52 protein-coding genes and 2 riboswitches are annotated in these 57,671 nt (G+C 36.5%); of the genes, 31 read left to right on the forward strand and 21 right to left on the reverse strand.

Annotated elements, in window-relative coordinates:
• Nucleotides 1-346: 346 nt before the first annotated feature.
• The gene (gene purD, locus AC3WTA_RS26245; protein WP_048560181.1) at nt 347-1,618 is read left to right on the forward strand and encodes a phosphoribosylamine--glycine ligase; all 1,272 of its coding nucleotides are present in this window, start codon (nt 347-349) and stop codon (nt 1,616-1,618) included.
• Nucleotides 1,619-1,654: 36 nt separating this feature from the next.
• Here purD and AC3WTA_RS26250 read toward each other — a convergent pair whose 3' ends face one another.
• The 3 genes from AC3WTA_RS26250 to AC3WTA_RS26260 all read right to left on the reverse strand — a co-directional run bounded on the left by AC3WTA_RS26250 (nt 1,655) and on the right by AC3WTA_RS26260 (nt 3,278).
• Complete coding sequence (locus tag AC3WTA_RS26250; protein ID WP_001085171.1) at nt 1,655-1,819, reverse strand: type II toxin-antitoxin system antitoxin; 165 nt, start codon at nt 1,817-1,819, stop codon at nt 1,655-1,657.
• Nucleotides 1,820-1,835: 16 nt separating this feature from the next.
• Nucleotides 1,836-2,681: an SPFH domain-containing protein gene (locus AC3WTA_RS26255; RefSeq protein WP_000660689.1), complete on the reverse strand. Its 846-nt coding sequence runs from the start codon at nt 2,679-2,681 to the stop codon at nt 1,836-1,838.
• Between the two features lie 219 nt (nt 2,682-2,900).
• A complete protein-coding gene (locus AC3WTA_RS26260; protein ID WP_000812332.1) occupies nt 2,901-3,278 on the reverse strand; it encodes a YgaP family membrane protein in 378 nt (125 codons plus the stop codon).
• A gap of 337 nt (nt 3,279-3,615) precedes the next feature.
• Between AC3WTA_RS26260 and pcrB the strand changes: the two genes are divergently transcribed.
• The 7 genes from pcrB to AC3WTA_RS26295 all read left to right on the forward strand — a co-directional run bounded on the left by pcrB (nt 3,616) and on the right by AC3WTA_RS26295 (nt 12,698).
• Nucleotides 3,616-4,305, forward strand: a complete 690-nt coding sequence (gene pcrB, locus AC3WTA_RS26265; RefSeq protein WP_000272076.1) for a heptaprenylglyceryl phosphate synthase — start codon at nt 3,616-3,618, stop codon at nt 4,303-4,305.
• 12 nt (nt 4,306-4,317) lie between these two features.
• Complete coding sequence (pcrA, locus tag AC3WTA_RS26270) at nt 4,318-6,567, forward strand: DNA helicase PcrA (protein ID WP_002096905.1); 2,250 nt, start codon at nt 4,318-4,320, stop codon at nt 6,565-6,567.
• Nucleotides 6,568-6,582: 15 nt separating this feature from the next.
• The gene (gene ligA, locus AC3WTA_RS26275; protein WP_000031463.1) at nt 6,583-8,592 is read left to right on the forward strand and encodes an NAD-dependent DNA ligase LigA; all 2,010 of its coding nucleotides are present in this window, start codon (nt 6,583-6,585) and stop codon (nt 8,590-8,592) included.
• 16 nt (nt 8,593-8,608) lie between these two features.
• The gene (locus AC3WTA_RS26280) at nt 8,609-9,802 is read left to right on the forward strand and encodes a CamS family sex pheromone protein (RefSeq protein WP_000717023.1); all 1,194 of its coding nucleotides are present in this window, start codon (nt 8,609-8,611) and stop codon (nt 9,800-9,802) included.
• A 97-nt stretch (nt 9,803-9,899) separates the two neighbouring features.
• The gene (locus tag AC3WTA_RS26285; protein WP_000343967.1) at nt 9,900-10,670 is read left to right on the forward strand and encodes a TSUP family transporter; all 771 of its coding nucleotides are present in this window, start codon (nt 9,900-9,902) and stop codon (nt 10,668-10,670) included.
• A gap of 152 nt (nt 10,671-10,822) precedes the next feature.
• A complete protein-coding gene (pruA, locus tag AC3WTA_RS26290) occupies nt 10,823-12,370 on the forward strand; it encodes an L-glutamate gamma-semialdehyde dehydrogenase (protein WP_000259557.1) in 1,548 nt (515 codons plus the stop codon).
• A gap of 190 nt (nt 12,371-12,560) precedes the next feature.
• A complete protein-coding gene (locus AC3WTA_RS26295; protein ID WP_000521651.1) occupies nt 12,561-12,698 on the forward strand; it encodes a hypothetical protein in 138 nt (45 codons plus the stop codon).
• Nucleotides 12,699-12,942: 244 nt separating this feature from the next.
• Here the strand turns inward: AC3WTA_RS26295 and AC3WTA_RS26300 are convergent, their stop codons facing one another.
• Nucleotides 12,943-13,506 carry a cysteine hydrolase family protein gene (locus AC3WTA_RS26300; RefSeq protein ID WP_002096904.1) on the reverse strand — a complete coding sequence of 188 codons (564 nt, stop codon included), beginning with the start codon at nt 13,504-13,506 and terminating at the stop codon, nt 12,943-12,945.
• Nucleotides 13,507-13,746: 240 nt separating this feature from the next.
• Nucleotides 13,747-13,852, forward strand: a riboswitch (SAM riboswitch).
• Between the two features lie 123 nt (nt 13,853-13,975).
• Between AC3WTA_RS26300 and AC3WTA_RS26305 the strand changes: the two genes are divergently transcribed.
• The 3 genes from AC3WTA_RS26305 to AC3WTA_RS26315 are packed head-to-tail and all read left to right on the forward strand — an operon-like array spanning nt 13,976 to nt 16,526.
• Nucleotides 13,976-14,995: a methionine ABC transporter ATP-binding protein gene (locus tag AC3WTA_RS26305; protein ID WP_000622977.1), complete on the forward strand. Its 1,020-nt coding sequence runs from the start codon at nt 13,976-13,978 to the stop codon at nt 14,993-14,995.
• Nucleotides 14,985-15,650 carry a methionine ABC transporter permease gene (locus AC3WTA_RS26310; RefSeq protein WP_001261882.1) on the forward strand — a complete coding sequence of 222 codons (666 nt, stop codon included), beginning with the start codon at nt 14,985-14,987 and terminating at the stop codon, nt 15,648-15,650. Before AC3WTA_RS26305 ends, AC3WTA_RS26310 begins: the two co-directional genes overlap by 11 nt.
• 21 nt (nt 15,651-15,671) lie before the next feature.
• Nucleotides 15,672-16,526: a MetQ/NlpA family ABC transporter substrate-binding protein gene (locus tag AC3WTA_RS26315; RefSeq protein ID WP_000721587.1), complete on the forward strand. Its 855-nt coding sequence runs from the start codon at nt 15,672-15,674 to the stop codon at nt 16,524-16,526.
• A gap of 170 nt (nt 16,527-16,696) precedes the next feature.
• Here the strand turns inward: AC3WTA_RS26315 and AC3WTA_RS26320 are convergent, their stop codons facing one another.
• From AC3WTA_RS26320 to AC3WTA_RS26335, 4 genes are all read right to left on the reverse strand, one after another.
• The gene (locus tag AC3WTA_RS26320) at nt 16,697-17,179 is read right to left on the reverse strand and encodes an HXXEE domain-containing protein (protein WP_002096901.1); all 483 of its coding nucleotides are present in this window, start codon (nt 17,177-17,179) and stop codon (nt 16,697-16,699) included.
• A 63-nt stretch (nt 17,180-17,242) separates the two neighbouring features.
• Entirely contained in the window at nt 17,243-17,434 is a 192-nt protein-coding gene (locus AC3WTA_RS26325) for a DUF3926 domain-containing protein (RefSeq protein ID WP_001206441.1), read from the reverse strand.
• The gene (locus tag AC3WTA_RS26330) at nt 17,427-18,608 is read right to left on the reverse strand and encodes an ArsA family ATPase (protein WP_078183498.1); all 1,182 of its coding nucleotides are present in this window, start codon (nt 18,606-18,608) and stop codon (nt 17,427-17,429) included. The genes AC3WTA_RS26325 and AC3WTA_RS26330 overlap by 8 nt, the downstream gene beginning before the upstream one ends.
• Before the next feature lie 75 nt (nt 18,609-18,683).
• Nucleotides 18,684-19,166: a MarR family winged helix-turn-helix transcriptional regulator gene (locus AC3WTA_RS26335; RefSeq protein WP_000942477.1), complete on the reverse strand. Its 483-nt coding sequence runs from the start codon at nt 19,164-19,166 to the stop codon at nt 18,684-18,686.
• Between the two features lie 231 nt (nt 19,167-19,397).
• Here AC3WTA_RS26335 and AC3WTA_RS26340 point away from each other — a divergent pair, with 231 nt between their 5' ends.
• From AC3WTA_RS26340 to AC3WTA_RS26385, 10 genes are all read left to right on the forward strand, one after another.
• Entirely contained in the window at nt 19,398-19,634 is a 237-nt protein-coding gene (locus AC3WTA_RS26340) for a YiaA/YiaB family inner membrane protein (protein ID WP_001254393.1), read from the forward strand.
• Nucleotides 19,635-19,775: 141 nt separating this feature from the next.
• Nucleotides 19,776-20,066, forward strand: a complete 291-nt coding sequence (gene gatC, locus AC3WTA_RS26345; RefSeq protein WP_000086999.1) for an Asp-tRNA(Asn)/Glu-tRNA(Gln) amidotransferase subunit GatC — start codon at nt 19,776-19,778, stop codon at nt 20,064-20,066.
• A 15-nt stretch (nt 20,067-20,081) separates the two neighbouring features.
• Nucleotides 20,082-21,539 (forward strand): Asp-tRNA(Asn)/Glu-tRNA(Gln) amidotransferase subunit GatA, encoded by a 1,458-nt coding sequence (gene gatA, locus AC3WTA_RS26350; protein WP_000051449.1) that lies wholly within the window; start codon nt 20,082-20,084, stop codon nt 21,537-21,539.
• Between the two features lie 14 nt (nt 21,540-21,553).
• Nucleotides 21,554-22,981: an Asp-tRNA(Asn)/Glu-tRNA(Gln) amidotransferase subunit GatB gene (gene gatB, locus AC3WTA_RS26355; protein ID WP_001047688.1), complete on the forward strand. Its 1,428-nt coding sequence runs from the start codon at nt 21,554-21,556 to the stop codon at nt 22,979-22,981.
• Between the two features lie 469 nt (nt 22,982-23,450).
• Nucleotides 23,451-24,356, forward strand: a complete 906-nt coding sequence (locus AC3WTA_RS26360) for a diacylglycerol kinase (RefSeq protein ID WP_000977669.1) — start codon at nt 23,451-23,453, stop codon at nt 24,354-24,356.
• Between the two features lie 137 nt (nt 24,357-24,493).
• The gene (locus AC3WTA_RS26365; protein WP_000416640.1) at nt 24,494-25,240 is read left to right on the forward strand and encodes an HAD family hydrolase; all 747 of its coding nucleotides are present in this window, start codon (nt 24,494-24,496) and stop codon (nt 25,238-25,240) included.
• Nucleotides 25,241-25,394: 154 nt separating this feature from the next.
• Nucleotides 25,395-26,759 carry a 4-aminobutyrate--2-oxoglutarate transaminase gene (gene gabT, locus AC3WTA_RS26370; protein WP_001093024.1) on the forward strand — a complete coding sequence of 455 codons (1,365 nt, stop codon included), beginning with the start codon at nt 25,395-25,397 and terminating at the stop codon, nt 26,757-26,759.
• A 115-nt stretch (nt 26,760-26,874) separates the two neighbouring features.
• Nucleotides 26,875-28,242 (forward strand): sigma-54 interaction domain-containing protein, encoded by a 1,368-nt coding sequence (locus tag AC3WTA_RS26375; RefSeq protein ID WP_000232670.1) that lies wholly within the window; start codon nt 26,875-26,877, stop codon nt 28,240-28,242.
• Nucleotides 28,235-29,686, forward strand: coding sequence for an NADP-dependent succinate-semialdehyde dehydrogenase (gabD, locus tag AC3WTA_RS26380; protein ID WP_000358117.1), 1,452 nt, complete (start codon nt 28,235-28,237; stop codon nt 29,684-29,686). Before AC3WTA_RS26375 ends, gabD begins: the two co-directional genes overlap by 8 nt.
• 47 nt (nt 29,687-29,733) lie before the next feature.
• The gene (locus AC3WTA_RS26385) at nt 29,734-30,057 is read left to right on the forward strand and encodes a DMT family transporter (protein ID WP_000263259.1); all 324 of its coding nucleotides are present in this window, start codon (nt 29,734-29,736) and stop codon (nt 30,055-30,057) included.
• A 40-nt stretch (nt 30,058-30,097) separates the two neighbouring features.
• On the opposite strand, the gene AC3WTA_RS26390 is transcribed toward AC3WTA_RS26385, so the two are convergent.
• The 4 genes from AC3WTA_RS26390 to AC3WTA_RS26405 form a co-directional block, all read right to left on the reverse strand.
• On the reverse strand, nt 30,098-31,327 hold the full coding sequence (locus tag AC3WTA_RS26390) for an aminopeptidase (protein ID WP_000007363.1): 1,230 nt from the start codon (nt 31,325-31,327) through the stop codon (nt 30,098-30,100).
• Nucleotides 31,328-31,443: 116 nt separating this feature from the next.
• Complete coding sequence (locus tag AC3WTA_RS26395) at nt 31,444-32,526, reverse strand: polysaccharide deacetylase family protein (protein WP_001233719.1); 1,083 nt, start codon at nt 32,524-32,526, stop codon at nt 31,444-31,446.
• A 308-nt stretch (nt 32,527-32,834) separates the two neighbouring features.
• Complete coding sequence (locus AC3WTA_RS26400) at nt 32,835-33,938, reverse strand: polysaccharide deacetylase family protein (RefSeq protein WP_000761003.1); 1,104 nt, start codon at nt 33,936-33,938, stop codon at nt 32,835-32,837.
• Nucleotides 33,939-34,217: 279 nt separating this feature from the next.
• Nucleotides 34,218-35,414, reverse strand: coding sequence for a NupC/NupG family nucleoside CNT transporter (locus AC3WTA_RS26405; protein ID WP_001200511.1), 1,197 nt, complete (start codon nt 35,412-35,414; stop codon nt 34,218-34,220).
• A 202-nt stretch (nt 35,415-35,616) separates the two neighbouring features.
• A riboswitch (purine riboswitch) is annotated at nt 35,617-35,718 on the reverse strand.
• A gap of 121 nt (nt 35,719-35,839) precedes the next feature.
• Between AC3WTA_RS26405 and rlmD the strand changes: the two genes are divergently transcribed.
• The 4 genes from rlmD (at nt 35,840) to AC3WTA_RS26425 (ending at nt 40,133) form a co-directional block, all read left to right on the forward strand.
• Nucleotides 35,840-37,216 (forward strand): 23S rRNA (uracil(1939)-C(5))-methyltransferase RlmD, encoded by a 1,377-nt coding sequence (gene rlmD, locus AC3WTA_RS26410; RefSeq protein ID WP_000105006.1) that lies wholly within the window; start codon nt 35,840-35,842, stop codon nt 37,214-37,216.
• Nucleotides 37,217-37,312: 96 nt separating this feature from the next.
• Entirely contained in the window at nt 37,313-38,302 is a 990-nt protein-coding gene (locus AC3WTA_RS26415; protein WP_000566699.1) for a tRNA dihydrouridine synthase, read from the forward strand.
• A 510-nt stretch (nt 38,303-38,812) separates the two neighbouring features.
• Nucleotides 38,813-39,331 carry a YehS family protein gene (locus AC3WTA_RS26420; protein ID WP_001251738.1) on the forward strand — a complete coding sequence of 173 codons (519 nt, stop codon included), beginning with the start codon at nt 38,813-38,815 and terminating at the stop codon, nt 39,329-39,331.
• Nucleotides 39,332-39,425: 94 nt separating this feature from the next.
• Nucleotides 39,426-40,133 carry a M48 family metallopeptidase gene (locus AC3WTA_RS26425; RefSeq protein ID WP_000233749.1) on the forward strand — a complete coding sequence of 236 codons (708 nt, stop codon included), beginning with the start codon at nt 39,426-39,428 and terminating at the stop codon, nt 40,131-40,133.
• 202 nt (nt 40,134-40,335) lie between these two features.
• On the opposite strand, the gene AC3WTA_RS26430 is transcribed toward AC3WTA_RS26425, so the two are convergent.
• Both AC3WTA_RS26430 and AC3WTA_RS26435 read right to left on the reverse strand, forming a co-directional pair.
• Nucleotides 40,336-41,031 (reverse strand): GNAT family N-acetyltransferase, encoded by a 696-nt coding sequence (locus tag AC3WTA_RS26430; protein ID WP_492333078.1) that lies wholly within the window; start codon nt 41,029-41,031, stop codon nt 40,336-40,338.
• A 14-nt stretch (nt 41,032-41,045) separates the two neighbouring features.
• Nucleotides 41,046-42,155 carry a mandelate racemase/muconate lactonizing enzyme family protein gene (locus AC3WTA_RS26435; RefSeq protein WP_000704460.1) on the reverse strand — a complete coding sequence of 370 codons (1,110 nt, stop codon included), beginning with the start codon at nt 42,153-42,155 and terminating at the stop codon, nt 41,046-41,048.
• A gap of 92 nt (nt 42,156-42,247) precedes the next feature.
• On the opposite strand from AC3WTA_RS26435, the gene AC3WTA_RS26440 reads away from it, so the two are divergent.
• The gene (locus tag AC3WTA_RS26440; RefSeq protein WP_000972848.1) at nt 42,248-43,519 is read left to right on the forward strand and encodes a hypothetical protein; all 1,272 of its coding nucleotides are present in this window, start codon (nt 42,248-42,250) and stop codon (nt 43,517-43,519) included.
• On the opposite strand, the gene nhaC is transcribed toward AC3WTA_RS26440, so the two are convergent.
• Nucleotides 43,508-44,929, reverse strand: a complete 1,422-nt coding sequence (nhaC, locus tag AC3WTA_RS26445) for a Na+/H+ antiporter NhaC (RefSeq protein ID WP_000711538.1) — start codon at nt 44,927-44,929, stop codon at nt 43,508-43,510. The two genes, AC3WTA_RS26440 and nhaC, sit on opposite strands and share 12 nt — an antisense overlap.
• Before the next feature lie 266 nt (nt 44,930-45,195).
• Between nhaC and AC3WTA_RS26450 the strand changes: the two genes are divergently transcribed.
• Both AC3WTA_RS26450 and AC3WTA_RS26455 read left to right on the forward strand, forming a co-directional pair.
• The gene (locus AC3WTA_RS26450; protein ID WP_000853521.1) at nt 45,196-46,311 is read left to right on the forward strand and encodes a M20 peptidase aminoacylase family protein; all 1,116 of its coding nucleotides are present in this window, start codon (nt 45,196-45,198) and stop codon (nt 46,309-46,311) included.
• A 176-nt stretch (nt 46,312-46,487) separates the two neighbouring features.
• The gene (locus tag AC3WTA_RS26455) at nt 46,488-47,096 is read left to right on the forward strand and encodes an SAM-dependent methyltransferase (RefSeq protein WP_001005616.1); all 609 of its coding nucleotides are present in this window, start codon (nt 46,488-46,490) and stop codon (nt 47,094-47,096) included.
• A gap of 64 nt (nt 47,097-47,160) precedes the next feature.
• Here the strand turns inward: AC3WTA_RS26455 and AC3WTA_RS26460 are convergent, their stop codons facing one another.
• The 3 genes from AC3WTA_RS26460 to ahpC all read right to left on the reverse strand — a co-directional run bounded on the left by AC3WTA_RS26460 (nt 47,161) and on the right by ahpC (nt 50,982).
• The gene (locus tag AC3WTA_RS26460) at nt 47,161-48,552 is read right to left on the reverse strand and encodes a hypothetical protein (protein WP_000402621.1); all 1,392 of its coding nucleotides are present in this window, start codon (nt 48,550-48,552) and stop codon (nt 47,161-47,163) included.
• Nucleotides 48,553-48,877: 325 nt separating this feature from the next.
• On the reverse strand, nt 48,878-50,404 hold the full coding sequence (gene ahpF, locus AC3WTA_RS26465) for an alkyl hydroperoxide reductase subunit F (RefSeq protein ID WP_000599491.1): 1,527 nt from the start codon (nt 50,402-50,404) through the stop codon (nt 48,878-48,880).
• Nucleotides 50,405-50,418: 14 nt separating this feature from the next.
• Complete coding sequence (ahpC, locus tag AC3WTA_RS26470; protein ID WP_000924417.1) at nt 50,419-50,982, reverse strand: alkyl hydroperoxide reductase subunit C; 564 nt, start codon at nt 50,980-50,982, stop codon at nt 50,419-50,421.
• 585 nt (nt 50,983-51,567) lie between these two features.
• On the opposite strand from ahpC, the gene mtnK reads away from it, so the two are divergent.
• From mtnK to AC3WTA_RS26485, 3 genes are read left to right on the forward strand one after another with little or no spacing between them, the layout of a single operon-like run.
• The gene (gene mtnK, locus AC3WTA_RS26475) at nt 51,568-52,797 is read left to right on the forward strand and encodes an S-methyl-5-thioribose kinase (RefSeq protein ID WP_000033244.1); all 1,230 of its coding nucleotides are present in this window, start codon (nt 51,568-51,570) and stop codon (nt 52,795-52,797) included.
• Nucleotides 52,798-52,809: 12 nt separating this feature from the next.
• Nucleotides 52,810-53,853: an S-methyl-5-thioribose-1-phosphate isomerase gene (gene mtnA / locus AC3WTA_RS26480; RefSeq protein WP_492333079.1), complete on the forward strand. Its 1,044-nt coding sequence runs from the start codon at nt 52,810-52,812 to the stop codon at nt 53,851-53,853.
• A gap of 54 nt (nt 53,854-53,907) precedes the next feature.
• Complete coding sequence (locus tag AC3WTA_RS26485; protein ID WP_000926542.1) at nt 53,908-54,549, forward strand: L-fuculose-phosphate aldolase; 642 nt, start codon at nt 53,908-53,910, stop codon at nt 54,547-54,549.
• 45 nt (nt 54,550-54,594) lie between these two features.
• On the opposite strand, the gene AC3WTA_RS26490 is transcribed toward AC3WTA_RS26485, so the two are convergent.
• The 3 genes from AC3WTA_RS26490 to AC3WTA_RS26500 are packed head-to-tail and all read right to left on the reverse strand — an operon-like array spanning nt 54,595 to nt 57,605.
• Nucleotides 54,595-55,602: a FecCD family ABC transporter permease gene (locus AC3WTA_RS26490; RefSeq protein ID WP_000983741.1), complete on the reverse strand. Its 1,008-nt coding sequence runs from the start codon at nt 55,600-55,602 to the stop codon at nt 54,595-54,597.
• Nucleotides 55,599-56,639, reverse strand: a complete 1,041-nt coding sequence (locus AC3WTA_RS26495) for a FecCD family ABC transporter permease (protein WP_002096896.1) — start codon at nt 56,637-56,639, stop codon at nt 55,599-55,601. Before AC3WTA_RS26495 ends, AC3WTA_RS26490 begins: the two co-directional genes overlap by 4 nt.
• A gap of 48 nt (nt 56,640-56,687) precedes the next feature.
• Nucleotides 56,688-57,605 (reverse strand): iron-hydroxamate ABC transporter substrate-binding protein, encoded by a 918-nt coding sequence (locus AC3WTA_RS26500; RefSeq protein WP_000732567.1) that lies wholly within the window; start codon nt 57,603-57,605, stop codon nt 56,688-56,690.
• Nucleotides 57,606-57,671 lie beyond the last annotated feature (66 nt).

Raw genomic sequence — 57,671 nt, forward strand, 5'->3', positions numbered from 1 at the left:
ACTGTCGCATGTCGTCGTTGCATTGCCAGTGCGGTACTCATGTAGGAAAGCTACATTCCGTGTCCTCCTGTCAAATGTGCCTCGACCTGCTCGGTTCTCTCGATCCTCCCTTTTAAACTTCTATTGATATGGATGTTTAAAAGGTCCGGTCAAGATAACTGTCGCATGTCGTCGTTGCATTGCCAGTGCGGTACTCATGTAGGAAAGCTACATTCCGTGTCCTCCTGTCAAATGCGCCTCGACCTGCTCGGTTCTCTGATCCTCCTTTTTAAACCTTTATTGATATGAAAACAAACTAGGAGCAGAGCTTCTAGTTTGTACTTATTTAAGTATTGGGGGATGAAATATGAATGTTTTAGTAATTGGCCGCGGTGGGCGTGAGCATGCTTTAGCTTGGAAGTTTGCGCAATCTGAAAAGGTGGAAAAGGTATATGTAGCACCGGGTAATGAAGGTATGCGCGATGTTGCAACACCAGTTGATATTGATGAAAATGATTTTGACGCATTAGTTTTATTTGCTAAAGAGAATAAGGTTGAATTAACTTTCGTTGGACCAGAAATTCCGCTTATGAATGGAATTGTTGATCGTTTTAAAGAAGAGGGACTTCGTGTGTTTGGCCCAAATAAAGCGGCTGCTGTTATTGAAGGTAGTAAGGCTTTCACGAAAGAATTGATGAAAAAATATGATATTCCAACTGCAGCATATGAAACTTTTACAGACTATGAAGAAGCAGTACAGTATATTCAAAAAGTTGGTGCGCCAATCGTTATTAAAGCTGACGGCCTAGCTGCTGGTAAAGGTGTAACGGTAGCAATGACGCTTGAAGAGGCATTACAAGCTGTGAAAGAGATGCTACAAGATGTGAAGTTTGGCGAAGCGAGCAAGAAGGTCGTTATTGAAGAGTTTTTAGATGGACAAGAATTTTCATTAATGGCATTTGTAAATGGAACAACTGTGCATCCGATGGTAATTGCGCAAGATCATAAACGAGCTTTTGATGGTGATAAAGGTCCAAATACAGGCGGAATGGGTGCGTATTCTCCAGTACCACAAATTCCAGAATCAGCAGTTCAAGAGGCAATAAAAATGGTATTACATCCAACTGCCAAGGCAATGATTGCAGAAAACCGTTCGTTTACAGGAATTTTATATGCGGGACTTATTTTAACAAACGATGGCCCGAAGGTAATTGAATTTAATGCACGCTTTGGTGATCCTGAAACGGAAGTAGTATTGCCTCGCTTAGAAAATGATTTAGTTGATGTATGTAACGCTGTATTAGATGAAAGTGAATTAACGTTACAGTGGTCAGAGGAAGCGGTAATTGGTGTTGTACTTGCTTCAAAAGGATATCCGGAAGCATATAAAAAAGGTGACATTATTAAAGGATTAGATGCACTGAAAGATGTAATTGTTTTCCATTCAGGTACAGCGATGAAGCATGGTGACTTTGTAACAAATGGCGGCCGTGTACTATTTGTCGCTTGTAAGGCGGACAGTTTACAAACAGCGAAAGATAAGGTGTATAAAGAAATCGGCAAAATTGAGAGTGATGGTCTATTTTACCGAAGTGATATAGGATATCGTGCAATTGGTCATGAGATGACGAGAAGCTAATATGTAAAAATCCCGCTGATTTCTCAGCGGGATTTTTTATGCATCTTTATCTTTTTTCAATTTTCCTTTTTGCTTTGCCATTTCTCGAAGTAAATACTCGATGTGTGCATTGACGCTACGAAACTCATCATTCGCCCATTTTTCGATGACTGCGTGTAATTCAGGATCAATACGTAATGGAAAGCTTTTCTTTTTAGCCATAATGATTTACAACCCTTTAGTATAGGCTTCCTGTATTAATAACTGGTTGCGCACCTTTATCTGAAACGATGGCAACTAATAAGTTGTTCACCATATTTGCTTTACGCTCGTCATCTAATTCAAGTACGCCTTCCTCATCTAACATATGGATTGAATCTTTCGCCATCTTCACAGCACCTTCAACAATCTCTTTTCTAGCAGCTAATACTGCTTTTGCTTGTTGACGTTGTAGCATTGCATGGGCAATTTCTGTTGCGTAAGCTAAATGTGTTAAACGAGTTTCTAATACTTCTACGCCAGCGATTTCAAGGCGCGCTTCTAACTCACGTTTTAATTCTTCAGAGATTTCTTCAGTATTTCCGCGTAACGTGATGCAAGTTTCATCTTGGAAATTGTCATAAGGATATTTTGTTGCGACGTGGCGGATTGCTGTTTCACTTTGAATTTCTACAAATCGATCGTAATGTTCAACACCGAACATTGCTTTTGCAGAATCAACTACTTTATATACGATAACGGCTGCAATTTCAATTGGATTTCCCTCAATATCGTTTACTTTTAACTTCTTACTATTAAAGTTTTCAACACGTAACGATACAGTTTGACGGAATGCGAATGGAATTGTTAAAAATAAACCGTTTTGACGAATTGTTCCTAAATAATTACCGAAAAACGTAATAACTTTTGCTTGGTTTGGTTGAACAATACCAATACCTGTAGCAAGAACGACCGCTAAAATAATAGTTAATGCCGCTCCTATGAAAATTTCTTGTACAAGGAAAAATACACCGATAGCGGCTAAAATTAAAATCCCGATAATACCGAGAAAACCATTTACATAAAAAACTTGTTTTTCTTTCATATGATCGCCTCCTGATATAAAAATGATATCACTTTTATATCATTTTATGCAAGGGCTTTACACTTAATTTTCTGAAATTATTGATTAGGTATCTCTTATGTATATTTTGAGGTTTGAAACGAGAATGTACGTTCTGTTTTATGGTAAAATAAAGAAGACTTAACCGCCCACTGCAGCAGCTAAGTCCCTTTGAGAGCATCTTGCATCGTGACAAATGATTCAAAGCGGTTTTGCCAGGATTATATCTTCAATCGCTGACTCAATCTCTTTGTCAGAAGCGTCAAAACTTCCATTTGACTGTGGTTTGTCGTGATTGGAAGTTTGATTCACTTCTTCTTTAGCATGTCCCTTTTCAGTAAAATTCATGCTAGGCATTTTAAATGCCCCCATATTCATGTATTTTCCGAATTTCCACATTTCAACAACGGGGCAGAAACGAACAATTCCCTCTGCGATTTTCATTGCACCAATCCATAGCAAGACGTTAGACCAAGTGCACCACGGCTTGCGTACAAGTTTAGCGCTACTACAGCCGAAGAGGATAAGTCCGAGTGTAATTCGAATTAGGGCATTTATTGTACCGATGTTTTGCTTCATTAGAAAAACACTCCTTTTTATGAAAGTTGAAATAGATAATACTATTTCTCTTATTAGTATCCCGTGTGACTTTTGGGATATGTAATCCAACATTTGACGTTGAAAAAGATGTTGGAATGTGCGTGTGTGTAAGTAGCTTTTTTTGTTATAATGAAAGAATGCATAAAAGGAAGTTCAAAGTTAAATCCTCTCGTTTGAAAAACTATGGAAGAGGGAATTCCAAATTTAATTCTCCGTTTTAAACAAATATGTAAGATGAAGTTAAAAAATCCTAATGAAAATAAACTGTTATTTTGAACAGGAATATATATAAATAGAGAAAAGAAAGGGTGTTTTCATGTACGATATTTCCGGGTGGAAACATGTATTTAAGCTTGATCCAAATAAGGAGTTAAGTGACGAACATTTAGAAATGATTTGTGAGTCTGGAACAGATGCTGTTATTGTAGGCGGAAGTGATGGCATAACAATTGATAATGTACTACACATGCTAGTTAGCATTCGTAGATATGCAGTTCCTTGTGTGTTAGAGGTTTCTGATGTGGAAGCAATTACACCAGGATTTGATTTTTATTATATCCCAAGCGTTTTAAATAGCCGAAAGGTAGAATGGGTAACTGGTGTTCATCATGAGGCTTTGAAAGAATTTGGGGATATTATGGATTGGGACGAAATTTTCATGGAAGGGTATTGTGTTTTAAATCCTGAAGCGAAAGTAGCCCAGCTTACAGATGCGAAATGTGATGTAACAGAAGATGATGTGATTGCATATGCGCGTTTAGCAGACAAGCTATTACGTTTACCGATATTTTATTTAGAATATAGCGGTACGTATGGAGACAGTGAACTTGTTAAAAATGTAAAAGCAGAATTAAAACAAGCGAAGTTGTATTATGGTGGCGGTATTTCTAATGCAGAACAAGCGAAAGAAATGGCGCAGTATGCTGATACAATAGTTGTTGGAAATATTATTTATGATGATATAAAAGCAGCGTTAAAAACAGTTAAAGCAGTAAAAGGAGAGTAGGTGCAGGCGTATATGAGTAAGACAGATAGGTTATTAAATGGTTTAAATCCGCAGCAACAAAAAGCAGTGCAAACAACGAACGGACCACTACTATTAATGGCAGGTGCAGGTAGTGGTAAAACACGTGTGTTAACACATCGTATTGCGTATTTACTTGGTGAAAAAGGTGTAGCGCCATGGAATGTACTAGCTATTACCTTTACAAATAAAGCTGCTCGTGAAATGCGCGAGCGTATTGATACACTTGTTGGACCAGAGGCAGAAGATATTTGGATTTCTACGTTCCACTCTATGTGTGTACGTATTTTACGACGTGATATCGATCGTATTGGTATTAATCGCAACTTTACAATCTTAGATTCAGGCGATCAATTAACTGTAGTCAAAAAAATTATGAAAGAGCGCAATATTGATCCGAAGAAATTTGAGCCTCGTTCTATTTTAGCTGGTATTAGTAATGCAAAAAATGAATTGTTATCTGCAGATAAATATGCGAAAAAAATTACAATTGCTGATCCATATGAAAAATTAACGAGCGATGTATATACAGAATATCAAAAACGTCTTCTGAAAAATAATTCATTAGACTTTGATGATTTAATTATGACAACGATTCAGCTATTTGAACGTGTTCCAGAAGTACTAGAGTTTTATCAGCGTAAGTTCCAATACATTCACGTGGATGAGTATCAAGATACGAACAAAGCGCAGTACCTTCTTGTAAAACATTTAGCAGCACGTTTTAAAAATTTATGTGTTGTAGGTGACTCAGATCAGTCTATTTACCGCTGGCGCGGGGCTGACATTTCTAACATTTTGTCATTCGAAAAAGACTATGAGAATGCGCAAGTTATTCTGTTAGAACAAAACTATCGTTCGTCACAAAATATTTTAAATGCAGCGAATGCTGTTATTGAAAAAAATTCAAACCGTAAACCGAAAAAATTATGGACAGACAATCAAGTTGGAAGCAAAATCTCATATTACCGTGCTGCGACGGAAAAAGACGAAGCATATTTTGTTGCGAAAAAAATTCGTGACGATATTCAAATGGGAAAACGAAAATATACTGATTTTGCAGTGTTATATCGTACAAATGCGCAGTCTCGTATGGTCGAGGAGATTTTCCTAAAATCTAATATTCCTTACAAAATTGTCGGCGGTACGAAGTTCTACGATCGTAAAGAGATTAAAGACATTTTGGCGTATTTACGTTTAATTGGGAATCCAGATGATGAGATTAGTTTCGCACGTATTATTAACATGCCAAAGCGCGGAATTGGTGCGACTTCTATCGATAAAATTATTAATTACGGTGTACAAAATGGAATTTCATTAACTGCTGTATTCGATGAGATTGAGCATGTTGGTGTAAGTGCAAAAATAACAAAGGCAGTAAAAGAATTCGCAGGTTTATTACACAACTGGGTAAATATGCAAGAGTATTTATCTGTTACAGAGTTGGTAGAAGAAGTTATTGAAAAAACAGGCTATCGCGATATGTTGAAAAACGAGCGTACTTTAGAAGCGGAAGGTCGTCTAGAGAACTTAGATGAGTTTTTATCTGTTACGCAAACATTTGAATCTCAAAGCGAAGATAAGAGCCTCGTTGCATTCTTAACAGACTTAGCGCTTGTTGCTGATATTGATCGTGTCGATGAAGATCCAACTGCTGGTGAGGAAGTTATTTTAATGACGATGCATTCAGCGAAAGGGCTAGAGTTCCCAGTTGTCTTTATTGTTGGGCTAGAGGAAGGAATATTCCCGCATACTCGTTCTCTAATGGAAGAAGATGAAATGCAAGAAGAGCGTCGCCTTGCTTATGTAGGTATTACTCGTGCAGAAGAAGAGTTATATTTATCCAATGCACAAATGCGTACTTTATTTGGTAGAACAAGTATGAATGCCGCATCGCGATTTATTACAGAAATCCCGGCAGAGCTAGTGGAGTCGTTAAATGAAACAGCGCCGAAGCGCGAAACATCGTTTGGTGCAAAAGGAAGAACGGCGAGTAGCAGTAGAACAACAACGACAACTACAACACGTTCTCGTTCAGCTTTCGCGCGTCCTGCAGCTAAGACGACAGGTGGCGAGCAAATCGGCTGGGCAGTAGGCGATAAAGCTTCCCACCAAAAATGGGGAGTCGGTACAGTTGTCAGTGTAAAAGGTGAAGGTGATGCAAAAGAATTAGATATTGCGTTTCCAAGCCCAATTGGTGTTAAACGTTTGTTAGCAAAATTTGCACCTGTGACGAAACAATAGGAAAGGAATGAGGATATGTCAAAAGAGATAGCAAAACAACGTATAGAAGAACTGCGTGATTTGTTAAATACATTTAACTATCAGTATCACGTATTAGACAATCCTTCTGTTTCTGATGCGGAGTATGACCGTAATATGCAGGAGCTTATAAAATTAGAAGCAGAGAATCCAGAGTTTATGAGTGAAGACTCTCCCTCCATTCGCGTTGGGGGAACTGTTCTTGATATATTTGAAAAAGTAACACATAAGTCACCGATGTTAAGTTTAGGAAATGCATTTAACGAAGGAGATTTACGTGATTTCGACCGACGAGTACGCCAAGGAATTGATGATGCGAATGTAAGATATATATGCGAATTAAAAATTGACGGACTTGCTGTTTCACTTCATTATGAAAAAGGACGCTTCATTCAAGGGGCAACACGTGGTGATGGTGTAACAGGTGAAGATATTACCCAAAATTTAAAAACGATTAAAGCGATCCCGCTCCGTCTAAATGAAGAAGTAACATTAGAAGCACGAGGCGAAGCTTATATGCCGAAGCGTTCATTCGTTAAGTTAAATGAAGAAAAAGAACAAAATGGTGAAGATGTATTTGCGAATCCGCGTAATGCGGCAGCAGGTTCAATACGCCAACTTGATCCAAAAATCGCAGCGAAGCGTAACTTATCTATGTTTGTGTACGGTCTTGCGAATGTAGAAGAAAAAACAATTCCATCACATAGTAAATCGCTTGATTTCTTAGGTGAACTTGGATTCAAAACAAATCCAAATCGACGTACATGTGAGACAATTGAAGAAGTTATAGCTTATGTAGAAGAATGGCAAGAAAAACGTCCGCATCTTGATTATGAGATTGATGGAATCGTTATAAAAGTAGATGATGTTGCTCTTCAAGAAAGTTTAGGAACTACAGCAAAGAGTCCAAGATGGGCGATTGCTTATAAATTCCCGGCTGAAGAAGTTGTAACAAGATTAACAGGCATTGAATTAAGTGTTGGTCGCACAGGGGTTGTAACACCGACAGCAGAGCTAGAGCCAGTGCGAGTGGCTGGTACTATCGTTCGTCGTGCTTCTTTACATAACGAAGATTTAATTCGTGAAAAGGACATTCGAATTGGTGACTATGTTGTAGTGAAGAAGGCTGGAGATATTATTCCTGAAGTTGTGAACGTTATTTTCGATAAGCGTACTGGTGAGGAAGAAGAATATCATATGCCAACGCATTGCCCAGCATGTGAGAGTGAACTAGTTCGTTTAGAAGAAGAAGTAGCACTTCGTTGTATAAATCCAACTTGTCCAGCTCAAATTCGAGAAGGATTAATTCATTTCGTTTCAAGAAACGCAATGAATATTGATGGACTTGGAGAACGTGTCATTACACAACTCTTTGATGCGGATTATATTCGTACATTTGCTGATTTATATTCGTTGACGAAAGAGCAATTATTGCAGCTAGAACGATTCGGTGAAAAATCAGCAACGAATTTAGTGCAAGCAATTGAGAATTCTAAAGAAAACTCATTAGAGCGATTATTATTTGGTCTTGGTATTCGCCATGTCGGAGCAAAAGCAGCACGTACATTTGCAGAGCATTTCGAAACGATGGATGCGCTTGTGAAAGCAACGGAAGAAGAACTAAAAGCAATTAATGAGATTGGTGAAAAAATGGCTCAATCCGTCGTGACGTATTTTGATAATGAAGACGTATTAGAGTTATTACAACAATTTAAAGAGTATGGCGTGAATATGGCATACAAAGGTATAAAAATTGCTGATTTACAAAACGTTGAGTCGTACTTCACAGGAAAAACTGTCGTTTTAACAGGTAAATTAGAAGTTATGGGACGTAGTGAAGCGAAGAAGAAGATTGAGGCATTAGGTGGAAAAGTAACAGGAAGTGTTAGTAAAAGTACGGATTTAGTTGTTGCAGGAGAAGCGGCAGGTTCGAAATTAGCACAAGCGGAGAAGCATAATGTTGAGGTTTGGAATGAAGAGAGGTTCTTACAAGAGCTAAATAAGTAAGAGGTGCAAACTTACCATGAAAAAAATAGCATTAGCGGTATTAAGCCTTGGTCTACTTGTAAGTGGGTGTAGTGCAGGTGCCGACAAAGATGACAAAGTGGTTGAGAAATCGGGGAAAGCAAAAGGACAAGCAATCGTTCCGAAGTACTCTATTTCGGATGAATATTATAAGACGACTATTCCATTTGAAGCAGGAGCAGCACGTGGTTTAGTTGTACAAGGAGTAAGTAATCGTCTTGATATAGATGAATTTGAAACAGGATTAATGCGTATTGCAAAAGAATCCTTTAGTACGAAAGATCATTTCTTTAAAGGTGGAAGTGCTCTAGATACTCAAAATTTACAGATGCTTGTTAAAAGAAAGCGTACAGATGCTGAACAAAAGGAACTAGAGGACAAATTAAAAAAAGATGCAGTTAAATTTCCAAACATTGGTTTAAACCCAGCGTTAAGTGGAGGATCTGAATCATTAGAGGCAAAAAATAAAAAAAATCCAATATATATTTCAAATATTTTAGAGCATGATTATTATGTGAAAAAAGGCGGAACAGATGAACTCCAAGGCATTGTAGTTGGTTTAGCAATGAATTCGGTTCATTATTACGAGGAAGAGCATGGTTATCCGCGTGAAGCTAAAATCGAGCAAGAAAAAATGTTAGCTGAAGGGAAAAAAATGGCGCAAGAAGTCTTGAAATTTATGCATGAAAAAAAACCTGACACAAAAAATGTTCCGATAACATTTGCAATTTATCGTCAGGCTCCAAAGGCTTCACTCGTGCCAGGTAACTTTGTTTCTTATGTGAATGTTGAAAAAGGCAGTGAAACGGTTGAGGATTGGAAACAAATTAATGAGAAATATTATTTGTTCCCATCTGAACAAGCGAAAACAGATAATAAACGTGAAGACCTTGCGAGAGTATCGAACTTTAAAGCAAAACTAAGCGATTATTTCCAAGGCGACTATACAGCTGTTATCGGTACTGGTATGTATAGAGACGATGAATTAAGAGAAATAAAGCTTGATATTCCTGTCCAGTTTAATGGGAAAGCAGAAATAATTGGTTTTACACAATATGTAGCCGGGCTTGTTATGGAATACTTCCCGAATTATATGAAAGTACAAGTAACGATTAAATCTGTAGAACGCCCAGAAGCGATTATTATACGTGAAGCGAAGCAAGATGAACCATTTGTGAAAATTTTAGATTAAATAGAAAGGCTGTTCCTTTTATGGAACGGCTTTTTTTCTTGGGGAATTTTGTTATAATTTAAAATGTTATAAATAATGGGGCTAAGGGGTAAGGCACATGGACGAATTAAGTTTTCAAGTCATTATTTTATTAATTGCATTCGGCTTTTTAGCAGCTTTTATTGATTCAGTTGTTGGTGGTGGTGGATTAATTTCGCTTCCGGCACTTATGTTTGTTGGTTTACCACCAGCTTCGGCAATTGCAACAAATAAATTAGCGGCAACGATGGGGACGTTTACGAGTGCAATTTATTTTATTCGATCAGGAAAGGTCGATTTTAAAATTGTAGGAAAGTTAATCCCGTTAACTGTTATAGGAGCGGTCGCAGGTGCTTTAGTAGTAAAGTTTATTCCGCCGGATATTTTACGTCCGTTAGTGCTTGTGATGTTGGTGTTTATTGCCATTTATATTATTGCGAAAAAGGATTGGGGAAGTGTATCCACCTATAAGAAGATGACGAAAAGAAAAACATTAATATTTTTCTTTGTTATTTTAATGATAGGGTTTTACGATGGATTTTTTGGCCCAGGGACAGGATCTTTTTTAATTTTTGCATTTTTATTAATTGGTTTGGATTTTATTCAAGCGGCAGCATCTGGAAAACTTTTGAACTTTGTTAGTAATATCGTATCTTTAATTACTTTTTTATTTTTAGACGTAATTCATTTTGAATACGGTATTATTATGGGATTATCAATGATCTTAGGTGCTTATTTTGGATCAAAGTTTGCAGTTCAAAAAGGTGTTGGATATGTTAGGACTTTATTTTTATTAGTAACTATTTTATTAATCGGAAAAAATGTTTTGGAATATACTCATATTTTGTAGAGTTATACTTTTGTATAACTCTATTTTTTTATTATATTTTAAAAATTTATTAATTTTTAAAATATAAGTCTAGGAATATTTGAATAAATCTAAATTATCGTGTAGAATAATGTTGTAAAATGTAAACGTTTTTCTAAGGGGAGGCTAAAAAAATGGTAGTAGCATACAAACATGAGCCATTTACAGATTTTTCAGTGGAGGCTAACAAATTAGCGTTTGAAGAAGGTTTAAAGAAAGTAGAATCTTATCTTGGACAAGACTATCCATTAATTATTGGGGGAGAAAAAATCACTACAGAAGACAAAATTGTTTCTGTAAACCCTGCAAATAAAGAGGAACTTGTTGGTCGCGTTTCAAAAGCAAGCCGTGAGTTAGCTGAAAAAGCAATGCAAGTAGCGGATGAAACATTCCAAACTTGGAGAAAATCAAAGCCAGAAATGCGTGCAGACATTTTATTCCGTGCTGCAGCAATCGTTCGTCGCAGAAAACATGAATTCTCTGCTATTCTTGTAAAAGAAGCAGGTAAACCATGGAATGAGGCAGATGCTGATACAGCAGAAGCAATCGACTTTATGGAATATTATGGTCGTCAAATGTTAAAATTAAAAGACGGTATTCCAGTAGAAAGCCGTCCAATTGAATATAATCGTTTCTCTTACATTCCATTAGGAGTAGGTGTTATCATTTCTCCTTGGAACTTCCCATTCGCAATTATGGCAGGTATGACAACAGCTGCTTTAGTTTCTGGTAACACAGTATTACTAAAACCAGCTAGTACAACTCCTGTAGTAGCAGCGAAATTCATGGAAGTATTAGAAGAAGCTGGCTTACCGGCTGGCGTAGTAAACTTCGTTCCAGGTAATGGTTCTGAAGTTGGTGACTACTTAGTAGATCACCCTCGTACACGTTTCGTGAGCTTCACTGGATCTCGTGATGTAGGTATCCGTATTTATGAGCGCGCAGCGAAAGTAAACCCAGGCCAAATTTGGTTAAAACGCGTTATCGCTGAAATGGGTGGTAAAGATACAATCGTTGTTGATAAAGAAGCAGATCTTGAATTAGCAGCTAAATCTATCGTTGCATCAGCATTCGGATTCTCAGGACAAAAATGTTCTGCATGTTCTCGTGCAGTAATCCATGAAGATGTATACGATCACGTATTAAATCGTGCTGTTGAATTAACGAAAGAATTAACAGTTGCTAACCCAGCTGTATTAGGTACAAACATGGGTCCTGTTAATGACCAAGCTGCATTCGATAAAGTAATGAGCTATGTTGCAATTGGTAAAGAAGAAGGTAGAATCTTAACAGGTGGCGAAGGAGACGATTCTAAAGGCTGGTTCATCCAACCAACAATCGTTGCTGACGTTGCAGAAGATGCTCGCTTAATGAAAGAAGAAATCTTCGGACCAGTAGTAGCATTCTGTAAAGCAAAAGACTTTGATCATGCACTTGCAATTGCAAACAATACAGAATACGGTTTAACAGGTGCTGTTGTTACTAACAACCGTGACCATATTGAAAAAGCACGTGAAGAATTCCACGTGGGTAACTTATACTTCAACCGTGGATGTACTGGTGCAATCGTAGGTTACCAACCATTCGGTGGCTTTAACATGTCTGGTACAGACTCTAAAGCTGGTGGCCCTGACTACTTAGCACTTCACATGCAAGCAAAAACTACTTCTGAAACTTTATAAGAAATAGTAGAAGAGATCTTCGCAGTCTGCGAAGATCTCTTTTTTTTTTTTTTGAAAAAGTTTCTATATTTGGATCAAGATAGATATGAGTAGAAAAACTAATAAAGTAATAAGGTTTACTTCAGTAAATAAGGTATACTATATTTGTTGAATAGATTCTCTTTAAAGACAAGAAAAGTAGGTGAACAAAGTGGGAAAATATCAATTGGATTACAAAAGTCAGGTAGCCGTGGCAAAGTTTCATGAAAAACAGACGCCTGCCAAATTTGATAAAAAGCAGCAAATTGAAAAATTGCGTGCGGAGTATTTGAAAAAGAAGCAAAAATAAACAGATAAATAATATGTTACGTTTTTGATAGGAGAAACCAGTTCTAAGTACCATATATTACTATTCGGTACTTAGAACTAGCTAAACCCTATTAATATCGGGATAAACATGTAAATAGAAACAAAACAACGAGAAAAGTTGACTTATTAGTCATATTTTTTAGTATTCATTTTAAGAATTTCCTGTATAATACAATTTGAAAGAAAATCTATGGTTTGACAAGAAACACTCTTTTCGGTTTTGCTCACTGAAGGGAGTGTTTTTTTGTAGCCAAAAACTCCTCTGTACTCATTACAGTTGCATATACTCCATTTAAACTAGCCAAAATTGTGTTATGAATATAAACGGCCGGTATAGTAGCATTCTTAAAAGAAAGATCTTTTGTAGCACAAGCATCATGTATAACGGTACATGGAAAGCCGAAATCAAAAGCAGCCCTTACGGTAGCATCAATACACATATGAGTCATCATCCCGCATATGATGACGTGCTCAATGTCTAAACGTTGTAATTGTTCTAGAAGATCAGTTTCGCGAAAACTATTTGGATAATGTTTGAGTATAACGGTTTCTTCTCTAAGTGGACGTACGCTTTCATGAATATGTACACCTTCTGTATTGGGTAGGAAAAAAGTAGCGTCATCTTTTATTGCTACATGTTGGATATGAAAAATAGGTTCGTTTTTCGTTCTAAAGAGTTGTAGCAGCTGACTAGCATATTGGCTTGCTTCTACTGGATTACGCAATTCCATCTTTCCATGTGGAAAATAATCATTTTGAATATCAACGAGTAAAAGAGCTGTTTTCATATATTTATCTTCCTCCGATTTCATATTCAAATAATGGTATTCAATTTATAGAAAGGATTCTCCTTTTAAAAAATATGAAGGAGGAGAATTTAACATAACTTTAAAAATCATTATTGTATGTGATTTTTTATTTGAAAATTTTAATAGAGGGATAATTAATATTTTTCTAAAAAATGTATTGACTCTTATTATTCTGAGTTCTATAATGAGAATTAATTAAACGACAATTAAATCGATACATTCTTATCCAGAGAGGTGGAGGGACTGGCCCTACGATACCTCAGCAACGGGTTTTTTAATACCGTGCTAACTCCAGCAAGCCTATGAAAGGCTTGGAAGATGAGAAGATGTGAACGAGTACATATAAGTGCTCTCCTTCTTATCTTTACGGTTGATAAGAAGGAGAGCACTTTTTATTTTACCTCGAAAGCTCTACTTCAAGTTTTTACAGCATATAGGAGGGAAGAAAATGATTTCTTTTAACAATGTAAGTAAAGTATATGAATCAGGTGGGCAATCTGTTCATGCGGTGGAGGATGTAACGTTATCAGTTGAGAAGGGCGAAATTTTCGGTATCATCGGTTTTAGTGGCGCTGGAAAGAGTACGTTATTACGCCTAGTAAATATGTTAGAGAAACCAACGGCAGGAACGATTTCAATAGATGATAAAGATATTACATCACTATCGACGAAAGAATTACGAAAGCTAAGACAAAGAATCGGGATGATTTTTCAAAGTTTTAATTTATTTAATTCAAGAACAGTGTTTGGGAATATTGCATACCCATTAAAGTTAGCGAAAGTACCAAAGAATGAGATAAAAGAAAGAGTAAATGAACTGCTGAAGTTTGTAGGATTAGAAGATAAAGCAAACTATTATCCAGAGCAACTATCAGGTGGTCAAAAGCAACGTGTTGGCATTGCTAGAGCACTTGCAACATCGCCAGACATTCTTATATGTGATGAGGCAACATCAGCTTTAGATCCAGAAACAACGACAGAGATTCTGAACTTATTAAAGAAAGTAAATCGAGAATACAATGTAACGATTCTACTCATTACACATGAAATGCATGTTGTGAAAGAAATTTGTCACCGTGTAGCTGTAATGGAGAAGGGAAAGGTTATTGAAGAAGGAAAACTGTTTGACGTTTTCACACAACCAAAAACAAAGACAACTCAAAACTTTGTACGCTCCATTATTAATGATCATTTACCGGAAAGTGTTCTAGGGAAAATTCAAAATGGTGGACAAATTTATCGCTTAACATTTACTGGTGAAGAGACAGGGCAGCCGGTACTATCATATATCGCGAAAAACTATAACGTCGATGTAAACGTACTGTACGGAAATATTATTGAACTTCAAAATGTGCTATTTGGAAATCTACTTGTAGAACTGCAAGGTGAGCAGAAAGAAATTCAAAAAGCATTACAACATCTACGACTACAAGTGCAGCTGAAGGAGGTAGAAGCTCATGCGAGTTGATTGGAGTATATTTTGGCCCCGCATAGTAGATGCGACGGGGGATACCCTCTTAATGGTAATTGTAACCCTTATATTTGCTACAATTCTTGGTATACCTCTAGGTTTACTATTATATGTAACGAGAAAAGGGAACTTTTTAGAAAATAAATGGGTCTTTTCTATTCTTAATATCATTATTAACACAATTCGTCCGGTTCCATTCATTATCTTCTTAGTAGCTTTAAGCCCACTAACAAGAAGTGTTATCGGAACGACGATTGGAACAGCAGCAGCAATCTTTCCGATGACGTTAGTTGCATCAATCGGTATTGCTAGAATGGTTGAAACAAACCTTGTTTCAGTTCCAAAGGGAGTCATTGAAGCAGCTCAAGCGATGGGGGCTTCACCAATTAGAATTGTTTTTGAAATCCTTGTGCCAGAAGCGTTAGCGCCATTGATTTTAGGTGTTACGTTTATGACAGTTGGTTTAATTGAATTTTCTGCAGTTGCTGGGCTTGTCGGTGGTGGCGGTCTTGGTGACTTAGCGATGACATATGGTTATCAACGTTTTGATACATCAGTTATGTTCGTAACGGTCGTTTTACTTATTATTCTTGTACAGGTAGCTCAAAATTTAGGAAACTACTTTGCGAAAGTCTTTTTACGCAGAACATAAAAAGGAAGAGGGGAAAAGAAAATGAAGAAAATTTTAGCATTTGCATTATCAGCGATTGTAGGAATTTCAGCGTTAAGCGGCTGCTCAAGTGGAGACACGGGGGCAGGAGCAAAAGAGAAAGTAGTTCGCGTTGGCGTAACCGGAACAGATGGAGACGCTTGGGAAATTTTAAAGAAAAAAGCTGAAAAAGAGGGAATTAAAATTAAACTGGTTGAGTTCTCTGATTACACAACGCCAAATAAAGCGTTAGCTGATGGAGATATTGAACTAAACTCATTCCAGCACGTTGCTTTCTTAGAGCAATTTAAAAAAGAGCATAAGTTAGATATTACAGCTGTTGGTACAACGCAAATTGCACCAATGGGCTTATACTCTGAAAAATATAAGAAGGCAAATGAAATTCCAGATGGTTCAGAAATTGCGATTCCAAATGATCCAACGAACCAAGCTCGTGCATTAAAACTTCTTGATGCAGCTGGATTATTAAAGCTTAAGAAAGACTTTGGCTTATTCGGAGATCCAAGCGGCATTGCTGAAAATCCGAAGAAGTTAAAAATTACACCGGTTATCGCACAGCAAACACCTCGTGTATTAAAAGATGTTGCAGCTTCAGTTATTAATAACGGTGTTGCTGGTCAAGCTGGATTAGATCCAGCGAAGGATCCAATTTTCTTAGAAGATCCAAAGAATGAAAATGCGAAGCCATATATTAATATTTTCGCAGCTCGTACAAAAGATAAAGATGATCCAACACTGAAAAAAGTAATTGAACTATATCATTCAAAAGAAGTAACAGATGCAATTAAGAAAGAAACAAATGATGGTTCCATTTCAGTAGATCTTTCACTTGAGGAGCTTGAAAAAATCGTAAAATAATTATCGGGTTTAACGATTAACAGTAGGAACCCCTCCGCTGTTAGCTCGTTCAACATATAATCTACTTAACAAACAAAACCCTAATTCTGTACCTTCCAATTCTGTATAACGTAGAATCCAATGTTTGTTAAGTAGAGTGATGGACCAGGAGTTTTCCTGGTCTTTTTTTATTACTGAAAGTAGCTAGCGAGTAATAAGATAATCCAAATTATAATGGGGTAAGAAAATAAGCTGAAAATAAGTGTAATTACGAATTGCTTTTTGTGAATTAAGTATTTTTGGGATAAAAAAAAGAAAATAGAAAAAATAGCAATGAAAACAGCTGATATTACGCCAGGATTATAGGAACGATAAATAAAAAACAAAATAATATGTTGAACAGAGTTGAAGAAGATAGCCCCTTGTATAAAAATAATCCAGTATATAGAAGACAAGAAGTTCAGTTGATATAGAAAGACGATAAGTAAAACAAAGAGAGTTAATACAGAAATCGCAATGAAAAATTGTTGACTAGTTATAAAAGTAATCGAAAATTGATTAGCAAGATATCGTGGCATCTGGAAAGATTCTTCAAGGTTATGAATGAAAAATAAAAAGGGAATTAGCCAGATTGTAAGAGTAGTAAAGTGTCTTGCAGAAGAAGTTTTTATCAATTTACATCAGCTCCAATAAAGGGATAGAAAGCCTATAGGAAAAGGCCTTCTATAAGGATATGATTATTCAATTACAATACTTTTTAAATTACTCTCAGGTTGTGGTTGTTCGGCAACATAAGAAGATAGCTCCTCTTGCAAAATATTTAGTATTTGCTTAGCTGATTGCTGGATTGGGGGAGGTAACTCTTCTAATATATTCATACCGACTTTTATTTTTGTACGAATTACCTTCCTTAGTAGTTCCTCACGCATGCACTACACCTCCAAATCGAATGTTTAGTACATCATCTTCGAATTTTGCTCCTTGAATAGAAAGGTGTGTTAATGTTTTTGGTAATGTGATGTTCCGTTTCACAGAACCAGCACGAATGATAAGCTCATCACCTTTTTGATTTAATGCAAGTTCACTTTTGTTAGAGAAGGGAATGGAAAGTACAAAAATATATTCATCGCCATCTTTTTTTACATATTGAGTGCGACCGTTAAATTTCACTTCCGTAGGAGAAGAATCTGATTTAAATAAAGCGTCTCCTACACGCTCTAACATGGACAAACCGACAACTTCTTGTTCAAACATAGGAGCTTCGTAAATAGGAAGCGGCTGAAAACTATCTTGAATTAATGTTTTATATTTTTTTTGAGTATCTTTCCATGCTTGAAAATAAGGATCGATGACAGTATTAGGGATGACGCGGTTAATCATAATGGCATCTACGTTATAATCGTATAAATTTAAATACGTAAAGCTACGCTGAGCTTCTTTAATGACCATTTTTTCGGGATTTACAACGATGCGGATACTTGTTATTTCTCGATTTGATAAAATATCTCTCATTTCTCCGAGCTGTTCAAGTGTATTCGTTAATTCGTCCATAATATCATCGGTTGGAAGGGGGACACCAAGAAGTGGTTGAGCTACAGGACGAACAACTTTTAAAACTTTTCTTTTAATAGGAAAGAGTTTTTCCATCCACCAGCCGAGCATGTCTGGAAAACTGAGCATTGCTAATGTTTCTCCTGTTGGAGCGCAATCAATGATGATAACATCATATGTGTTTTGTTTATAATAATCGAGTACGCGAAGTAAGCTAATTAAATCTTCCATACCAGGAAACATTGTTAATTCTTCTGTTGTAATATCATCAGCTGCTTTGGAAGTGAAGAGTAGTGTAATATATTTCTGTAATTTCCCCCAGCCTTTTTCCATCTCATAAATCGTATTAATTTCTTGTGCCCACAAATTTTCACGAATTTCTAATGGCTCAGAAGATAGCTTTATACCAAATGAATCTCCTAAACTATGAGCAGGATCTGTACTCATTACTAATGTTTTTAATCCTTGTTTTGCGCTTTGAAGTGCTGTTGCTGCTGAAATGCTAGTTTTTCCTACGCCGCCTTTACCTGTATACAAAATAATTCTCATTATTCTATCCCCTTTGTTTCGAGTGTCGAATATTACGAGTGCCGAAATAAAATATTGAATAAAAACCCAACTAGGGTTTTATTCAATCGGAATGTTTTTCATTTTAGGTGTAGAAACCTTTTCTTCTGTTTTTTGCTGTGACGTAGCGATGTGATTCATGATCTTTTGGAAGATTTGTAGTAAGAATGCTTTTTCTTCTTCTGATAATGCTTCTGTCACTAGGTTAAAGTAATGGGCTGCATTTTGTTTTACTTCTTGGACGAGCATTACGCCGTTTTCTGTTAAACGAATTAATACAATGCGTCGGTCGTTTTCATCACGGTACCTTTCAATATATCCCTTTTTTACGAGGCGATTTACAACACCTGTCGTTGTACTCATCGGTATATCAAGAAGGTCAGCAATTTTTGTCATTGTAATATCTGTATTTCGCTCCATCCAAAGTAAACAAAATACTTCTGTTTTAGAAAGTGTTAAATCTAGGCTTACCCATTCTTCAGGATAAAAAAGTTTCTTGGCGTTATCTAGCAGTAAGTCTAAAAAATGTTCATATTGCAACAATTATTTCCACTCCCGTATATTTCGAGGTTCGTAATATTTGTTTTTATTTTATGCAGAATTGAAATAAATGTCAATAATTTTAACTGTTTTTTCAGATTAGACAGAAAACTAACTTTAAAATAGTATTCTTTTATGATGGATGTATAAATATAAAACTAGAACTTACATAAAAATCCATCATGGTAAATATACTTATCTATAATGGATGTATAGCTAACGAGGGGGAGAACGATGAGAAGACGTAATACGCAAGCGTTCACGTTTTTAGCATGGACTTCATTTGTTTGTGCACTTTCAGGTATGCTAATTGGGATTTATACGTTAGATGAAACGCTTAGTGTAAAAGGATATTATTTAATTGGAACATTATTTTTGACGATGTCTTGTTTTGTATTACAAAAAACAATTCGTGATAATGAAGAAGATAACGAGAGATTTCCGAAAAATAAACCGTTAGATAAAGAGTAAATCGTAAAGAAAGGCGTTTGCCTTTCTTTTTTTATGTAAAAATGCAGTAAGTGCCGTGTGTTGACTTGCTTGAAGTACTGAAAATTTGGTATCATCAATAGTATTGTAGATTGAACGATATATTATGGAGGTGGCCTAGCCGTGTCAAGAATTTCCGTTGAGAATGTAAAGCACGTAGCACATTTAGCACGTCTTGCAATTACTGATCAAGAAGCTGAAAAATTTCAAAAACAACTAGATGCAATTGTTACATTTGCAGAACAGTTAAATGAATTAGATACAACTGATGTAAAACCAACAACTCATGTATTAACTATGAAAAATGTTATGCGTGAAGATGTACCAGAAAAAGGTTTACCAGTCGAAGAAGTATTAAAAAATGCACCGGATCACAAAGATAATCAAATCCGTGTTCCAGCAGTATTAGAATAGAGGAGGGGAATTTCGATGTCATTATTTGATCATTCCGTATCAGAGTTACATAAGAAGTTAAACAACAAAGAAATTTCCGTTACGGATTTAGTAGAAGAATCTTACAAACGTATTGCGGATGTTGAAGATAACGTAAAAGCTTTTCTTACATTAGATGAAGAAAACGCACGCGCGAAAGCGAAAGAATTAGACGCGAAAATTGGTGCTGAAGATAATGGTTTATTATTCGGTATGCCAATTGGTGTAAAAGATAACATTGTAACTAACGGTCTTCGTACAACTTGTGCGAGCAAAATGTTAGCAAACTTTGATCCAATTTATGATGCAACAGTTGTGCAAAAGCTAAAAGCTGCTGACACAGTTACAATCGGTAAGTTAAATATGGACGAGTTCGCAATGGGTTCTTCAAATGAAAACTCAGGTTTCTACGCTACGAAAAATCCATGGAACTTAGATTACGTTCCAGGCGGATCTAGTGGTGGTTCTGCAGCAGCTGTAGCAGCAGGAGAAGTATTATTCTCTCTAGGTTCTGATACGGGTGGTTCTATCCGTCAGCCAGCTGCATATTGCGGCGTTGTAGGTTTAAAACCAACTTACGGACGCGTATCTCGTTACGGATTAGTAGCATTCGCATCTTCACTTGACCAAATCGGACCGATTACACGTACAGTAGAAGATAATGCATACTTATTACAAGCTATTTCAGGTATTGACCGTATGGATGCAACTTCTGCTAACGTTGAAGTAGGAAACTATTTAGCTGGTTTAACAGGCGACGTTAAAGGTTTACGCATTGCTGTACCGAAAGAATACTTAGGAGAAGGTGTTGGCGAAGAAGCTCGTGAGTCAGTACTAGCTGCTTTAAAAGTATTAGAAGGTATGGGCGCAACTTGGGAGGAAGTATCTCTTCCACACTCTAAATACGCTCTAGCAACGTATTACTTATTATCTTCTTCTGAAGCATCTGCTAACCTTTCACGCTTTGATGGCGTACGTTACGGTGTTCGTTCTGATAATGTAAATAATTTATTAGACCTTTACAAAAACACACGTAGCGAAGGTTTTGGTGATGAAGTAAAACGTCGTATTATGCTTGGTACATTTGCACTTAGCTCTGGTTACTATGATGCATACTACAAGAAAGCACAACAGGTACGTACATTAATTAAAAACGACTTTGAAAATGTATTTGCTAACTACGATGTTATTATTGGACCAACAACGCCAACTCCGGCATTTAAAGTGGGCGAAAAAGTTGATGATCCAATGACAATGTATGCAAATGACATTTTAACAATCCCAGTAAACTTAGCGGGTGTTCCAGCGATTTCTGTTCCATGTGGATTCGGTGCTAACAACATGCCACTTGGTCTACAAATCATTGGTAAACACTTCGATGAAGCGACAATTTACCGCGTTGCACATGCGTTTGAGCAAGCAACAGACTATCATACAAAAAAAGCAAGTCTGTAAGGAGGCGAGCATAGATGAATTTAGAAACAATTATTGGTTTAGAGGTTCACGTTGAGTTAAAAACAAATTCGAAAATTTTCTCTGCGAGTCCAACAGAATTCGGAGCGGAGCCAAATACACAAACAAGTGTAATTGACTTAGGATACCCAGGGGTACTTCCTACTTTAAATAAAGAAGCAGTTAACTTTGCAATGAAAGCTGCAATGGCATTAAACTGTGAAATCGCAACGGAAACGAAGTTCGACCGTAAAAACTATTTCTACCCAGATAATCCGAAAGCTTACCAAATTTCTCAATTCGATAAGCCAATTGGTGAAAATGGTTGGATTGAAATTGAAGTAGACGGTAAAAAGAAACGTATCGGTATTACACGTCTTCATTTAGAAGAAGATGCTGGTAAATCAACGCATACAGCTGATGGTTCATTAGTAGACTATAACCGTCAAGGTATGCCTTTAATCGAGATCGTATCTGAGCCAGATATGCGTACGCCAGAAGAAGCATATGCATACTTAGAGAAGTTAAAATCAATCATTCAATACACTGGCGTATCTGATTGTAAGATGGAAGAAGGTTCTCTACGTTGTGATGCGAACATTTCTCTTCGTCCAGTTGGACAAGAGAAGTTCGGTACAAAAGCGGAACTGAAAAACTTAAACTCATTCACTTACGTACAAAAAGGTCTTGAGCACGAGCAAGTGCGTCAAGAGAAAGAATTGTTATCTGGTGGTATCATCCAACAAGAAACACGTCGTTATGATGAAGCAACGAAGAAAACAATCTTAATGCGTGTGAAAGAGGGATCTGACGATTACCGTTACTTCCCAGAGCCAGACTTAGTTGAACTTTACATCGATGATGAGTGGAAAGAAGAAATTCGTGCTTCGATTCCAGAACTTCCAGATGCACGTAAAGCTCGCTACGTTGCAGAAATTGGCTTACCAGCTTATGATGCACACGTATTAACATTAACGAAAGAGATGTCTGATTTCTTTGAAGCAGCAATTGAAGATGGAGCAGATGCGAAACTAACATCAAACTGGTTAATGGGTGAAGTGCTTGCATACTTAAACAAACAACAAAAAGAATTAAAAGACGTTGCATTAACGCCTGCTGGTTTATCTAAAATGGTTCAATTAATTGAAAAAGGTACAATTTCTTCTAAAATCGCGAAGAAAGTATTTAACGAATTAATTGAAAAAGGTGGAGACCCAGAGGAAATCGTTAAAGCAAAAGGTCTTGTTCAAATTTCTGACGAGGGTACACTTCGTAAAGTTGTAACAGAAATTCTTGATAATAATGAGCAATCTATCGAAGACTTTAAAAACGGTAAAGACCGTGCAATTGGCTTCTTAGTTGGTCAAATTATGAAAGCTACAAAAGGACAAGCAAATCCGCCGCTTGTTAACAAAATCTTACTTGAAGAGATTAATAAGCGATAATAATAGTAACTTGTAAAGATTAAGCAGAAAAACACCCGTACATGGGTGTTTTTCTAGGTTAATCAAACGTTTGTTTAAATGAGAGAAGATCGTTTAAACAAACGTTTGATTAACTGTCAAAAGTGGAAAAATGTTTGTATAGCAACTATGGTATGATAGTTGCAAAAAGGTGGGAATAATGATAAATCTAGACATAGAGGTTTTTTTCATCTCATGAAATAATAGATAATTATTATTCGTTACATGTAAATTGTTGTGAGGAAATAGATGGACATAAATTTTTGTAAAATAAAACAAAACCATTGAAATGAATATTTACTTTTGATGGACTACACGAATCGGGTTCTTACTGCCTGTTTGAGCGAGATAAAAGAAGGATAGGAAGATGAGAGGAGGTAGGCATGGGAATACTGAATAGAAGTTCGGTATGTTCTTTTTCAATATATAAAGAAATTTCCTGTGCTAATAAATGATGAAGCGAGCAAGAATTATTTATAATCCTACTTCTGGGCGCGAGCTATTTAAGAAGAGCTTACCGGAAGTATTACAAAAATTAGAACAAGCTGGATATGAAGCGTCTTGTCATGCGACAACTGGTCCTGGAGATGCGACTGTGGCAGCGAGGCAAGCTGCGGATCGTAAGTTTGATGTTGTTATCGCAGCTGGTGGTGATGGTACATTAAATGAAGTGGTGAACGGTTTAGTAGGACATGAACATCGTCCAAAGTTTGGAATTATTCCAGTTGGAACGACAAATGATTTTGCGCGTGCGATCGGTGTACCTCGTGCTATTGAAGAGGCTGCGGATATTATTTGTGAAGGGAAAACAGTTCCGTTAGATCTTGGTAGAGCGAATGATACATATTTCATTAATATCGCAGGTGGCGGCCGTATTACAGAATTAACATATGAAGTGCCAAGCAAGCTAAAAACGGTATTAGGCCAACTTGCTTATTATTTAAAAGGAATCGAAATGCTACCATCATTACATCCAACATATGTTGAAATCGAGTATGATGGAAAGTTGCTACAAGAAGAAATTACGATGTTTTTAATTACGAATACTCGTTCAGTTGGTGGATTCGAAAAAGTAGCACCATATGCATCGATTAATGATGGCTTATTTGATTTATTAGTACTGAAAAAAGGTTCTATCGCTGACTTAATTAAAGCAGCAACACAAGCGCAGCGTGGTGAACATATTAACAATCCAAAAGTGCTATACACGCAAGCAAACCGAATTAAAGTGCATTCACCAGATAAACTAATGATTAATTTAGATGGTGAATACGGTGGAGATGCACCGATGGAATTCGAAAATATATATCATTGTCTTGAACTATTTGTTCCTGAACAACAAGAGGATGCCCTGTAAAGGCATCCTTTTTATTATATAGAGGAATTGTAAATTGGAAGTTAGTTTGATTTTTATGGTATTTTTACAATTCGTTTATTTTATATCCATACTTTATTGATACACTGGAGGAGATAAGAAACGAGAGGTAGGGTGCTATGGAGAAGGTAAAAGCAATATTATTTGATAAAGACGGGACATTAATGGATTTTCATTCAATTTGGATAAAAGTAGCTGAAGAGCTTGTCGCTGAATGTATAAAATTATATCAACTCCCACAGTCAATGCAGCAGGCTTTATTAAAAGAAATCGGTGTGGATGGGGCATTTGTTCATCCTCGTAGCGCAATAGCTGCTGGAACGAGCCTTGATGTTGCAAAGGGGCTTTGTAAGTATATTACGTCATCTAAGGAAGAGGAGATGCATGAGTGGGTAAGTGAAAAGTTATTTTCTCTTATGTATGAGCATCGTTCCTATATGAAAATGACGGCGGATTTACCGAGAATTTTACAAGGTTTAAAGGATAGAGGATTTATTTTAGGTGTTGTTACAGCTGATGATTTTGCACCGACAGAATTGTTTTTAAAACAGTATCAATTAGAGTCTTTTTTTGATTATGTTGTAGCTTCAGATACGTTTCCGGCACAAAAACCAGATAAAAGAATTGTAGAGTCTTTTTGTGAGAAGTTTCATTTAGAAGCATGTGAAGTAGCCATCGTTGGAGATACACCGACTGATTTATATTTAGCGAGAAATGGCGGCGATTGCTATGCCATTGGAGTACTGTCTGGCACAGGAGATCGTCAAACTTTAGAACCACTTGCGGATTTAGTAGTACAATCTGTAGGGGAGTTTATTTCTCATTCGGGTGAGTTGATTTGGGAACAAGGAAAGTCTAATGTGTAAGAAAAATAAGTCTATAAGGACTCTTAATGAGTCTTTATAGACTTATTTTTTATGTCGACATAGAAGGTATGCAGGATGAATGCTGGGAAAGAACGTTGGCATACATTTTGCAATGAAAAGAGAAAACAATGTAAAGAAAAGGATGGGGTACGTAATGAACACAAAAAAATTTGCTAAAGTAAATGAACAAATTCCTGGACCGAAAGCAGCGTCTTTATTAGAACGCCGCCAAAATATAGTACCAAAAGGAGTAAGTAACGGCATCCCAACGTTTGTACAATCTGCAAATGGTTCTCTTGTAACAGATGTTGATGGCAATCAGTACATTGATTTCGCGGGAGCAATCGGAACAATTAACGTAGGACATTGTCATCCAGCTGTTAAAGAAGCGCTCCATAAACAAGTAGATCAATACATTCATACTGGATTTAATGTCATGATGTATGAGCCATATATTGAATTAGCAGAAAAACTTGCGGCATTAGCACCAGGAAGTTTTGATAAGCAAGTACTATTTTTAAATAGTGGTGCAGAAGCGGTTGAAAACGCAGTGAAAATTGCTCGTAAATATACAAAAAGACCTGGTATTATTGCATTTTCTAAAGGATTCCATGGGCGTACATTAATGACAATGACGATGACAAGTAAAGTAAAGCCATATAAATTTGGATTTGGCCCATTCGCTCCAGAAGTATATAAAGCGCCGTTTCCGTACGAATATCGCCGTCCAGAAGGATTAACGGAAGAGCAGTACGATGACTTTATTATTGAAGAGTTTAAGAATTTCTTCATATCAGAGGTAGCACCAGAAACAATTGCAGCCGTTGTAATGGAACCTGTTCAAGGGGAAGGCGGATTTATCGTTCCAAGTAAGAAGTTTGTGCAAGAAGTACGCAGTATTTGTTCAGAACACGGCATCTTATTTGTAGCTGATGAAATTCAAACAGGATTTAGCCGTACAGGAAAATACTTTGCCATTGATCATTATGATGTCGTTCCAGATTTAATTACGGTATCTAAATCATTAGGCGCTGGTGTACCAATTAGTGGCGTTATTGGGCGCAAGGAAATTATGAATGAGTCTGCGCCAGGAGAGCTTGGTGGAACGTATGCAGGAAGCCCACTAGGATGTGCATCAGCATTAGCAGTGCTTGATGTAATAGAAAAAGAGAATTTAAATGATAGAGCGATAGAATTGGGGAAAGTTGTAATGAATCGATTCGAAGAGATGAAAAATAAATATAATTGCATCGGTGATGTGCGTGGTTTAGGAGCAATGTGTGCATTCGAGCTTGTTCAAGATCGGAAGACGAAAGCACCTGATAAAACGTTAACAGCTAATTTGTGCGCAGAGGCAAATAAACGCGGATTACTCCTACTATCAGCAGGGACATATGGTAATGTTATTCGTGTGTTAATGCCATTAGTTATTACAGATGAGCAACTTGAAGAAGGATTAACAATAATTGAAGAATCATTGCAAGTCTGTTATGAGAAAGCAAATACTGCTCGTGTTTAAAAGCTAAATAATAAATCGCAAACATTCTAGCTGACTCTATATAAAATGCAGAAAATTCACTTTATAATAAAGGTAGTGAAGTGAATCGATGTATTGGAAGTTAGGGGTGGCTAGGATGGTTGGAGAAAAGGAACGAGTGTTAATGGATTTACAAGATGTATTTGAATATGCGTTTGACGAAATTTTTGTGACTGACGAAAAGGGAATCGTTGTGCGTGTAAATAGTACATGTGAAAGGCACTATCAACTAGCTGCTAAAGAGTTAGTAGGTAAGCATGTGAAAGAATTGCAGAAGGATGGTATCTTTTATCCATCAGCAACGTTAGAAGTAATTGAAAAAAAGAGACCGATTGAACTCGTTCAAACGACAAAATCAGGAGAGTATTTACATGTTCGTACAAGGCCTGTTTTTGATAATGAGGGAAATTTAAGAAGGGTAATTAGTTATTCCCGTGATCTTACAGAACTCTACCAATTACGTCAAAAGGTAGAGGAAATGGATAATCAGTTAAAAACATATAAAAAAGAATTAAGAGAAACATATGAACATGAAGGACTTATTTTTAAAAGTATCGCTATGCAAAAAATAGTCGAGACAATCAAGAAAGTATCTGTGGTAGATAGTACAGTTCTCGTTTTAGGTGAGACAGGAGTAGGGAAGAGTCGATTAGTACGTCATTTACATGAAGTGAGTAACAGGAAGAATGAAAGTTTCTATGAAATTAATTGTGCGGCATTGCCAACGAATTTAATTGAATCAGAGCTTTTTGGATACTCAGGTGGATCTTTTACAGGTGCGAATCGTGAAGGGAAAAAGGGACTATTAGAATCAGCTCATAAAGGAACTCTTTTCTTAGATGAAATTGGCGAAATGCCGCTTGAAATTCAAGCGAAACTTTTGCAAGTGTTGCAAGAAAAAACGTTTCGTCCTATTGGCGGAAGAGAATTAAAAAAGGTGGACGTTAGAATTGTAGCGGCTACAAATAGAGATTTAAATATGATGGTGAAACAAGGAGCATTCCGGAAAGATTTATATTATCGTCTGAATGTCATTCCAATTGTAATTCCACCACTCAGGGAAAGAACCGAAGACATTTTGCCACTCATTTATCATTATTTACAGCACTTTAACGAAAAATATGGCCGGAATGTAAAATTAGCGCCTAGCACATTGCAAATGTTTGTTGGTTACCCATGGGAAGGAAATAATAGAGAGATTGAAAATGTGATTGAGCGAATTGTTATAACTGCTGATGATATCGTTACGATAGAAGATTTGCCAATAGCAATGCAAGAATCAACGGTTGAACAGTCCGGCCAAAGTCTCTATAAAATGTTAGAAGAAGTAGAACGGAATATTATTTTGAAAGCATATAAAACATATGGATCGAGTTATAAAGTAGCGGAGTTTTTAAAAATAAGTCAATCTGCTGCCACTAGGAAGATAAAGAAACTTATAGAGGAGGAAGAACACATTGGATAAAAAAGCGACGTTTGTAAATGTAGAGAAAAAGGCGATGTATATAAATGGTGAGTGGATTACATTGCAACAACAAATCGAAGTAAATAATCCAGCAACGAAAGAAATATTTGCGACGGTACCAAAGGGCGGGGTAACAGAGGCAAAGCAAGCTGTTGATGCTGCTCATGAAGCTTTTAAATCATGGTCTAAGTTAACAGCAGCAGACCGTGCAGTGAAGTTAAAAAAATGGTTCACACTTATCGATGAAAATAAAGAAGAGATTGCAGCGATTATGACGAGAGAACAAGGAAAGCCGTTTGCAGAAGCACTTGGTGAAGTGAATTATGCCAATAGCTTTGTTGAATGGTATGCAGAAGAAGGTAAACGCGTATATGGCGAAATGATTCCTGCTTCTCATCCGAATAAACGTATTTTAGTTATGAAACAACCGGTTGGAGTTATGGCCGCTATTACACCTTGGAACTTCCCGGCTGCTATGATTACGAGAAAGGTAGCCCCGGCGCTTGCAGCGGGATGTACGGCAGTTGTAAAACCGGCAAGCCAAACGCCGTTAACTGCTTTGAAATTAGCTGAATTAGCCCATGAAGCGGACATTCCAAAAGGCGTAATAAATATTGTAACAGGCAGTGCGAAAGCAATTGCTGATACGTGGATGGAAGATGGACGTGTTCGAAAAGTTTCCTTTACAGGATCAACTGAGATTGGGAAAGAATTAATGGCTAGTGCTGCACAAACGATGAAAAAGGTTTCACTTGAGTTAGGTGGTCACGCGCCGTTTATTGTTATGAATGATGCGGACTTAGATAAAGCGGTAGAGGCGGTAATCGGTTCGAAATTCCGTAACGCAGGACAAACGTGTATATGTACAAACCGAGTATTTGTTCAGGAAGAAGTGTATGAAGTATTTGCAGAGAAGTTTCAAAAGGCAGTAGGGCAGTTAAAAGTAGGAGACGGTTTCGGTGATGGAACGACTGTAGGACCACTTATTGACGAGAATGCAGTTTCGAAAGTACAGGAACATATTGAAGATGCTATTCAAAAGGGTGGAAAAGTTTTATTTGGTGGCCAAAAGGTTGCAGAGCTAGATGGACACTTTATGCAACCAACTGTAATTGGATTGGCGAACGATACGATGCTTTGTATGAATGAAGAAACATTCGGTCCAGTTGCACCAGTTGCGAAATTTAAAACGGTTGAAGAAGTAATCGAACGTGCAAATAATACACCATATGGCTTAGCTGCTTATATTTTCACAAAAGATATTAGTCAAGCATTCCAAGTTAGCGAGGCATTAGAGTACGGTATTATCGGATTAAATGATGGACTTCCATCAGTTGCACAAGCACCGTTTGGTGGCTTTAAAGAAAGTGGTATTGGCCGTGAAGGAGGGCATTTCGGTATCGAGGAATATTTAGAAATTAAATATATTTCATTAGGACTATAAGTAGTATACTAGAATCTCTATAAGGTAACAGAGAAGGAGATTCTAGTATGGTATATTGGTTATTATTACTTGTTACAATTATTTTTGAAGTAGCTGGAACAATTGCGATGAAACTATCAAATGGTTTAACAAAGCTTGTTCCAAGTGTACTTATTTTCGTATTTTATGGAATTTGTTTCAGCGTATTTGCTATTGTTGTCAAAAAAATTCATTTAAGTATTGCTTATGCGATTTGGTCTGGTGTAGGAACATTACTTATTACAATTATTAGCGTGTATTTCTTCAAAGAGCACATTAACTTATTCCAAGCATTTTGTATTCTTTTTATTGTTTTAGGAGTAATTGGGCTTAAGGTTTCATCGGCATCATAAAAGGCTATCTTCCGGTGTGGAAGATAGCCTTTTGTTTTTATTAAAATGCCCAGTTACCTTTACGGAAGATTGGTTCATGTCTTCCATCATCTGTAATACCATCGATATCAAGCTCAGCTGATCCAATCATGAAGTCGTTGTGTGTAATACTATTGTTTGCTCCGTTTTCGGCAAGTTCTTCTTTAGACATTGTTTTTCCGCCAACTAAGTTGAAAGCATAAGCACTTCCGATTGCAAGGTGGCAAGATGCGTTTTCGTCAAATAGTGTATTGTAGAATAAAATATTTGTATTTGAAATTGGTGAATCATGAGGTACTAAAGCAACCTCGCCTAAGAAGTGAGAGCCTTCATCTGTTTCTACTAAATGTTTTAAAGCCTCTTCACCAGTTTCAGCTTTATAGTCTACGATACGCCCGTTTTCAAATGTTAACGTGAAGTTATCGATAATGTTACCTGCAAATGCTAACGGTTTTGTGCTAGATACTTGGCCGTTTACACCTGTTTTAAGTGGCATTGTAAATACTTCTTCAGTTGGAATGTTCGCCATAAATGGTACGTTCTTTTCATTTAAGCTACCAGCACCAGCCCATACATGCTTTTCTGGAAGTTCAATCGTTAAATCTGTTCCAGGAGCTGTATAGTGAAGGGCTTTATAATGCTTTTCGTTTAAGTAATCAACTTTTGTATGTAACGTTTCATCGTGTTCTTTCCATGCTTCCACAGGATTTTCTAAATCCGCACGAGTAGCTTTAAAAATAGCATCCCATAGTTTTGCTTCTTGTTCTTCTGGTGCAACGTCAGGGAATACTTTCGCAGCCCATTCTTTCGTAGGAACAGAAATGACACACCAGCTTACTTTATCAGCTTGTACGTAATCACGGTATACTTTCATTGCTTCACCAGCTACTTTATGAGCTGTTGCGATACGCGTTGATTCTACACCTTTTAATAAATCAGGGTTTTCTGCATAAATAGACATAAATGCAGCACCTTCTTTTGCTAATTCTTCACGAGCGTGTGCTTTCCAAGATGGGAACTCAGCGAATGCTTCTTCAGGAGCTAGATCGAACTTTAAGCGTGTTAACGTCTCATCATTCCAGTCCACATATACGTGTTTTGCACCAGATTTATATGCTTTTTCTGTAACGAGGCGTACAAATTGTACAGCCTCAAGAGGTGCACTAATTGATAATGTTTGTCCTGGTTGAATATTAACACCAACATTGACTGCAAGGGCAGCATATTTCTCTAACGTTTGTTCAAATGACATATGTATAATCTCCTTTAATTTGAAAGATTTCTTACTATATATAATACAAGAAAATTCAAAAAATATATATAAATATAGCGTGAAAAGAGAGCTCAAAATATATTGAGCTCTCATCGTTATTTAATCGAAGAAGCAAATTGTTCTACAGTCGTCGAATTGTGTATGCGAACACGCTTCATTTTTAGTAATTCATCGGGTTCACCTTTCGTAATGAACTTTCCGGGTTTTGTTGTCGTCGCAAATTGATAATATTTCTTCGTTTCTGCAACAACTTTATCATCCACATGACCGAATGGATAAGCAACTGCAATAACAGGCTTACCTGTTATTTTCTCTAGCTTTTCCTTTGATTCTTTTAATTCTTCTTCATAGTTTGTAATTTTCGGCAAGTCTGCATGTGTTGCAGTATGAGATTGCATAGAGAAAATGCCGGAATCAACCATTTCTTTTATATCAGATGTAGAAAGTGATCCTTCTACATCAACGTTATCAACAATCATATATTCTGTTGCTGTAGGTTTAAACGTATCGTCTTTTAGTTTTTGTAAAACATGAAATGCATTCATATTATTTTTCATACCGTCATCAAATGTAACAAAGATAGGTTTATTTACTTTATTAATATCGCCCCAACGTTCAAAAGTTAGTAATGTATAGCCGTTGTCCTTTAAATATTTCATTTGGGCTTCAAAATTAGCAGGTGATACGAATAAGTCTTTAATGCCTTGTCCATGATAATCATCGATTGCATGGTACATAAGAACGGGAACCTTTTGCTCGAAAGTAATAGTAGATTTTGTGAGTGGAATGTTTTTCCCATCTTCTTTCATTCCTATTGCTTCAATTTGAAACTCACCGCGTTTTCCTTCAAATTCTTTTATGTCAAAAGGAAGTGTAAATTGTTTCTCCTTTTCTTTAGAAGAAAAAGATTTAGCACTTTCCTTCCCATCAGCTGTGCGCCAAATTTTATATTGTACCTCACTTAAAGTATCCTTTATATCTGTCATATGAATAGTAGTGTTTGTAGATTCGTGTGTAATCGGATGATAAGAAATTTTACCTTGTTCTTGCACAGTCTCTTCTTGTTTCTTAACTTCTTGAACCTTTTTCTCTTTTTTAGGCTCTTGACTTACATCGCTAGTATTACAACCTGCTAGAATGGCAGACGTACATAAAGCGATTGCTGCGTATTTTCTCATAAAATCACCTTCTATTGTGTATTATGTTGCATACGTATTTAAAATCCCCACCGCTGTAAGAGAGGTGGGGACATACCCTTGTTCATCATATTATTTTAGTAACGAGATAGGTTAGTGACTTTTAATAGAGCTATTTCTATCATCTTTTAGTAAAGTTTACTTTATCCCGCTATTTGTGGGCAGTAAGACCCCACCTCAGAATTCAGCAAAAGCAAAGAGGTTAGGTGGGGGATCAACTGCCCGTAAAAGCCCGATTGGTGAGGGCTAATAATCAGTGGGGTGAACAAAACCCCCCACTGATTAAAGTTTCACTTTATAAGAGATATGAATTTTTCCATTGATGTATTAGGCCCTACAAAGTGGCGTTTAATTAAGTATTGTTCGTTTGGCATCCCTTTTGTAATGTGATTACCGTGATCAGTAGTTACTGCGAACTCATAATGTTTTTTTGTTTCTTGAACAGCTGGGTCATTATAAGAACCTACTGGATAGGCGAGAGCAATGACTTTTTTACCAGTAAGGGCTTCGATTTTTTCTTTCGAACTACGTAATTCCTCATCATAATTACTTGAATGAGCCATCATCGTATGATTAGCAGTATGCGATTGAATAGAAAAAATGCCTGAATCCATCATTTGTTTTATCTCATCTGTTGATAGACGATTTGGTTTGTCTATCTCATTTGCAGTAAGAAATTCAGTAGCCGTAGGTTGGAATCTATCATCCTTTAATTTTTGTAAAATATGAAGAGCATTCATATTATTTTTTCGACCATCATCCATCGTTACAAAAACAGGTTTATTTACACGATTTATATCATTCCAACGTTCAAACGTAAGCATCGTATAACCGTTATCTTTCAAATATTGCATATGCTTTTCGAATTGCTCAGGTGGTACGTATAAGCCGTAATCCCCATCACTTGGTCCAGGGTATTTTTCAATCGCATGGTACATTAATACGGGTACATGTTGCTGGAATGTAATTTTAGATGTTACTAGATTTGTTTCAGTATGATCTTCTTTGATTCCTACTGTTTCAATTTGAAATTCGCCACGTTTTAAATGAAATGATTTTAAATGTAGTGGGAGGGCAAAGTCACGTTCTTTTTCTTGTGAAGTAAAAGTTTGTTTGCTTTCAGGACCATCAGCAGTACGCCAAATATTGTAACGTACTTGTGTGAATGAATCTCTTAAATCCTTTGTATAAAGCGTGGTGTTTTGTGCGTTATATTCATACGGATCCCATGTAATAATCCCTTGTGTTAAAGGCAGTTCAACCGCTTTCGCTTTTTTTTGTTCAACTGTTTGTTTCGCCGTTGCTTCTTTTATTTGTGTACCACTAGTGCCACTAGTGGTACAACCTACGAGAATAGCAGAAGAAAGTAAAGCGATATATGTATATTTTTTCATTCTATCATCCTTCTATTGTGTTTTAATTATCATCACTTATGTCTTGAAATTATCATTCGTATAAGTGACACTAACTCAAATTTTCGATTTTAAAAATTTGAATTATACCCTTGTACATCATATCACTATAGAATATAGAGGGGAATACATTTTTGGAATAATTCGGAAAAAACCTTATATTTTTCTGATGGAGTTTACATAAAAATACATAAAGAAGAAAGTAAAAAAACTCCACCTAAATTTCCTTTTGAAAAAGGAGAAGTAAGGTGGAGTTTTTTATTATATAAACAATCCAGCGATTGTTGCAGATAAGATAGAAGCAAGTGTTGATGCAAATAACATTTTCCAACCGAATCTAGATACGACACTTCCCTGTTTTTCAGAAAGAGCACGGATTGTCCCAACGATCGCACCAATTTGGCTAATACTTGCGAAGCTAATTAAGAATACTGTAACGATTCCAACTGTGCGTGGAGATAATGTTGATGCAACACCTTTTAAATCAAGAATTGCTACAAACTCGTTTAATACAATCTTCGTACCCATAATTCCACCAGCTGGGATAATATCTTGAGTTGGAATACCCATTAAGAATGCGAATGGAGCAAGTATATAACCGAAGATTTGTTGTAAAGTAACAGCATATCCCATTGCACCTGAAGCTGCGCTAATTACGTAGTTTACAACTTCCATCACACCGATGAAGGCAATCATTAATGCGGCAACGATACCAGCTACTTTTAAACCATCAAGCGCACCGTTAATCATTGCGCCGATAAAGCTGTCTCCGAATAAAGTTCTATCAAATTTTTGAATCACTTCATCTTCTTTTTTCGTATCAACTGGTGTTAATAGCGAACAAACGATTAAGCTTGAGAATAAGTTTAGTGGAAGAGCTGCTAGTACATATTTCGCATCTAACATCATTACGTATGATGCTGTAACAGAAGCAGAAACGGAACTCATTGCAGAACAACAAATAATAAACATACGGTTTTTATTAAAATGCTGTAAATCGTTTTTAATAACGATTAACGCTTCACTTGAACCGAAGAATACAGAGTTTACTGCGTGGAATGACTCGACGCGTGGTAAACCAGTAATTTTTGAAATTGCACCGCCGACAACGCGAACGATGAATGGTAAAACACCTAAATAACTAAAGATAGAAAGTAGTGCTGAGAAAAATACGATAATTAATAATACATTTAAGAAAAAGACAAAATCTCTTTGAATTCCATTAAAGAGAAAATCGACACCTGTCGTACCAAGTTTAATTAGTTTGTTGAAAACTTTACTAATGAAGATGATAATTTGTTGACCAATTTTTGTGCCAAACATAAACCAACCGATTAAAATTTGGAAACCAATCATAATAGCAATTGCACGGAAGTTGATTTTACTTCTATTGTTTGACAAAGCAAAGCATAAACCTAAAACGACAAGAATACCGATAATGCTCATTACATATTGCATGTAGTTGCCCCTTTCAGAAGTTCGTATAAAGTTTGTACATAAAACGCTCGTTATATTACTAAAAATAAAACAAAGAGGTTTTATGTCATACGTAAGATGTCTGACCTTTTAGAAAAATAAAAATAAAAAAAGACCCATATGGATTCACTTTCATCTATGAGAGAAAGCTAATCAATATGAGTCCTTTTTTGCACATAGGCTAATATTCATTAGTTTTCCCCATAGTCCAGCAATTTAAGGTTGCCGGGTAGAAACTCTCGATCCATATTATCGAATATATATGAGGTAACATCGTCCGTATTAAATTAGTAGTAGCGTAACATTAACAGAGAACTATCGTCAATAGCTTTTTTTCTTCCGATAGAAATAGACCATATAAGTATGATAAAATGTAACGCAGTGTTATGAAAAAGAGAGGTCGGAAAATGAGTACAAAAATGACGCCACCAGTTGAAAAAAATGATTTTATAGATGTAGTATTTGAAGATTTAACCCATGATGGTGCCGGTGTTGCGAAAGTAAAGGGCTATCCTATTTTCGTTAAAAACGGATTACCAGGTGAAGAAGCACAAATTAAAATTATTAAAGTGAAGAAAAACTTCGCATTCGGTCGTTTAATGAAGCTTCATACAGAGAGCCCATATCGTAAAGATGCAGAATGCCCAGTGTACAATCAGTGCGGCGGTTGTCAGCTTCAGCACTTAACATATGAAGGACAATTACAAGCGAAAGAAAAACAAGTACGTGACGTTATGCAGCGCATAGGCGGATTAAGCGATGTTCCTGTGCACCCTGTACTTGGTATGAAGAACCCATGGGTATACCGTAACAAAGCACAAGTACCAATTGGAGAACGTGAAGGTGGACTTGTCGCTGGTTTCTATCGCCAAGGAACACATGACATTATTAATATGGAATCATGTTTAATTCAGGCAGAAGAAAACGATACATTAATCCAGGAAGTAAAACGTATTTGTGAAAAACACGGTATTTCGGCATACAACGAAGAGCGTAACAAAGGAACACTTCGCCACGTAATGGCTCGTTACGGACAAGTAACAGGGGAAATCATGCTTGTCTTCATTACTCGTACAGCAGAATTACCAAACAAAAAAGCAATCATTGAAGAAATTGCAGCGAAATTCCCAGAAGTAAAATCGATTGTTCAAAACGTAAACACGAAACGTACAAACGTAATCTTTGGAGACATAACGACAGTACTGTACGGATCAGAATACATTTATGACTTTATCGGTGACATTAAATTTGCAATTTCAGCACGTTCATTCTATCAAGTAAACCCAGAACAAACGAAAGTGTTATACGATAAAACGTTAGAATATGCAAAACTAGATGGCAACGAAACAGTAATTGATGCCTATTGCGGAATTGGATCAATTTCCTTATTCCTAGCGCAAAAAGCGAAAAAAGTGTACGGCGTTGAAATCGTCCCAGAAGCAATCGAAGACGCAAACCGAAACGCAGCACTAAACAACATGACAAACGCTGAGTTTGGCGTAGGAGAAGCAGAAGTAGTTATTCCAAAATGGTACAAAGAAGGCATAATCGCCGACACAATGGTCGTAGATCCACCGCGTAAAGGTTGTGATGATGCACTACTAAACACAATCATCGACATGAAACCAAAACGCGTCGTATACGTATCATGTAACCCAGCAACATTAGCACGTGACTTAAAAGTACTAGAAGAAGGCGGATATAAAACGCAGGAAGTACAACCTGTTGATATGTTCCCGCATACGACTCATGTGGAGTGTGTGGCTTGGCTTAAGTTGGTATAATAGGAAAGCAGTTGATATAGGAAAATCTATACCATCTGCTTTTTGGTTTATTGAGAGTTTGAAATTGTATTCATAGTGAGAGGATTTGAATTTGAAATGATAGATAATTTTTGGCGTGATTTACCACGACCATTTTTCGTACTTGCACCAATGGAAGATGTAACGGACGTTGTTTTCCGTCACGTAGTAAGTGAAGCTGGTAGCCCGGACGTATTCTTCACAGAGTTCACAAACTCGGATAGCTATTGTCATCCAGAAGGTATGAAAAGTGTACGTGGCCGTTTAATTTTTACAGAAGATGAACAACCAATCGTGGCGCATATTTGGGGAGATAATCCTGAATATTTCCGTCAAATGAGTATTGGTATGGCAGAGTTAGGATTTAAAGGTATTGATATTAACATGGGTTGCCCTGTACCGAACGTAGCATCAAGAGGAAAAGGTAGTGGTCTTATTCTACGTCCAGACGTTGCGGCAGAACTTATTCAAGCAGCAAAAGCGGGCGGACTACCTGTCAGCGTAAAAACACGACTGGGCTTTAAAGAGTTAAGCGAATGGAAAGATTGGTTAACGCATATTTTCAAACAAGATATTGCAAACCTTTCTATTCACTTACGTACAAGAGAAGAAATGAGCCAAGTAGATGCGCATTGGGAACTAATTCCGGAAATTAAAAAATTACGTGATCGCATTGCACCAAATACGCTAATAACAATCAACGGAGACATTCCTGACCGTAAAACTGGACTGGAACTTGCTGAAAAATACGGTATTGATGGCGTAATGATCGGACGAGGTATCTTTAAAAATCCGTTTGCTTTCGAAAAAGAGCCAAGAGAGCATAGCAGTAAAGAACACTTAGATCTTTTAAGACTACAACTTGATCTTCAAGATCAATATGCAGAAGTACTGCCACGCTCCATCACAGGGCTTCATCGCTTCTTCAAAATTTATGTAAAAGGCTTCCCTGGAGCTGCTGAATTGAGAAATCAATTGATGAGCACGAAATCAACGAATGAAGTACGCGCATTACTTGATAAGTTTGAGGCGAGTGTTAATGTGGTAGAAGGTAGTGAAACAGTGTAACTTTTGAAAGTTACACTGTTTCATTTTAATTAAGGTGAACTGTACCACAAATAAAAAGTAAAAATTAAGTAAATATAATCAATATATTTCACCTGAATTTTACGTAACATTCACGTTGGAGTCGCCCACTAAATTAGAGTTGCATAAAAAGAAATGGACTAACCTATATCAGATTAGTCCATTTTTAAGTGTGTTAATTAATAGTAAATCCCCATCCTTTTTTGCTTTATTAATATCATCCTTAAATGAAGGAGCTATCCCACTACCAACTAAAATACCTTTTACAGTATTTGATTAAAGGCGTTTCTATCGATAGGATCTTTCTTAATTTCTAATACAATAAATTCGTTATTAGAAATATCTCTTAATAATAAATAAAATCACCCCCATAAGCATTAATCCACCTAAGACTACAAAACCTCCCATTAAAATGTTAAAGTAGTAACTTGACGACATTAATTTATACATGCTAAAAGCATTACTATAATCAACATTTCAGGAGGCAAAATAATGGCAATGAGCAACAACGATATATTAAAAAGAGTAAGGTACGCTTTAGATATAAGAGATATAGATATGGTAGAAATCTTTAAACTTGGTGGTATGGAAGTAACGAAAGAAGACGTAGTTGATATGCTTACAAAAATAAAGAGAGCTCCTCAGCATGAATCTGAAAATGATGATGTAATCGAAGATGAGTACGTAAAAACATGCGATATGATGATGTTAGAGGCATTTTTCAATGGATTTATTACTTTAAAAAGAGGGAAGCAAGATCCGAAACCAGGACAACCGGCACCTGTACAAAGCAAAGAGAGTGCGAATAACCTTCTGCTAAAGAAAATGAAAATCGCACTATCTTTAACGAGTGAGGATGTACTTGATATATTAGATAGCGTAGGCGTTATAGTAACAAAGGGAGAACTAGGCGCCCTATTAAGAAAAAAAGGCCATAAAAATTACAAAGAGTGCGGCGATAGATATGCAAGGAATTTCATTAAGGGATTAGGTGTAAAGTATAGAGGGTAATGAGTCCGATGAATCGGTAAATGATATAATAGGTAGAGTAGGGCTTTTGTGTCCTATTCTTTTTTATTTGTAAAATAATACACTAGGTGATGAAATGGTACATACATATTTAGGTGAGACAATTAATTTTCATATAACTTATAAAAAGAAAAAGTCGGTGCGTCTTTTTGTAGATTCGTACGGAAATGTGGAAGTGCAGGCTCCAAAGGGAACACCTGTTGAATACTTAGTCCAGTTGCTGGAGGAGAAGTGGGATTGGATTCAGAAAACACGTAAGGAAATGCAGGAGCGAGTGCTTGGACCACAGGAAAAGGATTATGATCAAGGAGAGGGCTTTCTGTATTTAGGACATACGTATCCGATACAGATCTCCCAAGATGCAAGTATTACGCAAGACAATGCAGTGTTTGAAGGGAATAAGCTAAATATTTATGTGAAAGAGCTTAAGGATGAGAAAGTCCAGCAGGCTTTAAAACGATTTTACTATAAGCAGTGTAAGTCATTAGTAGAGAAGAGTATTAAAGTGCATCAAAGTAACTTCAAAACAAAACCGCGTTCTATTCGTATTACAGATAGTAGTCGTACGTGGGGAACTTGTGATTCAAATCTACAACTAACATTCAATTGGAAGCTAGCGATGGCACCACAGCAAGTAATTGATTACGTAGTTGTTCATGAAATGTGCCATATGGTTCATTTAAATCATGATCGATCTTTTTGGCGTCTTGTCGGGAAAATAATGCCCGATTATAAGGAAATGGAGAATTGGTTAGCGTTATCTAGTTGGAAGATGACGGTTTAATGGTGAACTTTATATAGGTTGCGATTATTATCAATACTTGTCGGTAGGTCGATATATTTCAAAAATCGCTGATATATTTGGAGTTACAATCGATATGTTCAAAAAAACGCTTATATAATTTCATTTATCAATGAATTTTTCAATGAAGAGAAAGTGAAAGGAGATGTCACAGCAAACATCTCCTTTTTTTCAGGTATATAAATCATCGTCCAAACTTCACAACAAAATCTCCGTATACTTTCTCCATTCCATACCCACGATACCCCTCCGAAAGTAAAGCCTGCTGTCCAACAGCGTCACTCATCGGAACACTCTTAACATCCGTCCAATTTCTTTCCTTACCTCCACGCAATTCCTTCACAAAAACATACCGCATACTCCCGCCATATTTCTCCTTCAATGCAACAATCTCCATTCCTTGCGCAAACTTATCTTTTAAACTTGGAATGTTAAAAGGAGCAACGGTGCAGCAAACGTAATCGTATTTGCTATCTTCGTTTTGTAATTCGTCCATGATGACTGTCGCTAATATTTTTTGCATCCCATTTCCTCGGCTGCTCGGGTGAACATTTGAGATTTCTTGATAAATGACGCGATGTAGTTCGCTTTCTGGTATGCCAATATCAAATCCTAAATGTTCATCGTCAATAGGAGGGACGAGTAGGGCACGAAATGCGATGAGTTCGTTTTCGATAAAAGCACCGATCATCATGCCGTTTCCTTCTAGAATGTATTGAAATTCTTCTAGCGAGAGTGGTTGTAAGCGACTTTTATCCTCTAGCGCCTCAACTACGACGTTTTGTAATGATAAGATTTGTTCGATGTTCTCTAGTGATAGTAATGTAACGTGAAATGACGCGTTATTTTGTTTTAATGATCCTTTGTATAGAACTGTCATGTGTTAGTCCTCCTTTAGCGTACAACGTCTTGAAAGACGGTTAGTTCTTGTAATGTATCTTCATTTATTTCAATGCCGAGTCCTGGCTTTTCGTTTAGGCGAATAAATGGTACGTCGTAATGTAGGTTTCCGATGTCTTTCGTGAACTTTAATGGACCTGTAAGTTCAACGCTCGTAATGATTTTTTTCGAGAAAGCGACGTGGAATCCTGCGGAAGAGGCAACGGATGATTCGACCATGGATCCAACTTGGCATTCAATGCCGACCATTTCTGCTTGATGAGCGAGTTTTACAGCGGGATATATGCCGCCGCATTTCATTAGTTTTATATTTGCTTTATCAGCCGCATCTAATTTAATGATTTGGCGCATTTCACGAGAACCTTTTAATCCTTCATCAATCATAAGCGGAAGGTCTGTTTTAGAACGAATGTGAGCCATTGCGTCAATATCGTCTGCGACAACAGGCTGTTCAATCCAGTCGATGTTTAAATGACCTAATGAACGAAGTGCTGTTAATGTGTTGGCGCTATTTTTCCATCCTTGGTTTACATCAACGCGAATCGCAATATCATTTCCTACACGTTCACGTACCGCTTCAATTCTTTTTACATCTTCTTTTACATTTGTACCGACTTTCATTTTGAAAGATTGGTAACCTTTTTGAATCATGGAAGCAGCTTCTTCAGCCATGTCTTCAGGTTCGGCGATACTTAAGACGTGAGTGACAGGGAAGTCTTCATGGTAGCGTCCGCCAATTAATTGATATACAGGTTGATTTAGTTTTTTGCCCATTATATCAAAACAAGCAATATCAATCGCGGCCTTCGCAGTAGGAACACCGTAAATTGTATTGTCCATCATATCGTGTATTTTCTCGATATTCATTGGATTTTGCCCAATGAGCGCAGGAGCAAGTGTATGTTTTAAAGTATGGAAAGTACTTTCCCATGATTCGCCTGTAACGTGATCATCAGCGACGCCCTCACCGTATCCGATAATGCCTTCATCTGTTTCCATTTTGACGATAATAGAAGGCATATCAGAATAAGAACCATAACTAATAACAAACGGATCGCGAAGTGGTAAACGAATTGCGTAAAGATGAATAGCTGTAATTTTCATTAGGTAGAGACCCCTTCCTGTTTACAATAGTTTTGTACATTTGATATAGTTGACGTTAAATAGTCGTTAATTAATGATAAGGAGTTAGAGAAATGATGATAAAAATTGCAGTTGTCGGTTCAAAAGAGTTTATGGAGACACTTTTACCTGTCGCTCATAAACTAGAAGAAATAGAGATTGATCCATATATTTACCTTCATCCGGCGGAATCTTCTGAACTTTTAAAGCGTTTAAAGCCTTGTGATTGCATCTTTTTCTCAGGTGCTTTACCTTATTATATGGCAAAAGAAATAAGAGAACAATTACGAATTCCAAGTACGTATTTACAGCAAGACGAGACAACTGTCGCATCTTCCATTCTTTCTGTCATGTATCACCAAGGGATTCAACCACATAACATTTCAATTGATTTAGTAGACCGCTCATTTATTACAAATGTGTTCCATGATATTGGTATAAAAGAAAGTCCACAAGTGTTTGATTATGAAAATATGCTGTGGAGTAAAGATGAAATAAAGAGAGTTATTGATTTTCATGTAACTAAACATCGATCTGGGGAAGCTCATTTAGCTTTAACTAGTATTCATGCTGTCTATGATGAACTTCAAAAAATAGGTATTCCTTCAGAGCGTATGATAGATCTGAAGCAATCGATTATAAATGGGTTAAAAGATGCGAAAATAAAAGCTGAGCTAGCGAAAAGCCATTCAGCTACTGTTGGTGCTTGTATGATTTCTTCTTTAGAATTACGAGAAGGTTTGCTTGAGCAATTAGATGTCATTTCAAAAGAACTGCGTGGTTCATTTAAAAAAGTTGATGAAATGACGTTCATTTTGTATACGACTCGTGGTGATATTGAATCGATTATAAAAACAAATATGATAAATAATTTATTTGCGAGTATAAAAGGAACGATAGCTATTGGGTTTGGTTACGGAAAAACTGTGAAGGAAGCAGAGCAAAATGCTAAAATAGCTCAAAGTTTCGCGAAGAATAATCCAATAGACCACTGTTTTTATATACTAACAAGTGATAAAGAACTATTTGGTCCGTTCCCGAAAGAACAGAGAGTACAAAGTTTGAAGAATGAAAACCCGGAACTCATGAAAATAGCGAAGGAAACGAAACTGAGTCCAGCAAACTTATCAAAAATTATTCAATTTAGTCAATCACATCCGTCATTGAAGTTTACAGCAGCGGATCTTTCTGAATACTTACAAGTGACTCGGCGATCGACAGAACGGTTATTAAAGAAACTAGTTGATTATGGGTATGCTCATATTTGCGGCGAGGAAATGCCCTATCAACAAGGGCGCCCTCGCGCAATATATGAAATGAATTTACCGGTATCTTTAAGCTTCTAGTTGTGCCTTTTGTTTTTTTAGTAGTTCCGCTTTTTCAATGTCTGATAGTTTCGTAATTGTGAGACCAGTTATACCGTAAATGATTGAAATAATAGGTACGATGAAATTCAATATTGCATAAGGAGCATATTCGAATGCGCCAACTCCAAGTGTTGCGAGTATAAATACACCACATGTATTCCAAGGTACGAAAACAGAAGTTAATGTTCCGCCATCTTCTAATGCTCTGGATAAATTTTTAGAATGTAGTCCTTTTTCTGTGTATGCATTTGCGTACATTCTTGAAGGAACAACGATCGAAATATATTGTTCAGAGCAAGTAAGGTTGGTTGCAAAGCAAGACGCGATAGTAGAAGCGATAAGTCCTTTTGCTGATGTCGCTAATTTTAAAATTTGATTTACAATTGAGCGAAGAATGCCAGTATGTTCTAATACTCCTCCAAAAGTCATAGCGACAATTGTCATAGAAACTGTATTCATCATCGAATCTAAGCCACCGCGGTTAAAGAGTTCGTCTACTAGCTTGTTGCCAGTGTCTATGACAAATCCATTTTGGAGTGCACCGACAGATGCGGAGACAGAACCACCTTGAATAAAGACTTGTGATAAAAATCCTAAAATAATACCTACGAGAATAGCTGGTATAGCAGGAACCTTTTTAGCGACCAATACCATAACGACTACAGGTATGATTAGTAGGAAAGGTGAGATAACAAAGTTTTGTTGCAATACTTGTAACGTTTGATCGATACCTTTTGCATCAATATTGTTATCGCCGAAGCTTCTTCCTAAGAAAGCATAAACGATAAGAGTAATAATTAAACCTGGAATTGTAGTAAATAACATATGACGAATATGTGTGAATAGATCTGTATTTGTTAATCCTGCGGCTAAGTTTGTTGTGTCTGAAAGCGGTGACATTTTATCGCCGAAATAAGAACCGGAAATGATAGCACCGGCAACCATTGGAGCTGGGATTCCCATACTTAGGCCAATCCCCATTCCTGCAACACCAATTGTTCCCATTGTAGACCAAGAGCTACCGATAGCTAATGCAACAATAGAACAAATAATTGTAATTGAAACTAAAAATAGTGATGGAGTTAAAAGATTTAAACCGTAATAGATCATTGTTGCGACGATTCCGCCGCCAATCCAAGCACCGATCGTTAAACCTACTAGAATAATGATAACGATAGCGGGTAATGCGAGGCGAATTCCTTTATACATTGCTTCTTCGATATCGTGCCATTTGTAACCGTAACGCCAAGCGACGATAGAAGCAACGGTTGTACCGATAATAAGTGGGACGTGAGGGCTTTGTTTTAATACAACAATTGTAACCATCATAACTGCAACTGTAATGATAATAGGGATCATTGCTACGCCAAAAGGTATTTCTTTTTTCATAAACTGCCTCCTCATTATTTATGTTTGTATTTTTAGAATTGTCGCAAAATAGACGTTATTAAATTATAATAACTAAAAATCGATATGAGCGTCAATAAAAAACAGAAAATAAGGAATGTTCTATCGTTATGAAGTGAGTTGTCGATCGTATTTAAAAATAAACAATTGACTTTTTTCTTAAAATTCAATATGTTCATAAAAACATCTGTTTTTCATAAGTATAATTAACCTGAATGGTTTTGGAATTTGGGAAGGAGAATGTAGCTTTGAAAACATTAGAACTACAAGAGCGGTTAACTGAAATTTTTCAGCATTTACATGAAAACCCTGAAGTGAGTTGGAAAGAGTATGAAACGACAGCGTATATTACTAACTTTTTAAAAGAAGAAGGAATTTCATATAAAATATTTGATGATTGCCCAGGCGTGATTGCTGAAATTGGAAGCGGAAATCCAGTTATTGCAATTCGTGCCGATATGGATGCACTTTGGCAAGAAGTGGACGGAGAGTTTAAAGCGAATCATTCATGTGGTCATGATGCTCATATGACCATTGTGATGGGGCTTATTTTACAATTGAAAAATATGAGATGGGATAGTGGGACGGTTAGATTTATTTTTCAGCCAGCAGAGGAAAAAGGAAATGGTTCTTTAAAGATGGTAGATAAGGGTGCTGTGGATGATGCTGATTTCTTATTTGGTGTTCATCTAAGACCGATTGAAGAACTACCTTTGAAACAAGCTGCCCCATCTATTCGTCACGGAGCAGCAGGATTTTTAGAAGGAACGATTCATGGAGATGATGCACATGGGGCACGCCCACATCAAGGGATAAATGCAATTGATGTCATTTCTATGATTAATATCGGTTTGAAAAATATATGGCTACCACCGCAAAGTTCATATTCAGTGAAGATGACAAGGTGTCAAGCTGGCGGGGATAATCTAAATATCATTCCAGGTAACGGGCATTTTAGTTTAGATGTAAGAGCAGAAAATAACATATTACTAAATGAATTGAAGCAAAAAATAGAGCGAGTAATTCTATCAGCGGAATCAATGGGATCTAAAGTATCTTATGAGTGGATCGATCTCGCGCCAGGAGCTGAAGTGTCAGAAGAAGCTGAGCGCTTTATGCGAAAAGGCATTCTTGAAGTGTACGGAGAAGAGGGATGCACTGGACCACTGTATACGACAGGAAGCGATGATTTCCATTACTACACAGTGAAGAGACCACATTTAAAAGCTGTCATGCTTGGACTAGGGGCCAACCTACAACCTGGATTACACCATCCATATATGAAGTTCGATCATAGTTGTATTATGGATGGAGTAGAAATATTGAAACAAACTGTATGGAAAGTATTAGAGGACAGGGGCTAGATAGCTCCTGTTTTTTTTTTGTAGGAATTTGTCGTTAAGTCGATATATTCTAAGTTACGATAGATATATTCAGAAAATCATTAATATAATTTCACGTACCAGTTAGCTTGATGCAAAATGAGTCTCCGGTACATGGTGTATAATAATAAGTACCATTTTCTAATAGGAGAAGACGAATGAACGAACAATATTACGATGCTGTATTACATATAAAAACTGTCGGTGAGCAAAAGGGTTTTAACAAGTCTATGCATTATCATCGTTATGAACCGACGCCGTATAGCGGATTAGATGAGTTATTGAATCAATATGAAATAAGAAGTAGCGACCAGGTTGTAGACTTTGGATGCGGAAAAGGACGATTAAACTTTTACATGCACCATAAGTGTGGTGCTTCAGCGGTTGGAATTGAAATGAATGAAGAGTTTTATAAAGAAGCAATGGATAATCTTGAGCGCTATGCACGAAAGGTAAGAAACAGTAAAGATAAAATTCGGTTTGAATGCTGTTTAGCTCAGGAATATGAAATTGATCCACGTGATAACCGGTTTTATTTCTTCAATCCATTTTCTGTACAAGTGTTTATGAACGTAGTAAATAACATTTTACTTTCGGTAGAAGAAGCGGAGAGAGAAGTGGATATTATTTTATACTATCCTTCTGAAGATTATATTTTCTTCTTAGAGAACCAGACTGCGTTTGAATTGAAGAGGGAAGTAAGGTTGCCTGGGGCTTATGAGAGGAATGGGAATGAGAGATTTTTAGTTTATAGATTGGAGCATTAATACTTGTAGAAAAAAGTAAGGAAAGAATTTAGATACCTTACTTTTTTCTGTAACTATAAAGTTATTATTTTCCAAAAAATAAATCAGAAAGACTTAAACGAGATTTTTTGTATGAGTTATTAACGTATTGTTGGGTAATTACATAATAGTAAATAGATTCTTCAAAACTGTTGATAAGTGAGTTCCGAAAATCAATTATTGCTTGTTGCAAATCATTTTCTTCCATAGCAATTATATCCTCAATGGATTGTGAGTGGTATTTATATTCTTTCATAAACTCTTCTTTGGGTAGGAATCCTGATTGTAGTTCTTTAATTTTGATAAAGCGAGTATGTAAAGGTTTATAGTAATTGAGAGTATTAGTAAAGGTATTTAATAAAAATTCTTGACTAAGAAGAAGTGCGTCTAAATTTAAAGACTTATTTAAAGGGTCAATTCCTAATTTTGCAACTTCATATTTAGAGTGTTTATTTAATTTAAAGTATATATTGTTGAGTGAGCTATTATTAATTTCTATTAAGGAATCTAGTATCTCCTCTACTTCCTTTTTTAACGAATTATAAGATTTAAATAATTCTACGGTATTAGAGGGGCGATAGTATTTTATTCTAGAATCCTTCTGCAATTTTCCATTAGAAAAAATATAACTTTCAGAATGAGCTAGTTTCTTGCAAAATTGATCTGTTATCAGGTCAATTTGCCGTTCTAAAGTACTAATGTTTTGTTTGGATTTGTATAAGCAAGTACTTAATGATGCAGAGATTTTTAATTGAGATTTAATAGCTTGTTCATATCTTTCATCATATAATTTTTTTTTTGCTTTTGATGTTAATATTGTTGTTCTAAATAGTATTAATGTAAACGTAGATATAAGAAGTGCTAAACATCCTGTTATAGCATTAATTGCTTTATAATCTAGATGTTTTATTGTATTAGAAATATTATTCCAATGTAAAATCTCATTAATATTTTGTATTAAAGTAGGTTGATAAAATAATAAAATAATAAACCATATTAAAATATTCACAAATGAAATTTGGAACATTGTACTTATAAATGACTTAAGAAAATTGTACCAATGAATAGGGCTAAATGGTTTAGTTTTGTCAACTGAAGTATCTTCCCTATATGCAGATGCATATAGGACTCGCGGAGAGATAAAGTACAAAAGTTTATCTGAAAGATAATATAATTCAGTTATTAATCGTATTACTTTTAGATTTTTGTTTCTAATAAATTTATGATATAGGTATTTCAATACTTTGAACCTGATTCCATGAGTGATAAATTGGAGTACGGCTAAGCTAAGTATAATGATAAAAAATAAAAATATATACTGAAAAATAATACATAGAATAGTGGAGGCAAACACTGATTTAATAACGATAAATGCAGAAAAAATTAACTTAATGAGAAATGAGATTATAAAAAATAAACTATTTTTTATTATTTCCATAACGGTTATCTCCTTTGTAGAAAATGAATATTTGGTATAATTAATCGTTTTTATCCAGAAACAGTACTGGTTGATGCCTCAAATTACGGACAAAGAACTGTCTCAATAATATTATTTAATAGTAATCCAGTAAAAAAAGAAATTGCAGATTGATAATTATTTTGATGAATTGAATAGATATTTTGTGAAAAAAACTATACTAGTTTTAAAACAGAAAAACACTGTACTAATTGTTAAATAGTACAGTGTTTTATGAAGAAATTTTTTATACTTTGAGCTAACAAAAATGTTATACAAGTATGAAAAAATTACTACTATGTCTAAATTAGTTACGGATTAAGTAATCAAATGCACCTAAAGCTGCGTTTGCACCTGAACCCATAGAGATGATGATTTGTTTGTACGGATTATTTGTACAGTCACCTGCAGCAAACACTCCTGGTACGTTTGTAGCGCCGTGCTTGTCTGTTACGATTTCACCGCGAGCGCGTTCAACTGTTTCGCCTAACCAGTCTGTGTTTGGCACAAGACCGATTTGTACGAATACACCTTGTAATTCAACGTGATGAACTTCTTCAGTTTCACGATCGATGTAAGAAATACCGTTTACTTTATCAGTACCAGTGATTTCTTTCGTTTGAACGTTTTTCAGAACAGTTACGTTTGGTAAGCTGTTAAGACGCTCTTGTAATACAGCATCAGCTTTTAATTCTGGCATGAATTCAAGAACAGTTACGTGCTTAACGATACCTGCTAAGTCGATAGCTGCTTCAATACCAGAGTTACCTCCGCCGATAACTGCTACGTCTTTTCCGATGAATAATGGACCGTCACAGTGTGGGCAGTATGCTACACCTTTATTTTTGAACTCAGCTTCACCTGGTACGCCAACGTTACGCCAGCGAGCACCTGTTGAAACGATTACGCTTTTACTTTTCAGAATAGCGCCGTTTTCAAGTTCCACTTCAATAAGTTCTTTTTTCTCTAAACGTTTCGCACGTTGTAGATTCATTACATCGATGTCGTATTCTTTTACGTGCTCTTCAAGGCTTGCTACTAGCTTAGGACCTTCAGTGCGTTTTACGCTGATGAAGTTCTCAATGCCCATAGTATCCATTACTTGACCACCGAAGCGCTCAGCAACGATACCAGTGCGGATGCCTTTACGTGCTGCATAAATTGCTGCACTTGCACCAGCAGGGCCGCCACCAACAACAAGAACATCGTATGGATCTTTATCAGAAAGCTCTGATGCATCTGGACCGTTACCCATTTTAGCTAAAATTTCTTCAAGTGTCATACGACCGCTTCCGAAAGATTCGCCGTTTAGGAAAACTGTTGGTACTGCCATGATGTCTTTGCTTTCTACTTCCTCTTTGAATGCAGCGCCATCAATCATAGTATGTGTAATACCAGAGTTTAGAACGCTCATTACGTTAAGAGCTTGTACAACATCAGGACAGTTATGACAACTTAAGCTGATATAAGATTCAAAATGATATTCGCCTTGAATGTTTTTAATTTGATCGATTAATTTTTGTTCAACTTTTGGAGCGCGTCCACTTACTTGTAGTAAAGCTAACACTAATGAAGTAAATTCGTGTCCTAATGGAATACCAGCGAATACGACACCAGTGTCTTCACCAGGGCGATTTACGCTAAAGCTTGGTGTTCTCTCTAATTCAACTTTTTCTACTGTAATCTTAGATGACATAGTAGCTAATTCGTCTACTAGAGCTAACATATCTTTAGATACGTCGTCGTCTCCAGCGCTTACTTTAAGTAAAATATCGTTCTCCATTAACTGAAGGTATTGGGATAGTTGTGTTTTTATATCTGCATCTAGTATCATTTTGATCGAACTCCTTAGATTTTGCCTACAAGGTCAAGGCTTGGTTTAAGTGTTGCAGAACCCTCTTGCCATTTAGCTGGGCAAACTTCACCTGGGTTGTTACGTACGTATTGAGCTGCTTTAATTTTGTTAACAAGAATGCTTGCGTCACGGCCGATACCGTCAGCATTGATTTCCATAGATTGGATAACGCCGTCTGGATCGATGATGAATGTACCACGAGCAGCAAGACCTTCTTCTTCCATTAAAACGTTGAAGTTTGTAGTGATTGTGCGAGTTGGGTCACCAATCATAATGTATTCGATTTTGCCGATAGTTTCTGAGCTATCATGCCATGCTTTGTGAGTGAAGTGAGTGTCTGTAGATACAGAGTATACTTCAACGCCTAAGTCTTTAAGAGCTGCGTATTGGTTTTGTAAGTCTTCAAGTTCAGTTGGGCAAACGAATGTGAAGTCAGCTGGGTAGAAACAAACTACACTCCATTTTCCTTTTAAACTTTCGTCAGTAACTTGGATAAATTCTCCATTATGGTAAGCATTAGCTTTAAACGGTTTTACTTCTGTGCCGATTAATAACATATTAAAATTCCTCCTAAATGTTGGTTTTGAGCATCAAAAAATAGTGTGCTCATAAAATATATTTTTTAATTAACTATAATAATTCTAATTCGATATTAATTATCATATAGAAGTGGTTATTTTGTCAAGAGAATAAACCAACTTTATATCAATTTAATTAATATTAATTCTCAATTAAGGTTGTTAGAGAATTAAAAGGTAGTTTTCATGTAATCAATTTTCAATGAGTATATAAAAGAGTAGTGTGTATGTTAGAGACATGGTGTAAGTATAAATTGTTAGGAAGAGAATACTTCTTAGAAGTTGTGGAGTTGAAAAGGATTGCTTATTTCTATTTTACAAAGAATTGTGTGATAAATAAAATAAAATGAATTAAAATCTTTTTGAACAATTTTTGTCATCTCAAATATATAATTAGGAAGCATATTGCAATGATATAGAAACATTGACTCAAGGTGCTAACAAGATATAATAAAATCTAGATATACCTTTCAAAAAGAAGATATAATATAGGATGAAAAAATTTCACCCTATTATTTTTTACGACCTTTAGAAAACGCTTACAATTAGTGTGGAGGGGAAACCATGTCTAAGTTCACAAAGTATTTTTTAATGGAAGCTAACGATGTAATTGTATATGTGAAAGAGAAATTATGTAAGTTTGAGGATGCAAAGGGGTTACAGTGTAAAGAAATAGGCGATGGTAATTTAAATTATGTATTCCGCGTTTGGGATGAACAGAAGAATATTTCTGTCATTGTAAAGCAAGCTGGGCATACAGCACGCATTTCAGATGAGTTTAAGTTGTCGACGAATCGTATTCGTATAGAATCAGATGTTTTACAGTTAGAGGAGGAGTTAGCACCTGGGCTTGTTCCAAAGGTATATTTGTTTGATAGTGTGATGAATTGTTGCGTAATGGAAGATTTATCGGACCATACAATATTACGTACAGCACTTATAAATCATCAAATGTTTCCAAAGCTTGCGGATGATGTAACGACCTTTTTGGTAAACACACTCTTATTAACATCAGATGTTGTAATGAATCATAAAGAGAAGAAGGAACTTGTGAAAAATTATATAAATCCTGAGTTATGTGAAATTACAGAAGACCTCGTCTACGCTGAGCCATTTACAAATCATAATAAGCGTAACGAGTTATTTCCGTTAAATGAAGGATGGATTAGAGAGCATATTTATAGTGATAAAGGGCTTCGTATGGAAGTAGCAAAACTTAAGTTTGCTTTTATGACGAATGCACAGGCGCTTATTCATGGTGATCTGCATACGGGTTCTGTTTTTGTGAAAAATGATTCTACGAAGATTATTGATCCTGAGTTTGCCTTTTATGGACCAATGGGATATGACGTTGGGAATGTAATGGCGAATTTAATGTTTGCTTGGGTGAATGCAGATGCGACTATGAAGCCTGGGGCTGAGAAAGATGCGTATATGGGTTGGCTACAATCGACAATGGTAGAGGTAATTGATTTATTTAAGAAGAAGTTTTTAGATGCTTGGAATATTCATGTGACCGAGATCATGGCGAAGGAAGAAGGCTTTAACGAAGTATATTTACAATCTGTATTAGAAGATACGGCTGCAGTGACGGGCCTTGAGTTAATTCGTCGTATTGTTGGGCTAGCGAAAGTGAAAGATATTACTTGTATTGAGAATGAGGAAACACGTGCTAGAGCGGAACGCATTTGTCTTCAAGTAGCGAAGAAGTTTATTTTACGAGCGAATCAATATAAAACAGGCACAAGCTTTGTAGAAACGTTAAAAGAACAGTCAATGCACTATGCGAAGTAAGGGGAGAAGATGATGGAAGAACAATTAATACCCATTCAGTGGAAAGATAATGCTTTAGTTTTATTAGATCAAACATTACTACCGAATGAAGTTGTCTATGAATCTTTCAAGACAGCTGAAAGTGTGTGGGATGCCATTCAAGTAATGAAAGTAAGAGGAGCACCAGCGATTGGTGTTTCAGCAGCGTATGGTGTGTATTTAGGAACAAAGGAAGTTATTCAACGTAAGATGGAAGACTTTATAGAGGAAGTCAAAAAGGTATGTGCATATTTGGCAACATCAAGGCCAACAGCAGTAAACTTATTTTGGGCACTTGAAAGAATGGAAGCGGTAGCGACAGAGAACTCACATTTATCAATCGTCCAGTTGAAAGATAGATTACTAGAAGAGGCAAAAGAGATTCATAGAGAAGATGAAGAAATTAACCGTCAAATCGGAGAACATGCATTAACATTATTCCATGATGGAATGGGAGTATTAACACATTGTAATGCTGGTGCGTTAGCGACGACTAAGTATGGGACTGCGACAGCTCCAATGTACTTAGCGAAAGAAAAAGGATGGGACTTAAAAATCTTTTCGGATGAAACACGTCCTAGATTACAAGGTTCAACGTTAACAGCATTAGAACTACAACGAGCGGGGATTGATGTTACTGTCATTACGGATAATATGGCAGCTATGGTCATGTCACAAGGGAAGATTGATGCGGTAATCGTTGGGTGCGACCGTGTGGCAGCAAACGGTGATGTAGCAAATAAAATTGGGACATTAGGCGTATCTATTTTAGCAAAATACTACAACATTCCGTTTTATGTAGCAGCACCAACACCGACAATCGACTTAAAAACACCGACAGGAAAAGAAATTCCAATCGAGGAAAGAGATGCTTCTGAAGTGATTAATCGCTTCGGACAATATTCTGCTCCGAAAGAAAGTAAAGTATATAATCCGGCATTTGATGTCACACCACATGAAAATGTAACAGCGATTATTACGGAAAAAGGGATTGTAAAAGCGCCGTTTACGGAGAATTTAAAAAAGCTATTTCAATAAGTAGATAGATTTAAAAAGTCAGTCATCATAAGCTTCATACTTAGGGGGATGTATATGTTATTACAAAAAGAAAGAGAAGAAATTGTAGCGTATGGAAAGAAAATGATTTCTAGCGGTTTAACAAAGGGGACAGGCGGCAATATTAGTATTTTCAATCGCGAGCAAGCTCTTGTTGCAATTAGCCCAAGTGGTTTAGAGTATTATGAAACAAAACCTGAAGATGTAGTTATATTAAACTTAGATGGTGAAGTGGTAGAGGGAGAGAGAAAGCCATCAAGCGAGTTAGACATGCACCTTATTTATTATAGAAATCGTGAAGATATAAATGCGCTTGTGCATACACATTCACCTTATGCGAAGACGATTGCATCATTAGGATGGGAACTTCCTGCAGTATCGTATTTAATCGCTTTCGCAGGCCCGAATGTACGCTGTGCACCGTATGAAACATTTGGTACGAAGCAATTAGCAGATGCTGCTTTTGAAGGCATGATTGATCGTCGTGCCGTTTTACTTGAGAACCACGGTTTAATTGCAGGTGCAAATAACATAAAAATGGCATTTACTGTTGCGGAAGAAATCGAGTTTTGTGCGCAAATTTACTATCAAACAAAAAGCGTCGGAGAGCCGAAGCTATTGCCAGAAGATGAGATGGCGAATTTGGCTAAGAAGTTTGAAGGGTATGGGCAGCAGTAGAATGAAATAAAAACCCCCTCAAGAAAAAATCTTGAGGGGGTTTCTTTACGCCTTCTTAAGCAACAAATACATAAAGTAAGGAGCACCAATTAAAGCAACGACAATACCTGCTGGGATGCCATTAGGTTCAACGATGTTTCGGCCAATTGTATCTGCTAATAGCAATAGCCATCCGCCGATTAAAAGGGCGATAGGCATGAAAATTTGATGTCTTGGACCTACTAAAGATTTCGCGATATGAGGAGCCATTAGTCCGATAAAACTAATTCCTCCTGTTACGGAAACAGCTGCAGCAGCAAGCGCAACGGCTGCAACTAATAAGTATCTGCGTTCTTTTTCAATTTCAATTCCAACACCGATTGCGACTGGCTCGTTTAATGCTAGAATGTTTAATCGATTTGCTTTATAGAAAACGAACGGAATTAATACGATTAACCATGGGAGCATTGCTAAAACGAAGACCCAGTCATCTCCCCAAATGTTTCCGGCAATCCACTTGGCGATAAAGTCCACTTTCATACGATCAGCGGATGAAATAAGGACAATCATCATTCCAGATAGTGCAAATGAAAAACCAATACCAGTTAATGTTAGTCGGATTGGCTGAAGCCCAGTTGATTTGCTATATGAAAATACGTAGATTAGAACAGCTGTAAGAAAAGCCCCGATAAATCCAACGACTGGTAGTAAGTAAAGAAATGAACCTACATCTATTGGAAAGTATAAAAAGAAAATAGCAACAGCAACACCGGCCCCAGAGTTGATTCCGAGAATACCAGGTTCAGCTAAATCATTTCGAGTAATTCCTTGGAAGATAGCCCCTGATAAAGCGAGAGCCATACCAGCTAATAATGTAATAACAATTCTAGGTAGTCTTAAAGAGTATAAAACAAACTCCTCTTTAAAAGTCCCTTGTCCCATTAATGTTGGGAGTAGTCGATCATAAGATAAAGATGCTGAACCAAGTCCCATTCCAACTACAATGGTGGTGATGGTCAGTATTAGTAAAGCGAGTATAATAAGACGTTGTTTTCTTAGAATAGATTGCATCATGAGAATGTTTTTCCTCCTTTACGTACAACGAATAGGAAGAATGGCAGCCCTACAATTGCGACAATAGCGGCAACTGGTGTTTCATATGGAGCGTTAATAGTACGTCCGATTGTATCTGCAAGTAGCATAAAGGAAGCTCCAGCAATTGCTGACATCGGTATAACAAATCGGTAATCTGGACCGACAATTGGGCGTACCATGTGAGGTACCATTAAACCGATAAATGCCATATTTCCGACAAGCGCTACAGAAGCACCAGCAAGTAAGATAATAATGATAAATAGAATGGTTTTAATAACAATAATTTTTTGACCTAGTCCAATAGCCACTTCTTCACTGAAACTAAGAACTGTCAATTTTTTTGCTAGTAAGATAGCGATAAAGATACTAATTGAAATGACTGGAATAATAATTTTCAATTGGCTCCAAGTAGTTCCAATTACGCCCCCAGCAGTCCAAAGTGATACATCTTGTGAAATTTTGAAGTAAATACCGACTCCTTCTGAAATTGCGAGTAGAAATGCTGAAACGGCAGCACCGGCTAATACAATTCGAAGAGGGGACAGCCCGCCTTTTTTCACCATACCAATTCCAAATACCATAATTGCGCCAATTGCAGCACCGATAAAGCAAGCAAATGTTAAGTAAAGATAGCTGATGGAAGGATTGAAAGCAAGTGTCAGTGCAAGCGCAGCATTTGCTCCACCAGATAGCCCTAATAATCCAGGATCTGCAAGTGGATTTCGTGTTAATCCTTGCATAATTGCTCCAGAAACAGCTAGGCCCGCTCCTACAAAAATAGCAGCAACTTCACGTGGCAAACGTATTTCGCGAATAATAGATATTTTGTCCCCTTTAGCGGAGGAAGTAAGTGCTAACCATACGTCTTTTATTGAAGTATCTGCAGCACCTAATACCATTGCCACCATAAAAATAAGAAAGAATGCAATTATGCTCAAAATTAGTTTGTATGTAAAAGCTATAGAACGTGGATTGTCGTGATCTTTTGTCATTCGTTTCACATCTTTTCTGTTCATAGAATAAAGGAAGAGGAATTCTTAAATTAAGAATTCCTCATGTTTGTATTATTTACCAAGAAAGTTCTTCTTGAAGAAGTCTAGTTGGAAGTCTAATGTAAGTGGATCATTGAAATAGAATTCCATCATGTTTGCTTCGTATACGCGATTATTTTTTACTGCTGGGATGTTTTTATATGATTCTGTCTCTTGGAATGAGTTATCAGTATCTTTGTTTTTACTTACGATTAAGTAATCACCAGCAAATTCAGGTAATACTTCAGTAGATAATGCGTAGTAACCTTCTTTTAATGCTTTTTCTTTTACTTTTTCAGGCATTTTTAATTTCATTTCTTGGTACAGAATTTCTGTTCCACGGCCCCAGTTTTCGCCGTATACATAAAGCTGTTTGTTGAAGTTTTCTACAACAGAAACTGTTGCATCTTCACCAATTTTTGCTTTAATTTCTTTACCAGCGTCTTGTGCACGTTTCTTGAAGTCATCAACCCAAGTTTTTGCTTCTTTTTCTTTGTTTAATAACTTACCGATTTCTAAATGCTGTGTTAAGTAATCAACTTTTCCGTAAGTGTACGTTACAGTAGGAGCGATCTTCTTTAACTTATCAACATTTTTAATATTTGATAAACCAATGATTAAATCTGGATTTAGTTCAGCGATTTTTTCAACGTTTTCATCTGATACTTCAGCAGCATCTTTAAGTTTGCTATCAAAGCGTGGGTTTTGTTTAGACCATGAATCTACCCCAACAAGATTTACATCTAATGACATTACGTTACCAGCGAATGATGATAAAACAACAACGCGTTTTGGATTTGCAGGAACTTCTACTTTACCATTTTCAGATTGGTATGTAATTGTTTCTGATTTACTACCTTTTGCATCGTTCTTTTTGTCTGTAGAGCCATTACTACAAGCGCTCATAACAAGAACGAAAAGAACTGTTAGTGAAATAAATAACTTTTTCATTGTCTTTCTCCTTTAACATAGATGATATGTGTATATAATAATTTGTTTAACTGCAATCTTTTTGAA

This window comes from Bacillus sp. EB106-07-01-XG149, from assembly GCF_058791555.1.

Bases quoted from the DNA above. Each gene is read 5' to 3' on its own strand.
- gatB (WP_001047688.1), top strand. From the start codon at position 21,554: ATGAATTTAGAAACAATTATTGGTTTAGAGGTTCACGTTGAGTTAAAA.
- AC3WTA_RS26310 (WP_001261882.1), top strand. From the start codon at position 14,985: ATGCGAGTTGATTGGAGTATATTTTGGCCCCGCATAGTAGATGCGACG.
- AC3WTA_RS26260 (WP_000812332.1), bottom strand. From the start codon at position 3,278: ATGAAGCAAAACATCGGTACAATAAATGCCCTAATTCGAATTACACTC.
- mtnA (WP_492333079.1), top strand. From the start codon at position 52,810: ATGGAAGAACAATTAATACCCATTCAGTGGAAAGATAATGCTTTAGTT.
- AC3WTA_RS26435 (WP_000704460.1), bottom strand. From the start codon at position 42,155: ATGAAAATTACAGCTATTCATCTTTACGCAATTCGTTTACCACTTCGC.
- AC3WTA_RS26430 (WP_492333078.1), bottom strand. From the start codon at position 41,031: ATGACAGTTCTATACAAAGGATCATTAAAACAAAATAACGCGTCATTT.
- gabT (WP_001093024.1), top strand. From the start codon at position 25,395: ATGAACACAAAAAAATTTGCTAAAGTAAATGAACAAATTCCTGGACCG.
- AC3WTA_RS26305 (WP_000622977.1), top strand. From the start codon at position 13,976: ATGATTTCTTTTAACAATGTAAGTAAAGTATATGAATCAGGTGGGCAA.
- ligA (WP_000031463.1), top strand. From the start codon at position 6,583: ATGTCAAAAGAGATAGCAAAACAACGTATAGAAGAACTGCGTGATTTG.
- AC3WTA_RS26495 (WP_002096896.1), bottom strand. From the start codon at position 56,639: ATGAACAGAAAAGATGTGAAACGAATGACAAAAGATCACGACAATCCA.
- AC3WTA_RS26440 (WP_000972848.1), top strand. From the start codon at position 42,248: ATGATGATAAAAATTGCAGTTGTCGGTTCAAAAGAGTTTATGGAGACA.
- AC3WTA_RS26425 (WP_000233749.1), top strand. From the start codon at position 39,426: ATGGTACATACATATTTAGGTGAGACAATTAATTTTCATATAACTTAT.
- AC3WTA_RS26420 (WP_001251738.1), top strand. From the start codon at position 38,813: ATGGCAATGAGCAACAACGATATATTAAAAAGAGTAAGGTACGCTTTA.
- AC3WTA_RS26255 (WP_000660689.1), bottom strand. From the start codon at position 2,681: ATGAAAGAAAAACAAGTTTTTTATGTAAATGGTTTTCTCGGTATTATC.
- ahpC (WP_000924417.1), bottom strand. From the start codon at position 50,982: ATGTTATTAATCGGCACAGAAGTAAAACCGTTTAAAGCTAATGCTTAC.
- AC3WTA_RS26300 (WP_002096904.1), bottom strand. From the start codon at position 13,506: ATGAAAACAGCTCTTTTACTCGTTGATATTCAAAATGATTATTTTCCA.
- AC3WTA_RS26280 (WP_000717023.1), top strand. From the start codon at position 8,609: ATGAAAAAAATAGCATTAGCGGTATTAAGCCTTGGTCTACTTGTAAGT.
- pruA (WP_000259557.1), top strand. From the start codon at position 10,823: ATGGTAGTAGCATACAAACATGAGCCATTTACAGATTTTTCAGTGGAG.
- AC3WTA_RS26385 (WP_000263259.1), top strand. From the start codon at position 29,734: ATGGTATATTGGTTATTATTACTTGTTACAATTATTTTTGAAGTAGCT.
- AC3WTA_RS26390 (WP_000007363.1), bottom strand. From the start codon at position 31,327: ATGTCATTTGAACAAACGTTAGAGAAATATGCTGCCCTTGCAGTCAAT.
- AC3WTA_RS26455 (WP_001005616.1), top strand. From the start codon at position 46,488: ATGAACGAACAATATTACGATGCTGTATTACATATAAAAACTGTCGGT.
- AC3WTA_RS26365 (WP_000416640.1), top strand. From the start codon at position 24,494: ATGGAGAAGGTAAAAGCAATATTATTTGATAAAGACGGGACATTAATG.
- AC3WTA_RS26405 (WP_001200511.1), bottom strand. From the start codon at position 35,414: ATGCAATATGTAATGAGCATTATCGGTATTCTTGTCGTTTTAGGTTTA.
- AC3WTA_RS26375 (WP_000232670.1), top strand. From the start codon at position 26,875: ATGGTTGGAGAAAAGGAACGAGTGTTAATGGATTTACAAGATGTATTT.
- AC3WTA_RS26500 (WP_000732567.1), bottom strand. From the start codon at position 57,605: ATGAAAAAGTTATTTATTTCACTAACAGTTCTTTTCGTTCTTGTTATG.
- AC3WTA_RS26315 (WP_000721587.1), top strand. From the start codon at position 15,672: ATGAAGAAAATTTTAGCATTTGCATTATCAGCGATTGTAGGAATTTCA.
- ahpF (WP_000599491.1), bottom strand. From the start codon at position 50,404: ATGATACTAGATGCAGATATAAAAACACAACTATCCCAATACCTTCAG.
- AC3WTA_RS26460 (WP_000402621.1), bottom strand. From the start codon at position 48,552: ATGGAAATAATAAAAAATAGTTTATTTTTTATAATCTCATTTCTCATT.
- mtnK (WP_000033244.1), top strand. From the start codon at position 51,568: ATGTCTAAGTTCACAAAGTATTTTTTAATGGAAGCTAACGATGTAATT.
- AC3WTA_RS26400 (WP_000761003.1), bottom strand. From the start codon at position 33,938: ATGAAAAAATATACATATATCGCTTTACTTTCTTCTGCTATTCTCGTA.
- AC3WTA_RS26325 (WP_001206441.1), bottom strand. From the start codon at position 17,434: ATGCGTGAGGAACTACTAAGGAAGGTAATTCGTACAAAAATAAAAGTC.
- rlmD (WP_000105006.1), top strand. From the start codon at position 35,840: ATGAGTACAAAAATGACGCCACCAGTTGAAAAAAATGATTTTATAGAT.
- AC3WTA_RS26250 (WP_001085171.1), bottom strand. From the start codon at position 1,819: ATGGCTAAAAAGAAAAGCTTTCCATTACGTATTGATCCTGAATTACAC.
- pcrB (WP_000272076.1), top strand. From the start codon at position 3,616: ATGTACGATATTTCCGGGTGGAAACATGTATTTAAGCTTGATCCAAAT.
- AC3WTA_RS26360 (WP_000977669.1), top strand. From the start codon at position 23,451: ATGATGAAGCGAGCAAGAATTATTTATAATCCTACTTCTGGGCGCGAG.
- purD (WP_048560181.1), top strand. From the start codon at position 347: ATGAATGTTTTAGTAATTGGCCGCGGTGGGCGTGAGCATGCTTTAGCT.
- gatA (WP_000051449.1), top strand. From the start codon at position 20,082: ATGTCATTATTTGATCATTCCGTATCAGAGTTACATAAGAAGTTAAAC.
- AC3WTA_RS26340 (WP_001254393.1), top strand. From the start codon at position 19,398: ATGAGAAGACGTAATACGCAAGCGTTCACGTTTTTAGCATGGACTTCA.
- AC3WTA_RS26395 (WP_001233719.1), bottom strand. From the start codon at position 32,526: ATGAGAAAATACGCAGCAATCGCTTTATGTACGTCTGCCATTCTAGCA.
- AC3WTA_RS26285 (WP_000343967.1), top strand. From the start codon at position 9,900: ATGGACGAATTAAGTTTTCAAGTCATTATTTTATTAATTGCATTCGGC.
- AC3WTA_RS26490 (WP_000983741.1), bottom strand. From the start codon at position 55,602: ATGATGCAATCTATTCTAAGAAAACAACGTCTTATTATACTCGCTTTA.
- pcrA (WP_002096905.1), top strand. From the start codon at position 4,318: ATGAGTAAGACAGATAGGTTATTAAATGGTTTAAATCCGCAGCAACAA.
- AC3WTA_RS26415 (WP_000566699.1), top strand. From the start codon at position 37,313: ATGATAGATAATTTTTGGCGTGATTTACCACGACCATTTTTCGTACTT.
- AC3WTA_RS26485 (WP_000926542.1), top strand. From the start codon at position 53,908: ATGTTATTACAAAAAGAAAGAGAAGAAATTGTAGCGTATGGAAAGAAA.
- nhaC (WP_000711538.1), bottom strand. From the start codon at position 44,929: ATGAAAAAAGAAATACCTTTTGGCGTAGCAATGATCCCTATTATCATT.